Annotated in this window: 57 protein-coding genes (2 of these 57 only partly in view); 25 read left to right on the plus strand and 32 right to left on the minus strand. The window is 37.8% G+C overall.

The genetic code is table 11. The features are described 5' to 3' along the window. From ML462_RS07905 to ML462_RS07930, 6 genes are all read left to right on the plus strand, one after another. On the plus strand, positions 1 to 1,323 hold the 3' portion of the coding sequence (locus ML462_RS07905; RefSeq protein ID WP_262914748.1) for an elongation factor G. 309 nt of this gene lie to the left of the window's left edge; only the last 1,323 of its 1,632 coding nucleotides appear in the window; the start codon falls outside the window, past its left edge; the stop codon is at positions 1,321 to 1,323. A 23-nt stretch (positions 1,324 to 1,346) separates the two neighbouring features. Beyond that, positions 1,347 to 1,796 (plus strand): translation factor GTPase family protein, encoded by a 450-nt coding sequence (locus tag ML462_RS16090; RefSeq protein ID WP_262914752.1) that lies wholly within the window; start codon positions 1,347 to 1,349, stop codon positions 1,794 to 1,796. 179 nt (positions 1,797 to 1,975) lie between these two features. Next, positions 1,976 to 2,356: a hypothetical protein gene (locus tag ML462_RS07915; protein ID WP_240713268.1), complete on the plus strand. Its 381-nt coding sequence runs from the start codon at positions 1,976 to 1,978 to the stop codon at positions 2,354 to 2,356. A 90-nt stretch (positions 2,357 to 2,446) separates the two neighbouring features. Further along, positions 2,447 to 4,249 (plus strand): adenylate/guanylate cyclase domain-containing protein, encoded by a 1,803-nt coding sequence (locus ML462_RS07920; RefSeq protein WP_240713269.1) that lies wholly within the window; start codon positions 2,447 to 2,449, stop codon positions 4,247 to 4,249. A 208-nt stretch (positions 4,250 to 4,457) separates the two neighbouring features. Beyond that, positions 4,458 to 4,868 (plus strand): hypothetical protein, encoded by a 411-nt coding sequence (locus ML462_RS07925; RefSeq protein ID WP_240713270.1) that lies wholly within the window; start codon positions 4,458 to 4,460, stop codon positions 4,866 to 4,868. Positions 4,869 to 4,905: 37 nt separating this feature from the next. Then, positions 4,906 to 6,744, plus strand: coding sequence for an adenylate/guanylate cyclase domain-containing protein (locus ML462_RS07930; RefSeq protein ID WP_240713271.1), 1,839 nt, complete (start codon positions 4,906 to 4,908; stop codon positions 6,742 to 6,744). Here ML462_RS07930 and ML462_RS07935 read toward each other — a convergent pair. Next, positions 6,741 to 7,205, minus strand: coding sequence for a GNAT family N-acetyltransferase (locus tag ML462_RS07935; RefSeq protein ID WP_240713272.1), 465 nt, complete (start codon positions 7,203 to 7,205; stop codon positions 6,741 to 6,743). The genes ML462_RS07930 and ML462_RS07935 overlap by 4 nt on opposite strands. A 133-nt stretch (positions 7,206 to 7,338) precedes the next feature. Between ML462_RS07935 and ML462_RS07940 the strand changes: the two genes are divergently transcribed. The 5 genes from ML462_RS07940 to ML462_RS07960 all read left to right on the plus strand — a co-directional run bounded on the left by ML462_RS07940 (position 7,339) and on the right by ML462_RS07960 (position 11,334). Next, entirely contained in the window at positions 7,339 to 7,779 is a 441-nt protein-coding gene (locus tag ML462_RS07940) for a PepSY-like domain-containing protein (protein ID WP_240713273.1), read from the plus strand. A 3-nt stretch (positions 7,780 to 7,782) separates the two neighbouring features. After that, complete coding sequence (locus ML462_RS07945; protein WP_240713274.1) at positions 7,783 to 8,823, plus strand: MBL fold metallo-hydrolase; 1,041 nt, start codon at positions 7,783 to 7,785, stop codon at positions 8,821 to 8,823. 6 nt (positions 8,824 to 8,829) lie between these two features. Further along, positions 8,830 to 9,315, plus strand: coding sequence for a peptide-methionine (S)-S-oxide reductase (locus tag ML462_RS07950; protein WP_240713275.1), 486 nt, complete (start codon positions 8,830 to 8,832; stop codon positions 9,313 to 9,315). 102 nt (positions 9,316 to 9,417) lie between these two features. Then, a complete protein-coding gene (locus tag ML462_RS07955; RefSeq protein ID WP_240713276.1) occupies positions 9,418 to 10,608 on the plus strand; it encodes an acyl-CoA dehydrogenase family protein in 1,191 nt (396 codons plus the stop codon). A gap of 303 nt (positions 10,609 to 10,911) precedes the next feature. Then, the gene (locus tag ML462_RS07960; protein WP_240713277.1) at positions 10,912 to 11,334 is read left to right on the plus strand and encodes a hypothetical protein; all 423 of its coding nucleotides are present in this window, start codon (positions 10,912 to 10,914) and stop codon (positions 11,332 to 11,334) included. Here ML462_RS07960 and ML462_RS07965 read toward each other — a convergent pair. From ML462_RS07965 to ML462_RS07980, 4 genes are all read right to left on the minus strand, one after another. Then, positions 11,331 to 11,882: a DUF4251 domain-containing protein gene (locus tag ML462_RS07965; RefSeq protein ID WP_240713278.1), complete on the minus strand. Its 552-nt coding sequence runs from the start codon at positions 11,880 to 11,882 to the stop codon at positions 11,331 to 11,333. The genes ML462_RS07960 and ML462_RS07965 overlap by 4 nt on opposite strands. A 230-nt stretch (positions 11,883 to 12,112) precedes the next feature. Then, positions 12,113 to 12,313 (minus strand): hypothetical protein, encoded by a 201-nt coding sequence (locus tag ML462_RS07970; protein ID WP_240713279.1) that lies wholly within the window; start codon positions 12,311 to 12,313, stop codon positions 12,113 to 12,115. Positions 12,314 to 12,385: 72 nt separating this feature from the next. Continuing rightward, positions 12,386 to 13,243: a formate/nitrite transporter family protein gene (locus ML462_RS07975; protein ID WP_240713280.1), complete on the minus strand. Its 858-nt coding sequence runs from the start codon at positions 13,241 to 13,243 to the stop codon at positions 12,386 to 12,388. A gap of 87 nt (positions 13,244 to 13,330) precedes the next feature. After that, a complete protein-coding gene (locus ML462_RS07980; protein ID WP_240713281.1) occupies positions 13,331 to 13,807 on the minus strand; it encodes a nucleoside deaminase in 477 nt (158 codons plus the stop codon). A gap of 190 nt (positions 13,808 to 13,997) precedes the next feature. Between ML462_RS07980 and ML462_RS07985 the strand changes: the two genes are divergently transcribed. Beyond that, positions 13,998 to 14,297, plus strand: coding sequence for an HPF/RaiA family ribosome-associated protein (locus tag ML462_RS07985; protein ID WP_240713282.1), 300 nt, complete (start codon positions 13,998 to 14,000; stop codon positions 14,295 to 14,297). Between the two features lie 69 nt (positions 14,298 to 14,366). Here the strand turns inward: ML462_RS07985 and ML462_RS07990 are convergent, their stop codons facing one another. Then, positions 14,367 to 15,380 carry a hypothetical protein gene (locus ML462_RS07990; RefSeq protein WP_240713283.1) on the minus strand — a complete coding sequence of 338 codons (1,014 nt, stop codon included), beginning with the start codon at positions 15,378 to 15,380 and terminating at the stop codon, positions 14,367 to 14,369. A gap of 210 nt (positions 15,381 to 15,590) precedes the next feature. Further along, the gene (locus ML462_RS07995) at positions 15,591 to 17,576 is read right to left on the minus strand and encodes an aconitate hydratase (RefSeq protein ID WP_240713284.1); all 1,986 of its coding nucleotides are present in this window, start codon (positions 17,574 to 17,576) and stop codon (positions 15,591 to 15,593) included. 173 nt (positions 17,577 to 17,749) lie between these two features. On the opposite strand from ML462_RS07995, the gene ML462_RS08000 reads away from it, so the two are divergent. Beyond that, a complete protein-coding gene (locus tag ML462_RS08000) occupies positions 17,750 to 18,328 on the plus strand; it encodes a hypothetical protein (protein WP_240713285.1) in 579 nt (192 codons plus the stop codon). Positions 18,329 to 18,440: 112 nt separating this feature from the next. Here ML462_RS08000 and ML462_RS08005 read toward each other — a convergent pair whose 3' ends face one another. From ML462_RS08005 to ML462_RS08065, 13 genes are all read right to left on the minus strand, one after another. Continuing rightward, a complete protein-coding gene (locus tag ML462_RS08005) occupies positions 18,441 to 19,157 on the minus strand; it encodes an MBL fold metallo-hydrolase (protein WP_240713286.1) in 717 nt (238 codons plus the stop codon). Positions 19,158 to 19,240: 83 nt separating this feature from the next. Then, complete coding sequence (locus ML462_RS08010; protein ID WP_240713287.1) at positions 19,241 to 19,786, minus strand: 4'-phosphopantetheinyl transferase superfamily protein; 546 nt, start codon at positions 19,784 to 19,786, stop codon at positions 19,241 to 19,243. Beyond that, positions 19,783 to 20,037, minus strand: a complete 255-nt coding sequence (locus ML462_RS08015) for an acyl carrier protein (RefSeq protein WP_240713288.1) — start codon at positions 20,035 to 20,037, stop codon at positions 19,783 to 19,785. The genes ML462_RS08010 and ML462_RS08015 overlap by 4 nt, the downstream gene beginning before the upstream one ends. 5 nt (positions 20,038 to 20,042) lie before the next feature. Then, entirely contained in the window at positions 20,043 to 21,317 is a 1,275-nt protein-coding gene (locus ML462_RS08020) for a beta-ketoacyl-[acyl-carrier-protein] synthase family protein (protein ID WP_240713289.1), read from the minus strand. Then, positions 21,314 to 21,763: a 3-hydroxyacyl-ACP dehydratase FabZ family protein gene (locus ML462_RS08025; protein ID WP_240713290.1), complete on the minus strand. Its 450-nt coding sequence runs from the start codon at positions 21,761 to 21,763 to the stop codon at positions 21,314 to 21,316. The genes ML462_RS08020 and ML462_RS08025 overlap by 4 nt, the downstream gene beginning before the upstream one ends. Next, positions 21,764 to 22,558, minus strand: a complete 795-nt coding sequence (locus ML462_RS08030) for an enoyl-ACP reductase FabI (RefSeq protein WP_240713291.1) — start codon at positions 22,556 to 22,558, stop codon at positions 21,764 to 21,766. Then, positions 22,552 to 23,604 (minus strand): type III polyketide synthase, encoded by a 1,053-nt coding sequence (locus tag ML462_RS08035; protein ID WP_240713292.1) that lies wholly within the window; start codon positions 23,602 to 23,604, stop codon positions 22,552 to 22,554. Before ML462_RS08035 ends, ML462_RS08030 begins: the two co-directional genes overlap by 7 nt. 4 nt (positions 23,605 to 23,608) lie before the next feature. After that, positions 23,609 to 24,328: a methyltransferase domain-containing protein gene (locus ML462_RS08040; protein ID WP_240713293.1), complete on the minus strand. Its 720-nt coding sequence runs from the start codon at positions 24,326 to 24,328 to the stop codon at positions 23,609 to 23,611. Next, entirely contained in the window at positions 24,321 to 25,451 is a 1,131-nt protein-coding gene (locus tag ML462_RS08045) for an NAD(P)/FAD-dependent oxidoreductase (protein WP_240713294.1), read from the minus strand. Before ML462_RS08045 ends, ML462_RS08040 begins: the two co-directional genes overlap by 8 nt. A gap of 79 nt (positions 25,452 to 25,530) precedes the next feature. Next, complete coding sequence (locus ML462_RS08050) at positions 25,531 to 26,238, minus strand: YiaD family glycine zipper/OmpA-like lipoprotein (protein WP_240713295.1); 708 nt, start codon at positions 26,236 to 26,238, stop codon at positions 25,531 to 25,533. A gap of 13 nt (positions 26,239 to 26,251) precedes the next feature. Then, positions 26,252 to 26,734 carry a lipocalin family protein gene (locus ML462_RS08055; protein ID WP_240713296.1) on the minus strand — a complete coding sequence of 161 codons (483 nt, stop codon included), beginning with the start codon at positions 26,732 to 26,734 and terminating at the stop codon, positions 26,252 to 26,254. An 82-nt stretch (positions 26,735 to 26,816) separates the two neighbouring features. Beyond that, complete coding sequence (locus ML462_RS08060; protein ID WP_108171536.1) at positions 26,817 to 26,978, minus strand: DUF1328 family protein; 162 nt, start codon at positions 26,976 to 26,978, stop codon at positions 26,817 to 26,819. Between the two features lie 131 nt (positions 26,979 to 27,109). Continuing rightward, positions 27,110 to 29,116, minus strand: a complete 2,007-nt coding sequence (locus ML462_RS08065; protein ID WP_423738475.1) for an alpha-ketoacid dehydrogenase subunit alpha/beta — start codon at positions 29,114 to 29,116, stop codon at positions 27,110 to 27,112. A gap of 128 nt (positions 29,117 to 29,244) precedes the next feature. Between ML462_RS08065 and ML462_RS08070 the strand changes: the two genes are divergently transcribed. The 8 genes from ML462_RS08070 (at position 29,245) to ML462_RS08105 (ending at position 38,010) form a co-directional block, all read left to right on the plus strand. Next, positions 29,245 to 30,195, plus strand: a complete 951-nt coding sequence (locus ML462_RS08070; protein WP_240713540.1) for an isopenicillin N synthase family dioxygenase — start codon at positions 29,245 to 29,247, stop codon at positions 30,193 to 30,195. A 2-nt stretch (positions 30,196 to 30,197) separates the two neighbouring features. Beyond that, positions 30,198 to 30,554, plus strand: coding sequence for a translation initiation factor (locus ML462_RS08075; RefSeq protein WP_240713297.1), 357 nt, complete (start codon positions 30,198 to 30,200; stop codon positions 30,552 to 30,554). 27 nt (positions 30,555 to 30,581) lie between these two features. Further along, positions 30,582 to 31,511 carry a DUF1835 domain-containing protein gene (locus ML462_RS08080; protein WP_240713298.1) on the plus strand — a complete coding sequence of 310 codons (930 nt, stop codon included), beginning with the start codon at positions 30,582 to 30,584 and terminating at the stop codon, positions 31,509 to 31,511. Position 31,512: 1 nt separating this feature from the next. Further along, a complete protein-coding gene (locus tag ML462_RS08085) occupies positions 31,513 to 32,382 on the plus strand; it encodes a nucleoside phosphorylase (RefSeq protein WP_240713299.1) in 870 nt (289 codons plus the stop codon). 73 nt (positions 32,383 to 32,455) lie between these two features. After that, positions 32,456 to 34,510, plus strand: coding sequence for a polyphosphate kinase 1 (ppk1, locus tag ML462_RS08090; RefSeq protein ID WP_240713300.1), 2,055 nt, complete (start codon positions 32,456 to 32,458; stop codon positions 34,508 to 34,510). Continuing rightward, positions 34,507 to 35,358 (plus strand): substrate-binding domain-containing protein, encoded by an 852-nt coding sequence (locus ML462_RS08095; protein ID WP_240713301.1) that lies wholly within the window; start codon positions 34,507 to 34,509, stop codon positions 35,356 to 35,358. The genes ppk1 and ML462_RS08095 overlap by 4 nt, the downstream gene beginning before the upstream one ends. A 204-nt stretch (positions 35,359 to 35,562) precedes the next feature. Continuing rightward, the gene (locus tag ML462_RS08100) at positions 35,563 to 37,212 is read left to right on the plus strand and encodes a hypothetical protein (protein ID WP_240713302.1); all 1,650 of its coding nucleotides are present in this window, start codon (positions 35,563 to 35,565) and stop codon (positions 37,210 to 37,212) included. A gap of 216 nt (positions 37,213 to 37,428) precedes the next feature. Beyond that, positions 37,429 to 38,010 (plus strand): hypothetical protein, encoded by a 582-nt coding sequence (locus ML462_RS08105; protein ID WP_240713303.1) that lies wholly within the window; start codon positions 37,429 to 37,431, stop codon positions 38,008 to 38,010. Here ML462_RS08105 and ML462_RS08110 read toward each other — a convergent pair whose 3' ends face one another. Then, the gene (locus tag ML462_RS08110) at positions 38,011 to 38,676 is read right to left on the minus strand and encodes a uracil-DNA glycosylase (RefSeq protein WP_240713304.1); all 666 of its coding nucleotides are present in this window, start codon (positions 38,674 to 38,676) and stop codon (positions 38,011 to 38,013) included. Positions 38,677 to 38,723: 47 nt separating this feature from the next. On the opposite strand from ML462_RS08110, the gene ML462_RS08115 reads away from it, so the two are divergent. Together ML462_RS08115 and ML462_RS08120 are read left to right on the plus strand one after the other, a co-directional pair. Continuing rightward, positions 38,724 to 40,907, plus strand: a complete 2,184-nt coding sequence (locus ML462_RS08115; protein ID WP_240713305.1) for an endonuclease MutS2 — start codon at positions 38,724 to 38,726, stop codon at positions 40,905 to 40,907. Positions 40,908 to 40,911: 4 nt separating this feature from the next. Next, positions 40,912 to 41,328: a thiol-disulfide oxidoreductase DCC family protein gene (locus ML462_RS08120; protein ID WP_240713306.1), complete on the plus strand. Its 417-nt coding sequence runs from the start codon at positions 40,912 to 40,914 to the stop codon at positions 41,326 to 41,328. Here the strand turns inward: ML462_RS08120 and ML462_RS08125 are convergent. Together ML462_RS08125 and aroC are read right to left on the minus strand one after the other, a co-directional pair. After that, positions 41,325 to 42,653: a dicarboxylate/amino acid:cation symporter gene (locus ML462_RS08125; RefSeq protein ID WP_240713307.1), complete on the minus strand. Its 1,329-nt coding sequence runs from the start codon at positions 42,651 to 42,653 to the stop codon at positions 41,325 to 41,327. The genes ML462_RS08120 and ML462_RS08125 overlap by 4 nt on opposite strands. Positions 42,654 to 42,672: 19 nt before the next feature. Continuing rightward, a complete protein-coding gene (gene aroC / locus ML462_RS08130) occupies positions 42,673 to 43,737 on the minus strand; it encodes a chorismate synthase (RefSeq protein ID WP_240713308.1) in 1,065 nt (354 codons plus the stop codon). Between the two features lie 177 nt (positions 43,738 to 43,914). On the opposite strand from aroC, the gene ML462_RS08135 reads away from it, so the two are divergent. Beyond that, on the plus strand, positions 43,915 to 44,718 hold the full coding sequence (locus ML462_RS08135; protein ID WP_240713309.1) for a UDP-2,3-diacylglucosamine diphosphatase: 804 nt from the start codon (positions 43,915 to 43,917) through the stop codon (positions 44,716 to 44,718). 8 nt (positions 44,719 to 44,726) lie between these two features. On the opposite strand, the gene ML462_RS08140 is transcribed toward ML462_RS08135, so the two are convergent. The 3 genes from ML462_RS08140 to ML462_RS08150 all read right to left on the minus strand — a co-directional run bounded on the left by ML462_RS08140 (position 44,727) and on the right by ML462_RS08150 (position 49,684). Further along, positions 44,727 to 45,092 (minus strand): response regulator, encoded by a 366-nt coding sequence (locus ML462_RS08140; protein ID WP_240713310.1) that lies wholly within the window; start codon positions 45,090 to 45,092, stop codon positions 44,727 to 44,729. Positions 45,093 to 45,095: 3 nt separating this feature from the next. Continuing rightward, complete coding sequence (locus ML462_RS08145; RefSeq protein WP_240713311.1) at positions 45,096 to 46,670, minus strand: ATP-binding protein; 1,575 nt, start codon at positions 46,668 to 46,670, stop codon at positions 45,096 to 45,098. Between the two features lie 92 nt (positions 46,671 to 46,762). Then, on the minus strand, positions 46,763 to 49,684 hold the full coding sequence (locus ML462_RS08150) for an FAD-binding and (Fe-S)-binding domain-containing protein (RefSeq protein ID WP_240713541.1): 2,922 nt from the start codon (positions 49,682 to 49,684) through the stop codon (positions 46,763 to 46,765). Positions 49,685 to 49,823: 139 nt separating this feature from the next. Here ML462_RS08150 and ML462_RS08155 point away from each other — a divergent pair, with 139 nt between their 5' ends. Then, complete coding sequence (locus tag ML462_RS08155; protein WP_240713312.1) at positions 49,824 to 50,327, plus strand: hypothetical protein; 504 nt, start codon at positions 49,824 to 49,826, stop codon at positions 50,325 to 50,327. 62 nt (positions 50,328 to 50,389) lie between these two features. Here the strand turns inward: ML462_RS08155 and bshA are convergent, their stop codons facing one another. The 6 genes from bshA to ML462_RS08185 all read right to left on the minus strand — a co-directional run. Beyond that, positions 50,390 to 51,520 carry an N-acetyl-alpha-D-glucosaminyl L-malate synthase BshA gene (bshA, locus tag ML462_RS08160; RefSeq protein ID WP_240713313.1) on the minus strand — a complete coding sequence of 377 codons (1,131 nt, stop codon included), beginning with the start codon at positions 51,518 to 51,520 and terminating at the stop codon, positions 50,390 to 50,392. 3 nt (positions 51,521 to 51,523) lie between these two features. Beyond that, complete coding sequence (locus ML462_RS08165) at positions 51,524 to 54,451, minus strand: serine hydrolase domain-containing protein (RefSeq protein WP_240713314.1); 2,928 nt, start codon at positions 54,449 to 54,451, stop codon at positions 51,524 to 51,526. Next, positions 54,451 to 54,936 carry an ABC transporter ATPase gene (locus ML462_RS08170; RefSeq protein WP_240713315.1) on the minus strand — a complete coding sequence of 162 codons (486 nt, stop codon included), beginning with the start codon at positions 54,934 to 54,936 and terminating at the stop codon, positions 54,451 to 54,453. Before ML462_RS08170 ends, ML462_RS08165 begins: the two co-directional genes overlap by 1 nt. Positions 54,937 to 55,022: 86 nt before the next feature. Next, positions 55,023 to 55,814: a (Fe-S)-binding protein gene (locus ML462_RS08175; protein WP_240713316.1), complete on the minus strand. Its 792-nt coding sequence runs from the start codon at positions 55,812 to 55,814 to the stop codon at positions 55,023 to 55,025. Positions 55,815 to 55,850: 36 nt separating this feature from the next. Then, a complete protein-coding gene (locus ML462_RS08180) occupies positions 55,851 to 57,191 on the minus strand; it encodes a 4Fe-4S dicluster domain-containing protein (RefSeq protein ID WP_240713317.1) in 1,341 nt (446 codons plus the stop codon). Between the two features lie 6 nt (positions 57,192 to 57,197). Continuing rightward, a protein-coding gene (locus tag ML462_RS08185) for an MlaD family protein (protein WP_240713318.1) crosses the window boundary here: on the minus strand, positions 57,198 to 57,671 show its end. It continues 480 nt past the right edge of the window; the window shows 474 of its 954 coding nt (coding positions 481-954); the start codon falls outside the window, past its right edge — the gene reads right to left on this strand; it ends in the stop codon at positions 57,198 to 57,200.

The following is a 57,671-nucleotide window of genomic DNA, read 5'->3' on the forward strand; positions in this document are numbered from 1 at the left end:
CTTATTAATGGGCAACAGGGAGTGGAGGTAGGAACAGAGATTATCTGGAATTACATTGATAAATACAGGAAACCTACATTATTTGTGATCAACCAAATAGATCATCCGGGTTTCAATGCTGAGAAAAATCTAAATTCCATCAGGAATCTTGTGGGAAATAATGCTGTACAAATACAGTATCCCATTAAAAAAGATGGAGCTCAATGCATTATTGATGTTTTAAAAATGAAGATGTATAAATTTTCTTCGGAAGGAGGGAAACCTGATAAACTGGAGATTCCGGAAGATCAGAAAGAAAAAGCCGATTATCTCCATAATGAACTGGTTGAAAAAGCTGCTGAGAACGATGAAGACCTCATGGAAAAGTTCTTTGAAAACGGTAGTCTTACCGAAGATGAAATGAGAAAAGGAATAAAGGCCGGGATGCTGAATCATGAACTCTTCCCTGTTTTTTGTGTTTCAGCCCTGAATGATATGGGAAGTGGAAGACTCATGGGATTTATTGACAATGTTTGTCCTGCCGCAGCTGATGTAAAAATAGGGGAGAGTACCGCCGGGCAAGACATTAATCCGGTAAGAGATGAGCCAACAATTTTATTCGTGTTCAAAACAGTACACCAGCCAAACCTGGGCCAGGTTTCGTTTTTTAAGGTAAAGAGGGGAGAAATAAAGCTTAATGACAAACTGGTGAATTCACGCACAGGTGAAACCGAAACCCTAAACCAGCTTTTTATAATGGACGGCAAACAGCGTATCTCGGTATCCCGTCTTACGGTAGGAGATATTGGTGCCAGCCTCAAATTAAAGTCAACCGAGACTAATGATACCCTTCACACCCTGGAAAAAGAAACGATTGTTAAACCTATCCAATATCCTCAACCCAGGTTTAAAAAAGCAATTATGGCGGTTAATAACAAAGATGAAGAAAAACTAAGTGAAGCCTTAAAAAAGATCCATAGCCAGGATCCTACAGTTGAAATAAGTTATTCGAAAGAGGGAAGACAGCTTATCGTTGCCTGCCAGGGAGAATTACATTTGGCCATAGTGGAATGGATCCTGAAAAATGTTTACGGAGTTGAAGTTAACTTTGACAAGCCGAAAATATCATTCAGGGAAACCATACAGAGATCGGCCAATGCAAATTATAGACATAAGAAGCAATCTGGTGGCTCTGGTCAGTTTGCCCAGGTGCATATTAAAATTGAACCCTTCTATGAAAATATGCCTGAACCTGAAGGATTTAATATCCGAGGAAAGGAAGAAGTAAAACTTCCCTGGGGAGGTAAGCTCATTTTCTATAACTGTATCGTAGGTGGAGCATAGATCAGCGATATTTGCCTTCTGTGATGAAGGGTGTACTTGAAGTTATGGAAGAGGGACCATTAACGGGTTCTTATATAAGAGATGTAAGGGTAATGGTATACGATGGAAAGATGCACTCTGTAGATTCTAATGATATTTCTTTTAAGATCGCGGGTGCACATGCATTCAGAGAAGCTTTTCTGAATGCGCAACCTAAACTCCTGGAACCAACCATGGAATTATTTGTGAAGGTGCCTGAGGATATGGTTGGAAATGTAATGACCGATCTGCAATCGCGAAGGGCTGTTATACAAGGTATAGATAGCGACGCAAACTACCAGATATTAAAGTGTATCGCTCCGGAATCTGAACTTTACGGTTATTCCACCGATCTTAGGTCACTAACTCAGGGTAGAGCGACATTCAGAACCAGCTTTTCTGCTTACCAACCGGTACCAAATAATGTTCAAAAAAATATGGTTAATTCTTCCTAACAAAAATTATATTAGAAATATAAAATAAGATTTAACACAGTAAGATGTTTACTTACAGTTATTTAGGTTTAAATTTAACCTGCGATTTATTTAGCTAACCCTCCCACAGAACCACCTCATTTATTTAACCTATCTCGCTTTAGATTTAAATATTTAGATAACCAATCAATTTTAATATTATGAGTAATGCAGTAATTATTACCGTGGCATTAAAGAATTCAAATGATAATCCACCAAAATTAAAACTAATAGATTCGTTAGGAGGTTCTGGCGATAACAATTTGAATACCGAGGTAGCTCTGGGTGCAAATGTCACCTGGGTACCAGATCTAGCATCAGGAATACAGAGTATCGAAATTGTACCAAAGGAAAATGAAACCAGCATATTTTCTACAAATCCTCATAATACAGGAAATGGAAATTATGAGGCTAGCATCGTAGAAAAGGAACCGGAAAAGAACGGGAAAAAGATCAAAAGTGAAGATTACTCCATTAAGTTTTATATAGATGGTGATCCGCAAAATTATACAGATGACCCAAAACTATCGATCAAAACCTGATAAATCTTAAAGAAAACTGAATTCCCTATGTTCAGCAAACAAAAGGTCTGCTTAGTTATAGGCTTAATTCTTCATTTGCAAATTTCTGTATTGGCACAGGATCAAAAACTGGCCGATAGCCTGAGATATGCTTATGATGAAGGAAATTTTGAGAATGAACTGGAAGTTCTACAGAAAATTTCGGAATACGAAAGCGACCCCAGTATTGCCTTGAACTATTCTGAAATTTTAATTGAAAAAGCAATAAAGAGATCGGAATATGGATTTGCCCATTCCGGATTTTTACAAAAAGGGAATCATTTACAATCACTTGGTAATTATACCGAAGCTTTGCAGGCTTACTTCGAAAGTGAAAAGCAGGCCGATTTAGCAGATGATAACCTTGGGAAAGCTGGGGTTTTGATCTCTATTGCCGACACCTATTCTGAAATGGGCAATTCCAGGAATGCAAAATCATATTATCGCCGTGGGCTAAAGGAAATTAGGGTGCTCAATGATTCAATCGTGCTGGGAACAACCCTGTTGAATGCTGGAGATGAATATCTCAAGACAAAGCATTATGATAGTGCTATGCATTATTTTGAAGAGTCTAAATTGATTTTTCAAAAACTGGAGATTCCCATAGGATTGGCTTATAATTATGGAAATTCCGGAATGGTTTACGCCGAAACAGGCCGGGATTCTCTCGCTGAAAAGAATATACTTGCTGCCATAGATATTCTGGAAGAATTAGAAGATTATCATCCCATAGCCGTATATCTCACATATTTGTCCGACATCTATATACGGAAGAATAATACGGAAATGGCATTTTATTATGCTGATAAAAGTTTAAGCCTGGCCAGGAAACAGGATCTAAAAAAGGAAATTAGCGCTGCACACCTGAAGCTGGCACAATTAAATAAAGCTGTTGGAAATTTTGAAGAAGCTTATGGCCATTATGAAAACTATGTAGTTTATAGAGACAGCATAAAAAATATTACAGCCGTTCAGGAAATGGCGCGCTTACGTACCGAAAATGAAATTGCAAAAAAACAAAATGAGGTAGATCTCCTCGCTCAAAAAGAAAAAACACAAAAGGCGGTGATGATCGCAACTGGAATAGCCCTGCTTCTAATTGGATCGATCGCTTTTGGTTTATTCAGAAGAAATAAATTCATTTCCAGAACCAAAGAGATCATTGAAAAAGAGCGAAACAGGTCAGATCAATTATTGCAGAATATCCTGCCAGAAGAAACCGCTCTGGAATTAAAGAATTCCGGGAAAGTGAAATCCAAAAGGTTCGATTCTGTAAGCGTACTTTTTGCCGATTTTGTTGGCTTCACCAAATATTCTGAACAGCTAAGCCCGGAAGAGGTTGTGGACAGTGTAGATTTCTATTTTTCCAAATTTGACGAGATCATTGAAAAATATAAGCTTGAAAAGATCAAGACCTTAGGTGATTGTTATATGTGTGCCGGTGGATTGCCTTTTCCGGTAAAAGACCACGCCCAAAGGCTGGTACTCGCGGCATTTGAAATGATCGAATTCGTTCGGCACTTTAAGGCTAAATCTGAAATAGACAGTAAAGAGGTGGTCTTTAATATGAAAATCGGAATCAATTCCGGACCGGTAGTAGCCGGGGTGGTAGGAACGAAAAAATTCGCCTATGATATTTGGGGCGATACCGTAAATATTGCTTCCAGGATGGAATCACTGTCAGAACCGGGACAAATAAATATTTCTGATAGCACCTGTAATTTGATCAGGGAAGATTTCATCTGCGAATATAGAGGCGAGATGGAGGTAAAGAACAGGGCGGTAATGAAGATGTATTTTGTGAAAGGGGTAAAAGAAAAATCAAGAAAATCTATTCTTGCCGAAGCCAACAGTAGTAATCAAAAGGGAATTTAGATGCTCTATATCAACATTTTCAACCTTTGGTTTTCTTTAACTCAATGAATGTATGACCTTGTAAGTCAACGAATTATATATATTCTAATTCGGGAAATCTAAAAATTTCTCCTAAATTTACAAATCCCTGAAAACCAGAACGAAACCCTCTTTGGTTTTAATTTGTCTCATCTCTTTTTGTCGTAATCAACCAATTCAAATAAATAAAATGGAAACCAACCAAAATTCAAAAGTCATGAGTAGTAATGCAATAATTATTACAGTTAGTTTAAAGAACTCTAATTCCAATCCACCAAAACTGAAATTAAAAGATTCAAAAGGTAAAAACCCTAAAAATGAAAATTTAACTACAGATGTTTTTCCTGGTAATGTAATAACCTGGATTCCAAATGATAGTTCCGGTGTTAGCGAATTAACCGATATCAAATTAAAGAATAAGGATGGTACAAACCTTCTGGAGGGTTCCATTTCCAGATTAGGAAACAAACTGCAGGGGAAAGTAATAGGGGAACCACTTACTCCTCCAGGTAAGGACAGAATGGTTTATCAAATTGGATTCAAAATATATGGAGATGATAATGAATATTGGAGCGATCCGGTATTACAAATGAATTATTAGTATGAGGAACCCGCCCAAGTTTTTTTTATTTAAATCTTTGATCATTCTTCTTTTCGCAATTTCATTTGCTTCAGCTCAAAATACTAAAGCTTTAGATAGCCTTATTGAACAATATGAATTGGGAAAAGTTGAGGGGGATAATTTGCCAATTTTAAAGCAAATAGCCGAAAAACTACAGAATCCTGAGCGTAAAAAGAAGTATGCCGATTTGCTTATTCAGGAAGCGGCGAAGGATACTAACTATTTATATCTCATAAGTGGATATCTTCAGAAAGGACATGCTTTTCAATTAAAAGGCGATTATGCTGATGCCTTGGAGGCCTACTTTAAAAGCAGGGATCTTTCCGTTAAGAGTGATGATGACTTAGGTGTTGGAGCAGCTACAATCTCTATTGCCAACACTTATGCAATGAGCGGAAACTTTAAAACTGCTAATGACTATTATGATAATGGTATAGAATCACTAAGAAAAATTGGAGATAGTGTTCGTATCGCTACAGCCTTGCAAAATGCCGGTGATTTTGCGTTTAAGGCTGGATTTTATGATGAAGCCCTGGAATACCTGGAAGAATCCAAAGAGATTTTTTCGAGAAAAAATTTTCAATTAGGCCTGGCATATTCGATAGGGACCATAGGTATGGTATATGCCGATCAAAATAAAGAGGAATTAGCCAGGGAGAATATGAATCAGGCTATTGGTATGCTCGAAGAACAAAAGCAGTACTATCCTATATCTGAATTTCTGATGAGTTTCTCCAATATATATGCAAAGCAGGATGAATTAGATCTGGCAATTTCCTATGCAAACAGAAGTTTAATCCTGGCCAAAGAATATAATTTGAAAGACCAGATAAGTGAAGCAAATCTTCAGCTTTCTGAACTCTATAAACAAAAAGCTAATTATCAATCAGCTTACGAATATTATAGGGACCATATTAAGTTCAGAGATAGTATTACCAATGTTGGGGCCGTTCAGGAAATGGCTAGAATACGTACAGATAATGAGATCGCCCGAAAACAGGTGGAGATCGATCTTATGGAGCAACAAAGAAGAACCCAGAAATTTATTGGAATTGCCACTGCCGTTGCTCTGCTATCTATTATAATAATTGCCATTGGTCTTTACAGAAGAAATAAATACATAAATAAGACTAAAAAGATCATTGAAAATGAGAGAAACAGGTCAGATAAACTTTTATTGAATATTCTTCCGGAAGAAACCGCCAGGGAATTAAAATTTGCCGGTAGGGTGAAATCCAAAAAATTTGAAATGGTCAGCGTGCTTTTTGCGGACATAGTGGGATTTACAAAAATATCGGAAACCTTCTCACCTGAAGATCTGGTAAAAAAAGTGGATAATTACTTTTCAAAATTCGACCAGTTAATGGAAAAATATTCCCTCGAAAAGATTAAAACCATGGGCGATTGTTACATGTGTGCCGGAGGTTTGCCTTTTCCTTCAAAAGAACACGCTGTGAATATTGTTCTTGTAGCTTTTGAGATGATGGACTACATGCATGAAATGAGGAGAAGAAATGAAGAATTATACAATTTCCATTTAAGAATTGGAATAAACTCGGGACCTGTAGTAGCCGGGGTAGTGGGTAGTAAAAAATTCAGTTATGATATTTGGGGTGACACTGTAAATATCGCTTCAAGGATGGAATCCAGTTCAGAAATGGATAAAATAAATGTTTCTGCCAACACCTATGAATTAATTAAAGATGATTTTGATTGCGAATACAGGGGAGAGATAGAGGTTAAGAATAAGGGATCTATGAGGATGTACTATGTAAAGGCAATTAAGAACAAAACACTTCTGAATGACCTAAAAGCCAGAATTGGTAAAAAGGAGCTATTGAAGGAATCTGGTTAGAACTCATTTTTATTAAGCGTTTTCGCAAAACAGAGGCTGTTTTCCATATTCTCGTATGGACTGTATTTATTGATTCTTTTATAATTATTCCTGGTATATAGACCTATTGCTTCTGTTTGTCTTTTCCCGGTTTCCAGTATACATTTGGTATAACCCAATTCTGAAGCCCATAATTCAAGGATTCTGAGTATTTTACTCGCATAACCTTTATTGCGCTCACCGGGAAGTACAAACATTCTTTTGATCTCCACTATGCCTTCAGAATATTTTTTGATCGCTCCGCAGGCAACCGGAGTGTTCTCTTTATATAAAAGGACCACGTGTTTTATTTTATCTAATTTGTTGAACTGATCATAAAAATCATGTTCATCTCCATCACATACGGCAAGATATTCATCAAGCTTCTTTACCAGGTGTATAAAATCCTGGTCATCTGAATTTGTTCTTTTTATTCTTATCATTTTGGAAAGAATTTGGACTTTTTAAAGTATAAATACTTTCTGAAATATGAATGCCTAAAGCAAAATTAAAATTTATGATTTCATTGGGGGCTAAACATTCCGGTGCTTTTTAGTTTTATGGAAAAGTAAGAATATGAGAAAAATATCTGTTTATATAGCCTTTTGTTTTAGTATTGGCTTACTTAGTTGCCAGGAGAAAAATCAAAAGGATGGAGAGGTTCCAGAGGCTGTAAAAATTGCCTTTCAAAAGAAATACCCGGGAGAGAATGATCCTGACTGGGAACAGGATGATCATGGTTACTGGGAGTCTCATTTCAAAAAAGATGGAGAGAAATATAGGGCCGATTTTAATGCTGATGGTACCTGGATAGAAACTGAAAACGATATAAAGAAAAAAAATTTACCTGAAGCAATAAAAAAGGCAATTAAGGAAAAATATTCGGAATATAAGATCGCTGAAGTAGAACATGTTTTAAATGCCGAAAAGGGGGAATTCTTTGATGTTGAATTTAAACAAAAAGGCAAAAATAAAGACGTAATGTTTCGTGCAGACGGTTCTGAGATCAAGGAATAAGGTATGAGAAGGCAATTTGGAGCAAAACCCAGAAAAGAAGATCTTGAAAAATATACCAGATCTAATAACTGGCAGGTAAATAAGTTCCAGAACCTCGAGGACACCAGTATGAATATCAATATTCAGGATCTCCCGAAATTGCTATACAAACAATTCTGCCAAAAACAGGGTCGAGAACCTGAGAAGCCAATTCCTATTGAACCTTTCGATAAGGCTGATTTTTTGAAAGAGTCCAGTGATTCTAAACTCATTTGGTACGGACATTCGGTTTTGCTTTTAAGGCTGAATTCTAAAACCATTCTTATAGATCCTATGTTTGGCCAGGATGCCGCACCAATCTCTCCCTTCGGTATAAAACGCTTTAGTAATGACACACTAAATATTATCGATGATTTACCCGAAATCGATCTTGCCTTGATATCTCATGATCACTATGACCACCTGGATCTTAATAGCATTCAAAAATTGATTCCAAAAGTCAGGAAATTTGGTATGGCCCTTGGTGTTGCCAGGCATCTTAAAAAATGGGGTGTTCCGGAAAATAAAATGGTAGAATTAGACTGGTGGGAAGATCTTAATTTTAATGACATTAAGATCACATTTACTCCAACCAGGCATTTTTCAGGGAGAGGACTCATGGACCGTTCAAGATCTCTCTGGGGAGGATGGGTTTTAAGAACACCTAAGGAAAATATCTGGTTTAGTGGAGATAGTGGATATGGAAATCATTTTAAGGAAATAGGAGAGAGGTTGGGTCCTTTTGATTTTGGGATCATGGAATGCGGTCAGTACAACGAGAAGTGGCATCAGATACATATGTATCCTGAAGAAAGTATTCAAGCAGCTTTAGACGTGGGATTGAAAAAGATTATGGCAGTACATTGGGCGGGATTTGCACTGGCACAACACCACTGGAAAGATCCAATTCGAAGGTTTATAAGCGCTGCAGCCGGTACCAGTCTAAAATTAAGCCATCCGAAACCTGGAGAAATTTTTACTGTTAAACAATTAAAAGATCATTCCTGGTGGGAAGCATTTAAATGATTTCTTATGAACGATTTAGTGAGAATTGGATTAGGTGGAGGTTGTCATTGGTGTACCGAGGCAGTTTTTCAAAGCCTGAAGGGAGTTAAAAAGGTTGATCAAGGCTATATTTCCGCGAGTAATGATACAGATACTTTTTTTGAAGGCGTGATTGTCCATTTTAATCCAGAGATTATAAATCTGGAAATTCTTATTGAGATTCATTTGAAAACTCACCAGAGTGCTAAAAATCATAGTTTGCGTTCCAGATATCTTTCAGCGATCTATGCCTTTGATAAACTTCAGTATGCTGAAGCGAAAAATAAATTAAAACGACTCTCAGAACAGAGCCTAGATTTTATTACTCAGGTTCATTTCCTTGGAGAATTTAAGGCTTCTCGTGAACAAATAACCAATTATTACAAAACAGACCCTGAAAGACCATTTTGTAAGAAGTATATAGTTCCGAAGTTGGAACTCATTCAGAATGATTTTGTAAATTACATCAAATAGGCAGTTTACACCCTATAGAAAGTTGTTTCGATTGCATCCCCAAAGCATATTCTAATTGGTACCCTGTAGATTTTTGTTATTCACTAAACTCATTAGCCTGGTATGTTACAAAATGTATTGTTAGAACGCGAAATTTATTCTTCTGAAGAACATAAAATGACCCGTAAGATGATCCAGGATTTCATCAAGAATGAAATGATGGATAAGTTAGAAGAATGGGAGAAAAATGGCATGGTAAGTCGAAGAATATGGGAACGTGCTGGTGAATTAGGTTTATTGTGTATGGATATTCCTATGGATTTTGGTGGAGGAGGATTGGATTTTAGTTTTAACGCTTTATTTATTGAAGAACTTGGTAAAAAAGGCGTTAGCGGCCCCGGATTTTCTCTTCATTCAGATGTGGTTGCTCCATATATTCTGAAATATGGAACCGAAGCTCAAAAGATAAAATATCTTCCTCAAATGGCTTCCGGTAAAATGATCACATCTTTAGGAATGACCGAGCCAGACTGCGGTAGTGATCTTCAGGCGATCAAAACAAAAGCGGTAGATAATGGTGATCATTATCTTGTAAATGGTCAGAAAACCTTTATAACGAATGGTTTTATGAGTGATATGTCGTTGGTTGCCGTTAAAACAAACCACGGAATAGAAAATGAAGGTATATCTCTGTTGTTGATTGAAAGTGGATCTAAAGGTTTTGAAAAAGGAGTTCCTTTTAAAAAAATTGGGATGAAAGCCCAGGATACTTGTGAATTGTTTTTCGACGATGTAAAGGTTCCGAAAGAAAATTTACTGGGACAGGAAGGATCAGGTTTTAAAATAATGATGACGGAGTTAGCCAGGGAGCGTTTAATAGTCGCTTTAAACGCTATCGGCGGTGCTGAAGGCGCTATAGAAAATACCATTGAATATACTTCAACAAGAACAGCCTTTAAACAACCAATTGCCGGATTCCAGAATACCCAATTCAAACTTGCCGAATGTGCATCTCAACTACAGATACACCAGGCATTTCTGGATCGCTGTATAAAATTATTGTCGGAACATAAACTGACTGCCGAAAGTGCTTCCATGGCAAAATATTCCGCAACCGAAATGTATAATAAAGTTGTAGATGAATGCCTGCAGTTATTTGGTGGATACGGTTATATGTGGGATTATCCAATTGCGCGGATGTATGCAGATAACCGTGTGGCAAGAATTTATGCCGGTACCAATGAGATCATGAAGGTTTTGATCGCACGGGGTTTATTCAGGGAGTTGTTTCAGGGAATAAAGAATAAGAGCTGAGTAAAGGCCTAAATAAACTTATTAGTAAGTGAAAATATCACATTTCCATAAATATTAATAAACCGCAATATGAACTATAATTTATATTATGTAAAATAGAAAATATTATAGTAAAGAATGATATAATGATTTAGCCACTCCTATTATTGATTCAATTGAAACTTTAACGTTCCCCTCTAAGGAAAATATTTGCAAGTTCACATAATCATATCAGTTACAACATTAAAAAAACACTATAAATTACTGTAAAACAGGTTTTTAGATGTTATTTTTGTCGAATATTCTTTGTAATTCAAAATTAAGATGACAATTCATCCAAATTCAGTTATTAACTTTCTGCCACCAGAATTCATCAAGGAAATTCATCAGCTTGAGTTTGGAAATATAATATTCCTGGATAAAACAATAGTAACCGAAATTAATGAAGGAATTATATATGGCTGGGAATATGGTAGTAAAGTTATTGCCCTTGCTGAAAAGTATTACGGGAAAGATTTTTATGTTAATTATATGGCTAACCGTATTTATGATTATTCCGTAGTCGCCCAGGATTGGTCCAAATTCTTTGAAGAAAACAGGCGGCTAAGGAGTTTTTGCATCGTAACCCACAGCATGATTGGTACTACCAATATTGCTATAGAGCGGTTATTCTACAAAAAAGGAAAAATAATGCATTTTACAGACCTAAAACTGGCGTTGGAATACACTGGCAATTTGCCTGGTTAAAGATCTTCAGAACTTCTGTATTTACCTTCATACGAAATCGGGGTTCTTTGTGTACTAACTACACGGGTTCTGGCCTTTTTATTAGGATATAGGGTAACGTCGAAATTCATGATTTCTCCATTTCTCATTCCCCTGAATTTGATCAAAATAATGCCTTTGGTCTCATTTACATCTTTCTCAAGGTCATTTAAAGGTCCTGAATAGACAATTCCACCCTCGGTATCGGCATAGTTCCCTCCTGCGTGTCTTACTCCAAAATATGGAAGAAAAATATCTACACTATCATTCTTAAAAATTAAATGATTTGGATTCCCTATTAGATTAATATTGTTGGAATTGTTTGGAAAGGCCCAATCATTTTGAATCTCAAAATCACCAGATTCTACCAGCTCTTTTAATTCTGAAAAATCACCTTCATCAGAAATATTTTTATTCCCTCCACATGCAACAATACTGAACAATATAAACAGGTAAATCGCAGAATAAAACCTATATGGTATAAATTTATAGAATAGAAAATTATGCATATTAGAAAATTTAAGCATCATAAATTACGAATTTAAAACCTGCGTGAAAGATCCTTCTGAAAATTTTTAAATAAAAAATTTTAAAGTGAACGTCGTTACTCTGTTCATAATCCGTCTTCCATATACTAATTCAGCTTATTTTAGTTTATTAGTCTTCAATAAGAAATTGACCTGTATATTTTAAATTTGTGATAAAAAATCCGGTAATTTAATTACCGGATAGATCATAAATTAATTCACAGTAACTATTCTTACTCGTCAGAACCACTAATAGATTTTAATGTATCCTGAATGGCCTCATCTTCCTCTTTAGTAACTCTTTTGTCATCGCCCTTTACTTTTAAATTTCCATCTCCATCCTTTTTTAAGCTATCATCTTTTTCATGAAAGTTAGAAGGTCGGCCTGAATTTTTCTGCCAGTCTGCCTGTTCTTTTTTATTTTCTTCTGCCATAATTCTTCTTTTTCTCAATTTAAGAATTGAATTTGTTGTTGCATGATCATTTAGATATCATTTAACAACCAATTAGGGCATTTTTACATTGAAAACGAACGCACGGTATTTTAATAAGGCTACAAAAATTGTCGCTCCAAGGGCATTACCAACTAATGCCGTAATTAAAACCTTTAAATAGCTTAATAGGTTTATTTCAGGAGAAACCAGCATTCCTGCAAATATTTCAATATTTCCAATAATACTGTGATGCAAACCGGCAAAACCCATTACCGCGGTGATTATATATATAATGAGTATCTCTGAAGTAGTTTCTTTTGAGGATGTAACCAGCCAGCTAAGTAACCCCATAAGCCAGCCCGCAAGGATGGCACTTACCAAAATAGTGGGCAGGTCATAATTTGCGTAATGTTCACCGATTTTTGCAATAACTCCTTCATCAAAAATGTTAAGGTTCGGACCTATCCAGGATAAAGTCAATGCGATTAGAATTCCTCCAATCAAATTACCCAGGATAACGATTCCCCATATCTTCAGCATACTTAAAATACTTCTTCCACCACTAAGAACCGGTAGCGCTAATAGAGATGTTTGTTCAGTAAATAGAATAGACTGCCCAAGTACAACCAGGATAAATCCTAGAGGATATACCAGAGCGATTAATTTAAAAAGAGTATCCTCCTCTACTCTGCCTTCAAAAAAACCAAATATTGAACATATCATCAGGAAACTGAATCCAATCTCTAAACCTGCCGTAAAGGAACTTAAGAGTATGCTTCTGCTGCTTCTATCATAAGTTTCACATCCTTCTATGATCTGTTCCCTAAGAATCTCTCCATGGGTTTTGGTCCTGGTTTGATCTTTAGATTCAGAATTGTCCATTTCTTTATCAACGATCTTGTCTCCTTTTTTTTCTTTTTCTGAATCCATTTAATCAATGTTGGTTATTTACCCGTAAAATTAAAGAATCCGAAGAAGTAACTTCCTCCGGATTCTATGATTATAAAATTTTTAATATTATACGTGTAATTGTTCTTTAGGTACCTGATCCCAGATTTTTAGTGCTTCATTCCGGCAAAGCTGTATCATTTTGAATTCATTATGCCTTTCTTCCTTGTCTGAATTATAGAACATGTTACAATAAGTAAAACCATATTCCTTTGCATCCCGGGCTGAAGCTCCATAGTATATATAATCTATTCCTGCCCAATGGGCAGCTCCAAGGCACATCATACAGGGTTCGCAACTTGCGTAGAGTACGCAGCCCTCTAAACTACGACTACCAAGTTGCCTACATGCTCTTTGTATGGCCCTGGTTTCAGCATGCTGAGTACAATCACCCTTGCATAAAACCTCGTTTCTAGATTCAGCAATGATCTCATCACCTTTCGAGATCACTGCACCAAAAGGACCTCCATTATCCATATCTCTTCCCTCACGAGCCAATTTTAAGGCCCTACTCATCATTTTCTTCTGTACATCCTTTGTTTCCATAACAACTTAAAGCTACGGAAATAATAATGGCTCAGAGACTATTTTAGAAATTTTACGGCGAGATTATGCTGAATTTAAGGTATGCACCATAAACTCTAAAAATAGTGCTAAATGTTTGCTAATTCTAGCCTAAGATGCTTTGCCCCTCATCAGATTTTAGGTTTATTTAAATAAATAAAAATTACAATATATGGAAGCTATTTTTGAATTCGTAAACATAGAAAAAAGTGATAATCTTGAAGCTTTTACACAAAAGAAACTAGATAAAGTCGAAAACAAATATGACTGGGTGGTTAGAGCAAATGTTTATTTCAAAAGAGACGAGAATCAAAAACCAAACGGTTACATTACAGAAATCAGACTAAGTGCTCCAGGACCTGAAATTTTCGCACAGTCTAATGAAAATTCCTTTGAAGCATCAATAGCACAAACCGTTAACGATGTGGAAAGACAGTGTAGTAAGCGAAAGGCAAAAATGAGTACACACTAATTTTGGAAAATAATTAAAATTGAAAAGCCCTTTCAAATTTGAAAGGGCTTTTTTGGTTTAGTTAATGAATTAAAAGGTAGTAGTAACAGCACTAGCCCCCGGAACATCATCTGAATATACAGGTGCATAATTTCCACTATCTATTGGAAGTTCAAAAACAAGGAATTTCTGTTGAGCTCGCTCTGCCACGAAAATCGCGTTTTTAGAGTTGCTGAAATCAACATCTACTGGGTTACCCAACTCCGTTTGATCTCCCGCTATTCTAATTTGATCCTCCATAGAGATTATTCCATCACTATTTACAGCCGCCATGAATTTTGTAGTAAAAGATGATATTATAACTATAGCACCATCATCTGCGCTACCCGCATCACCAATATCAGTCAATACCATGGTATCTGAATAAGCATCATATTTTAAACCATGGGTTCTAACGAGGCCTTCAATCGCAACTTCAGCTGTAGGATCAAGATCTCCACTTTTTGCTCTGAAAAAATCCTGAAACCATGCCAGCTTATTCGTGGCATCCTCAATTGCCCAAAGATCCTTACCTACTATCTGAATTCCCCATACCTGAAAGTCGACATTGAACTCGCGATAATCGGAAATATTTTTTTCGTTTACATGGTAACTGACTAGTCTTCCGCCTTCGGCTAAATCATCGGCAATAACAACTTTATTGTTATAAAAAGTTGCCTCTCGACCATTACTAAAAGTTGATGGTCCTGTTGCGGTAGTCATTAACATATCCCCATCTGAAGCTTTATCATATCCTCCATACGCAACCAACTCAGAATCTGTTCTGTTAACTTGATAAATCGCATCTCTTTTTTGATCATAAACTATTCCATCTGCGTCTGCATAAGGAACTTCAAAACTCAATCTTTGTGGATTGGAAATACCATTCACCACATCGTAGTAATTAATCACACCAGAAGTATTGGAAGAAACCAGAACCCCATAATTATTACTTTTTGTTACCGATTTTAAATCTGCCGTAGAATTGGTGATCTCCTGAGGTTCTTTTTCACATCCCGTAATTGCCATTGCTATTACCAGAATGGCTAAAAAATAATTTTTCATAATTAAAACTTTAATTGGTTTATATAAATACATACGAACACCTGTAAATCAAAGTTTTACAAAAGAAGAGATTTAATAAAGTTTAGGTTTAATTTCACATTTATACCATTCTATAGGTTAGATATATCGATAAAAAAAGCCCCTTCAGTTTTTTTATGAAAGGGCTTTCCTATTTATTAAATTTTGTTCTTCAAAAAATAAAATCGAATATCAGGCCTTTAGGTCCTCTTCTTCAAGTCGATCTTTGAATTCATTTATGATCCCACCTTTTAGAAGAACATCGATCTGGCGATCACTCATTGAATGCTTGGTTTCAAACTCTTCTCTTTTACCATCCTCATTTTTTACGATTACTTTGATGTTATTTCTGTTTCTAACATCTTCTCTCAGGTTTCTGAAGTAAACACTATCCCCCTGCTCTATTTTATCGTAATCTTCAATGTTTATAAATTCTAATGGCAGGATTCCGAAATTCACGAGATTTTGCCAGGCGATACGAGCATAAGAATTTGCAATTACAGCAACCTGTCCTAAATATTTAGGAGCGATCGCAGCATGCTCCCTACTGGAACCCTGAGCATAATTATCTTTAGCTACCACAATATGTCCTCCATGGATATCCTTAGCCTCCATAGCTCTATCGTAAAAACTTTCATCTATTACCGTGTAGGAATATTTACTTATTTCTGGAAGGTTACTTCTGAAAGGCAAGACTTCTGCCCCAGCCTTTAGGATTTCATCTGTAGATATATTGTCTCCCATTTTTAATAGTACGGGTACAGAATATTTTTCCTGCATAGGCTCAATGTAGGGTAATGATTTAATATTTGGTCCCTTCTGAAGTTCTATTCCCGTTCCATCCTCTGGCGGTGCCACTAACATCTCAGTGTTAATAATTTCAATTTCGGGATGCTCAAATTTTGGATATTTCATATCGTAGATCTTTTCAAGATCTCTTGGATCTGTGATTTTTCCGGTAAGTGCTGAAGCTGCCGCTGTTTCCGGGCTACATAAATGCACTTTGTCATCCTTGGTTCCAGATCTATCTGGGAAATTTCTTGGCATTGTACGTAAGCTAATAGTTCCTGAAGCCGGTGCCTGCCCCATTCCTATACATCCCATGCAACCAGATTGATGGAACCTTGCTCCTGCCTTGATTAAATTGGCAAAAGCCCTGTTATCTATCATGTTCTGGATCATTTGCCTTGAAGTTGGGTTTATATCGAAGGAAACATCATTATTTACAGATTTACCTTCAACGATGGCACCTGCTATCCAGAAATCCCTCAATCCCGGATTTGCAGAAGATCCTATAACTACCTGACTTATTTCTTTACCTTCTACTTCTCTAACGGGAACAACATTTCCCGGGCTGGTTGGAAGGGCGATCAAGGGAACAAGCTCATCCAGTATAATCTCATCTTCAAAATCATAGGTACAACCTTCATCAGCTTTTAATTCAACCCAGTCATCTTCACGTTTCTGTGATCTTAAAAATCTCTTAGTTTCCTCATCACTAGGGAAAACAGTGGTTGTCGCTCCCAGCTCAGCCCCCATATTAGCAATTACATGACGATCCATGGCACTAAGGTTTTTTAAGCCCTCACCATAATATTCGATAACCTTTCCTACCCCACCTTTTACATCGTATCTTCTTAACATCTCCAGGATCACATCCTTAGCACTAACCCAATCTGGCAATTTACCTGTAAGCTTTACTCCCATGACTTTAGGCATTTTCACGAAGTATGGCTGCCCGGCGATAGCTGCGGCAACATCAAGCCCGCCGGTACCTATTGCCAACATACCTAAAGATCCTGCGGCTGGTGTATGGCTATCTGAGCCAACCATAGTTTTTCCTGGTTTCCCAAATCTTTGCATATGAACGGGATGGCTTACTCCATTTCCGGGTCTACTGTACCATAATCCAAATCTTTGTGCTGCAGAATGGAGAAATAAATGGTCATCGGCATTTTTAAAATCGGTTTGAAGCAGGTTGTGATCTACATATTGTACCGCAACCTCGGTTTGGGCTTTTTTTAATCCCATTGCTTCAAGTTCAAGCTGTACCAGGGTACCCGTCGCATCTTGTAAGAGAGCCTGATCTATTTTGATCCCGATCTCCTTTCCAGGTTCCATTTCTCCTTTTAATAGGTGTTCCTTAATTAGTTTTTGTGTGACATTGAGTTTTGACATAGTTGGAAATTTTGAACTTTAAATTACCAACTTTTAAAGGAAAACTTCCCCCATTTAACAGAACCTTAGCCTTAAAACAAGTTTTTTTGATGGAATCGATGAGCTTAAAAAATTGTTTAAATCAATTTTATTAATTTGGATAACTGAACCTTAACTAAATACCGAATTTTCAAATGAATCCCATAGTAAAAAGGGCTATCGTAGGTGGAATTGTTTCAACAATGGTTATGGCTAGTGGAACTATTATCCTTGGACAAATTTCAGGTTATAAAGCCATGGATCTTTTACAACATTCCATGTCTGGGATAAATATGTTATGCAATACCGTTATTCTGGGTTCCACTACTATTCTTGCCTTAATGCTTACCTTACTTGGTTTAAGCCGATCTTCAGATTCCAGGTTAACCAAGAGACATTATAAAGACGTATTAATGATCGCTAAATCTGATACCATACTTATCGTAATAGCGGTTATAACCTTTTTAATGTTCAACTTACCAATAAGCGAATCAGAACAGGTAGGCAAATCCTGGTATCAAATGATCTATTATTCAAGTTTAGGAATGGCCTCAATACTTGGAGGTGGATTCGTAGCTGTAGTGATGATGCTTTACGGTACAATAACAAATGTGATCCTTATCGTGGGGCTGGGAAAAAAGGATCACCCATTGATTTCCGATAAGGGTGCAGAACAGGCAGAGAAAAAAGACAAAGAGATGGAAGAAGAAAAGAAGCAGGCTCAAAATGCATAAAAAAGAAGGGCTCTTTAGAAGTAATTATTTGAAGGATCTACTGAATTCAAGGTAATCATGTTCAAACAAAAAGCTTTCTAAACAGCCCTCGGTAATTTAATTCCGGATAAATTTAGCTTTTGCCAAGCTTATTCAGAATATCGATCTGTTCTCCTTCTTCCAGGTTAAAACCAGGTTTTCCTTTTCTTGGGAATAGAAAACTGAAGGGAGTATCGAAAGCTGCCCAGCTTTCAGCCAGGCCAAAATCATTATTTTCGTTTTTCTTTTCGGGACGTATGAAGGTATTTAATTCTGAATCGTAATCAGATCCTACAGCGTCTTCTCCCGGAAATAACATTCCATCATTTATTTCAGTATAAACTACAACAGATGCACCTTCGCTTCCTGGAAGATCGAAAATGTTGATATCGAAACTATCCAGGACTTTGTCTTTTGCTGTAATATCTTTTGTTTTAAAATCGTCCTTAAAATTATTTCTAGGATGTGCATAAACTGGTGCACCACCGGCATCTTCAGAAATGGTTTTTAGATCGGCATAGGCAGATTTTAAAACTCCGTCACAAGTGATAAGAATACCTTTTATATTGTATCCTTCTTCTACCAGCCTTTTAATCGCATCTTTAGAAGATTTTTCAACCACATCTATTAGCAACATATCTCTTCTGTTAAGATGTCTAATTGCATATCCCTGGTTAAATACACCATTCTCTTCTTCCCCTTTTATTACAAAAGTATCTGGGATTAATTTCAAAAATTTGCCGGTTTCACCTTGCTGAATATACTCAGCCGTCTGGCTATGAATCACCTCCATCTTATCTACTGTCTTCATATAAATTTATTTTTTGAATTGATCATTGAAGATACAAAACAAGCCTAAGTAGGTCAATGCAGTTTTTAAATGTTTAACTGCTTTTAGCAGTTAATTAACGGAATAACAATGGCAGTAAATTTTCCGTGATGGCTAAGCGAAAAAGGAATGGTTTCTGAATTTGTTTTGTCCAGGATCGAAGGTATTCCATACCTGTTCTTTACAACACCGATCTCATCATGCCTGAATATGTTTTGTTCCCTAAGATCTGTGAGGAAATTTTCAAAAAGGAATTCCAAGGAAGGATAAATATAACTTTGCAGATTATCCTGAGTAGTCGAACAATGTATATAATGTTCATTCCTGTCAACTTCGACCTTATATTTCCATTCTCCGATATTGACAATAGATTCTGAGTCGCATTCGTAATCCAAGGGATTGATCTTTCGAGCTAAATTGAAACGTCTCTGGTGAGCTTTATAGGCTGTTTCCTTCATCGCCCAAAGTGTCCATAACATTTTTTCCTTATCTGATTCGGCTTCGATAATATCCCTTTCCTTACCGGTAAAAACTTTCTTGCAATACCTGGGGTTGTTTGTTTTATTTTCTAACCTGGCTATACTAAGATCTATGATATCATTTCCTATCACGGATGCTTTAATTTATTCTGAATTATAGATTTGGCGTCTCCCACGGTAAGCATACCTTCCATAGAATCGTTGTCTATTTCAATATTGAATTCATCTTCAACATCCAGGACTACATCTACAAGATTTGCCGAATTGATCTCCAGGTCATTTATAAAATCTGTTGATTCCTCGAAATTATCAAGTCCTTCCTGTCTTTGTGCATAAGGCTTTACAATGGACTTAAGCCTGTCCATAATTTCTTTTTCACTCATTTTTTTCAGGATTTATATCTTTTAAATATAGCTACTGCATTTACATCGCCAAAGCCAAAACTTGCCTTTGCCAGTACGTTTATTTTTTGTTCGATCGTATTATTTGGAATTTTATCAGGATTGATTAGATCCAGAATCTCAGGGTGTTTATCTTCACAATTCAGATTACCGAAAATATATTGATTATATATCTGAAGTACAGAAGCAACACATTCAATAGACCCGGCGGCGCTTAGACAATGTCCCGTCATACTCTTTAATGAATTAATATAAGGGAAATCATTGGCTGTTCGACCCAGTGCTTTAGTCCAGTTTTCTACTTCAACTGAATCTCTTGTTGTTGCGGTTAAATGACCGTTTATAACATCAATATCCGAAACCTCAATTTCAGAATTTTCCAGTGCCTTTGAGATACACCTGATCACCGCCTCACTATTGGCAGCGGTCATACTACCTTCTCCCCTTTGTCCACCACTATTTATATCTCCACCTAAAACTTCACAGTAAATTCTTGCACCTCTATCAATGGCCGAATCAAGTTCTTCCAATAACAAAGCTCCTGCCCCACTTCCGGGTACAAAACCTGAGGCAGTTTCACTCATGGGGCGTGAAGCCTGTCCTGGCTCCTTATTGTATTTAGAAGGTAAAATTCGCATGGCATCAAATCCTCCCCAAACATAGGGGCCATGATCACTACAGCTACCAACCAGCATTCTTTTAGCTTTACCATTTTGTATTCTTTCAAAACCCATTAATAAAGCCTCGGTACCTGTGGTACAGGCCGAAGAATTAGTAGTTACCTGGTTACCACAACCAAGAATTCCACCAAGATAGGCACTAATCCCGCTGGCCATTGTTTGTACCACACTGGTGCTTCCCAAACGTCTGGTCTTTCCTTGATCTATCAATTGAATCGCTTCACGGAATTTATCCACACCAAGAATCCCTGTACCAAAAATGATCCCTGAATCCCAGTCTGGAGAACCGTTTTCCTGAATTTCAAGCCCGGCATCCAACCATGCATCTGTACCTGCGACCACACCGTAAACGATGCCGCTACTATTTAATCCTCGAAGTTGAAGCGGAGTGAAATAATTACTTAGCAAATCTTCTGAAATTTCTGGCTTTCCTCCTATCTGGCAACTGAACTTCAACTTTTCTAGTTCAGGAAAAAACCGAATCCCGCTTTTCATTTCCCTTAAGGCAGACCCGAAATCTCGCAAGCCTACGGCATTAGGTGCGACTACTCCCATTCCCGTAATTACTACACGTTTTTTCATTTAAACACAGCTTTTTTGGAAAGGATCATTCCTGCTATAACTCCACGACATACAACCTCATTTTTCGAGTTTCGCATCTCAATCCGGCATTTTAATTTATTAAACCTGAAATATTCCTTTTTTGAAATGACCTTTACAGATTCTCCGGGGAAAACAGGTTTGAAGTATTCAATTTCACTTGAACTAAGTGCGATATTTGGCTGGTTAACCAGATCACCGGTCTTTTTCAGAAGGTAAATTCCGAGGCAAACCACACCAATCTGAGCCATACATTCTGTCAAAATCACCCCAGGTGTTACAGGATTATCCTTAAAATGTCCTTTGTAAAAATCAAGATCAGCAGAAAATCGATAGGTTCCTTCAATTAAATTCTCATCAATTTTCAGGATCTCATCAACGAAAAGAAATGGCTTAGAATATGGTAGGTATTGAAAAATTTCCTGCATTTACATCAAATGTTCTCCTCCATTTACAGGAATAATAGTGCCGGTAATCCAGCTTGCTTCATCTTTGCTCAATAGATACACCACATTGGCCACATCATCTGGAACCGTAAGTCTTTTAAACGGATTATGTTTTAAGGCATGAACCCTAAGAGTTTCATTTCCAGGGATCATTTGAAAAGATCTGGTAACGGTAATTCCCGCCTGTATACAATTGGCTCGTATCCCATGGCGTGCAAATTCAAGCGCCATACTTCTGGTTAAAGCTTCCAGAGTAACCTTAGCCGCAGAGACAGCAGCATAATTCTTCCATGCCTTTTTATTGCCGTCACTGGTAAAGGAGATCACGCGGGCATCTTTTGCAAATAGCCCATTTTTGAAAATAGCTTGGGTCCAATCATAAAGGCTTAACGCCATCGCGTCTATAGTAAGCTGAAAATCGAGGTTTTCCAGAAGAGCCTCCTCTCCTATCATAGGTTTAAGATTACCCTTCGCAATACTATGAAGTAATGTTCTAATCTTGCCTTCCTCTCCAAGCAATACTTTTATTTTTTTAACCAGTTCCTCTCTTTTTTCTTTGTTAACCGCATCGGCATTAAAGCTTTCAAACTTCACACCCGAATTACGAATATCATCAAAGGCTTCTTCAATATCAGGAATTTCACTTCGACGGTCGCGGTGAATAATGAGGATATTCATCCCGTGTTTGGCAAGTTTCTTTGCACTGGCATACCCAAGGCCACTACTTCCGCCCAGAATAAGCGCCCAGTAATTCTGATCTTTAAATTCTACTACCATTCTATTAAAATTCGTTGTGCTGAAAATCCCGGACCGAAACTTAGCATTATTCCCTGCTCCCCTTTGGGAATATCCTTATTGAGAAATCTTTCGAGAACATACAAAACTGTTGCGCTACTCATATTGCCATATAAACGTAGAACTTCCCGGGTATCATCTATATTATTTCCTAAGTTACCAAAAAGATCAGAAACCGTCTGAACTATTTTTCGGCCACCAGGATGAAATATCAAGTGATCTACATTTTCAATAGAAGTGTGGTATTTCTCTAGAAATGGATGAATGATATCTGGGAAATTTTCTGATATAGTATTGGGAACTTCAGGATCCAGTATCATTTGCAGGCCACTGTTCTTCAGGTCGAATCCCATTAAATGTGTGGCGTTGTAGAAATGATACATTTCCTCACCAATTATTCCAGGACCTTCACATTCTTCTTCCGAAGATAATAGGACACACGCTGCGCCATCACCAAAAATGGCCGCGCTAACCATATTGGCCATGCTGTAATCTTCCAGCTGAAAGGTTGCCGACGGGCTTTCAACAGCTACCACAGCAGCCCGTTTCCCTGGATTTGCCTTTAAAAAATTATACGCATAGATCATTCCTGAAATACCTGCAGCACAACCCATCTCTGTAACCGGAAGCCTGGTAATATCTTTTTTTAAGCCCAGTTCATTAATCAGGTATGCATCGAGAGAGGGAATCATGATCCCTGTACAACTTACCGTAATTATAAAGTCTAAAGAATCAGGCGACCATTGAGCTTTTTCTAAAGATTTATCCAAAACCTGTAAACCGAGTTTTTTTACTTCACGAGTATATATATCATTTTTATCCTCAAAGGAGGTGACCGTGAAGACTTCTTCCGGAGACATGATCGAATAACGCTTATCTACCCCTGCACTTTCAAATATCTTGAGGATTTTCCTTCTGAACCTTTCCTCCTGCCCAGATAGCCATTCTTCAACAAAGGGAAGAATATCTTTAGTTTCTCTGGAGTAGGCTGGTAATTGTTTTTGGGCTGATATAATTTTTACACTCATGTAACTATTGTTCCTTTTTAATTATCCATTGATACCTGAATGCCCATTTCCAGCTGATCTTGAAAGAAGAACAGGAAATATCTTCTTGATACCTTAACAGGTCTGATCTCTTAAATCCTCGAAGAATAGAGGTTAAACCATCTTTTCGGGCGATTTCATTATTTACGAAAACCGAACAAAAGGCCTGAAAAAGAATGTAAGCGGAATTACTTCGATGCAGGTCATTTATCACAATTCCCAACTTAGCCTGTGTATATAACTGGTTAAGTAAACTTATGATCTCCTTATCCTTGAAATGGTGTAGGGTTAGGGTGCATAAAATGATGTCGTATTGATTTGACTTAAAACTGTCACTGAAGATATTGAGTTTTTCAAAGCTCAAATTCTCAAATTTCTTTGATTTTTCCTTAGCTATTTGAATGGCATGTTCGTTCGCATCAATTCCAATAAGTATGAACTCCCTTTTTTGCGATTTCCCCCAGGCGGCTACTTTCCTTAAAATTGAACCATTTCCACAGCCTATATCTACTATTTTGATCTTCTTATTTTTTGAATGGCCCTTCAATAACTCCTTTATTCCATCCAGGGTGATTTGATTTCCGCCAAGCCAGGAATTGATATTGTCGAGATCACTTAGAGTTTTACGCAACTCAGGCCCCTTAAGATCAAAGTCGTCCATGATTTCTGTTTTATCGGTTCTTCGAGAGATATCCTGTTTAAGCATAAACTTTCTTTCCGTGGGTTCGTTTTATGATCTGCGGCAATAGACCGGGAATTCTATTAATTAATTTTAGAGATACTTCCGAAGCCGTTTGGTTAAGCAAAAGCCTTTGTAATATTCTTCCCGATCTCAACCTTATTGCAAATTCCTTTCTCCATTCTTCTTTATAACTTTTCTCAACATCTAAACGGTAAAAATGTTCATTTGAATAAAACTGAAGGATTTTCTCAGATGCTATCTTAGCGCTATGAATAGCCATCGCCATTCCGTTTCCGCATAGCGGATGTATTAGTCCTGCAGAATCGCCAAGCATTAAAATATGATCCTCGATGAGTGACTTTTTTTCAAAAGAGACCTGGCCTATACTTAATTCTCTTGCCATGGCTATTTCAGAGGTAACGAAGAATTCCCTTAGATGAGGATTTCTCATTAGAACCTCTTCTCTGAAATCATCTGTACTTCGATATTCTTTAAAACTTGAATAGGTCGCCAGGTAGCAAACATTAATTGTATTGAGTTCGGTCTTTGAAAGTCCACAATAGCCTCCTTTAAAATTATGCAGGTACACTTTATTGGAAGGGAAATCAACGGATTTCGTTTTATAATGAGCCTTTACAGCAAGCCATCCCGATCGGTTTTCAACAAAATCCCTTTTTAATGATTTGTCCAGATTCGATCTTTTTCCGAAGGCTCCGAGTACAAATTCTGAAGAATAATTTTCATCTTGAGTAAAGACCATAAAATGATCATTTTTAAACTTCACAGATGTAACTGTTGCCTGAATAAATTTACATCCTAATGCTTTAGTCTTTTCAAATAAGTAATTATCCATGGAATAACGACTTATACCAATTCCGCCCATTTCCAATTCACAGGAAATCGAATTTCCCGAAATCGAGGAGAATTCAAGATGGTTTATCTCCGGCGGTCTAAAAGTTGCAAGATTAATTTCAAGAGAATTTAAGTAGGGAAAAACCTCTGACGATAGATATTCTCCACATACTTTATGATGAGGATAGCTTTCTTTTTCTATTAGAATCACTTCAAGGTTGTGTTGGCTTAAATGAATAGCGGCTGTTAAGCCTGCTAATCCACCTCCAATAATTATTACCTGAGCTTTTCTCACCCTATGAAGGTAAATAAAAGAATAAAAAAATCCCGGAATATTTTCCGGGATTCTTCAAAATTGTTTTGAGAATAGAAGATTAGTTGTCAGCAGTTTGTTTATCTGCTTCCTGCTTAGCTTGTTCTTTTAATTCTTCGTTAGCAACAATGGCAATCTCTACCCTACGATTTTTAGATCTTCCTTCAGCGGTAGTATTATCATATTTAGGCTGTGATTCTCCATACCACTTAGTGGTAAATCTACCTTTCTCAATTCCAGAATCTACAAGGTAACCAGTTACCGCTTGTGCTCTGTTCTTGGAAAGAGTTAGGTTATAACTATCACTACCCGTATTATCGGTATGCCCTTCCACAAGAATATTGGTTTGAGGATATTCCATGAATATATCAGCTAGTTTATTTAGCGTAGCCTGTGATTTGTCATTGATATTATACTTTTCAGTATCAAAGTATACACCGCTGGATTCATCAAAGGTCACATTAATACCTTCTCCCACACGTTCTACTTCGGCTCCAGGAATCTCCTGTTCAATTTCCTTTGCCTGTTTGTCCATTTTATCCCCAATAATCGCACCAGCAGCACCACCAACTACGCCTCCAATTATCGAACCTAAAGCAGTATTTCCGTCTCCAGTATTATTACCAATAACACCACCTATTACGGCTCCGCCAGTTGCACCTATCACGGCTCCTTTTTGCTTGTTATTGGCATTCTTTGTCGCTTCGCAACCAACCACGAGGCTGGAAATAAGCAGTATCGTGAACATTTTATTAAAAACTGTCTTCATAGCTATTTACATTTTATTGTTTAGAAAAGTTCATTCTTATGGTAAATGGTGAGCCTTCGAGGCTAACTGTTTGTTCCCAAACCATATTGGTATCAGTTAAACTTTTAAGATTCAATCTGAATCCCTGATTACCAGTTGTAGATTTATAACCATCATTTGTTGGTTTCAGCAGGAAGTCATATATGCCTGCAGGGGTATTTTCCTCGTCAATAGACCATATAAAATAATTTGTATCAGCATTACAATCCATACCACTAACACTATATGTGCCACGATTGTTATTTGATACAAAATCCCAGGTACTGTTTTCAAAACAGGAAGCAGAGGCTTCATTAAAAAGAGTCACATTAAATTCTCCTGAATTATTAGGATAGGTTACGCTGGTAAGTCTCCAGCTACCATCAAAAGTTTTACGAGCTTCCTTGGCCACTTTACTGGTCCCACCACATGAAGCCATTAATACGGCTAGGGTAAATAATAATAAATACTTTTTCATTGTAGATTTGATTTGAACTAAAAATCCAATGCGCATTATGTATACCATAAAAACACATTGGATTCTCGAAATGGATTATTTTTTATCTTCTAAACAATCTGCTAAGTAGAGAAATTACAAGCAGCACTAAGAAAATGTAAAAAATTATCTTCGCAATATCGGCTGCTCCTTCTGCAATCCCGCCAAAACCAAAGATGGCTGCAATAATTGCGATAATCAGAAAAATAACGATTAAACGTACCATAATTTATAGATTTAATTGATTAGTCAAGTCTAAATTACAGTAGGGATGCACCTTCAGCAAAAGATTATTATTAATTTAACAATGTGATTGTTAAGGATTCTTAATTAAAATATCCTAATTACCTTTTCATATTAATATTCTATTAAATCTTGTAGTTTCATCCTGAATCTTTGCTTAGGTAGATATTGATCTTCCAGTTGTTGAGCAAAAGGGATGGGAGTGTCCAGGCTACCTACCCTCATTATCGGGGCATCAAGGCTTTTAAAGCATTTTTCAGAAATTAGCGCAGAAATTTCTGAAGCAAAACTTCCGGTAAGTGAATCCTCTGTTAGCACGATGGCCTTTCCGGTTCGGTTAACCGACAAACATATGCATTCCAAATCCAGAGGCTGAAGACTACGTAAGTCTATAAGGTCTGCTCCTTTATAATCCATTTCATCCAGAATTTCCATGGCCCAGTGAACCCCGGCACCATAGGTAATAATAGTTATTTCAGAACCTTCTCTTAATTTGGAGGCTTTACCAAACGGTAAGGTGTAATAATCTACCGGAACTTCCTGTCTTACACTTCTATAGAGAGCTTTGTGTTCAAAAAAAAGAACCGGATTAGGATCATTAAAGGCTGTATTAAGCAAACCTTTAGCATCGTAAGGAAATGCTGGATAAACTACTTTTAAACCTGGCACTTTGGTGAACCAGGCTTCATTCGTCTGACTATGGAACGGCCCTGCTCCTACTCCACCACCACAGGGCATTCTAACCACTACATCGGCATTTTGTCCCCATCGGTAATTTATTTTAGCCAAATAATTTACAATTGGATTAAAACCCGAACTCACAAAATCACTAAACTGCATTTCCACCATGGCTTTCATACCATTGATAGATAAACCCATAGCTGCTCCTATAACTGCTGATTCACAGATAGGTGTATTGCGAATCCTGTCCTTCCCAAATTCTTCTATGAACCCTTCAGTGATCTTAAAAACACCACCATAATCTGCAATATCCTGCCCCATAAACACAAGTTCGTCATGTTTTCTGAGTGATTCTTTAAGTGACTGGGAAATAGCATCTATGAACCTTAATTCTTCTTTTTTTATTGAAGGGCTAATTTCCTGATATTTAAATTCTTTAAAAACATCACCTAGCTCTTTACTTGGATCAACATCTACCGGGTTTTCCCTAAAAGCAGACTGTAAATTCTCCTCAATTTCGGCCTGGATATCATTTTTAATTCCAGTTAAAATGGCCTCATTCAGTATATCCTTTTCAAAGAGATATTTTTCAAAATTAAATATTGGGTCTTTAGCTTCCCATTCGTCCATAAGATCCTGCGGAACATATTTGGTTCCGCTTGCCTCTTCGTGACCTCTCATCCTGAAAGTCTTGAATTCTATAAGCGCAGGACGAGGATTATTTCTAATGCTCTCAGCTATTTCTGAAACTCTGGAAAAAACTTCAAGAATATTATTTCCATCAATAATATGAGATTCCATTCCATAACCAGCTCCTCTTTCAGCCAGGTCTCTACAGCGATATTGCTCACTTGTAGGTGTCGATAAACCATATCCATTATTCTCTATACAGAACAAAACTGGCAAATCCCATACTGATGCGATATTCAATGCTTCATGAAAATCACCCTCACTGGTTCCTCCTTCCCCTGTGAAGACCGCAGTTATCCTTTTCTCGTTTCTTAGTTTGTTCGCTAAAGAAATTCCATCGGCTACACCAAGTTGAGGTCCCAAATGGGAGATCATCCCAACTATTTTATATTCCTGGATACCAAAATGGAAACTTCGGTCACGACCGTTGGTAAATCCGGATGCCTTTCCCTGCCATTGCGCAAACAACCGATTCAAAGGAATGTTGCGGCTGGTAAAAACCCCAAGATTTCGGTGCATTGGAAGTATATATTCATCATCCAATAAAGATTTGGTAACCCCAACCGAAATCGCTTCCTGACCAATCCCACTAAACCACTTTGAAATCTTGCCCTGCCTTAGAAGGATCAACATCTTCTCCTCTATCATCCTAGGTTTCAACATAGATCGGAAAAGATCTAATAAAACATCTTCAGATAGAGTATTATTCTTGTATTCTATGGTCATGGATTTGGCACTGTTTGAAAACATAATAGGATTTTATATCTCAAATGTAGTTAAATTTCTATTTGCTAAGAAAAATATAAACCATGGCCATATCCCCTTATTTTCCTTAACTTTGCCTGTTACCTTAAAATAAAATACTGCTAAAAATGGCAATGAATAATATACCTAGTGTAGATCTGGCCGACTTTTTATCGGAGGATCCTAAGCGTAAAGAAAAGTTCGTAAATGAGATTGGGAAAGCCTATGAAGAAATAGGTTTTGTTGCTTTAAAAAACCACTTTTTAAGTGATCAACTAGTTGAAGATCTTTATAAGGAAGTAAAGTCCTTTTTCGATTTACCTCTGGAGGTGAAACAAAAATATGAAATTGAAGGCCTGGCCGGGCAGAGAGGTTATATTTCTTTCGGAAAGGAACACGCCAAAGGAAAGAAGGAAGGAGATCTTAAGGAATTCTGGCATTTTGGTCAGGAGCCTGCAGAAGATGCCAATTTAACCGAAGAATACCCGGAAAATGTTCAGGTTGAGGAATTGAAGGATTTTAATCATACCGGAATGGAGTCATATAGAATGCTTGAGAAAACCGGCATCTATGTTCTTCGTGCTCTGGCGCTATATATCGGGATTGATGAACATTATTTCGATCACTGGGCTAGTAACGGGAATAGCATCTTAAGACCTATTCACTATCCTCCTATTAAGGAAGAACCTAAAGGAGCAGTTAGGGCCGGCGCACATGGAGACATTAACCTTATCACCCTATTAATGGGGGCTTCTACAGGTGGACTACAGGTATTAAGAAAAGATGGTGAATGGATAGACGCTGTACCTGAAGAAGATGAACTTGTAATTAATGTTGGTGATATGTTAGAAAGACATACCAATAACAAGTTAAGATCTACAATTCACAGGGTTACCAATCCGCCAAAAGAGCAATGGGATAAACCAAGGTATTCCATCCCTTTCTTTATGCACCCAAGAAGTGAGATGAAACTTGACTGTCTGGAGGAATGTATAGATGAAAACAATCCAAAACAATATGAAGATATCACTGCAGGTGAGTTCCTTCATCAGCGACTTGTAGAGATAGGACTCGCAAAAAAATAGTTATGGCGAAAAAGAAATTAGGTCTTGAAGATCTGGGAGGTTTCGTTTTTTCCACAAATGATGATTTTGATGAATCCCAGTATTCTGAGAGTGACTCTCGGGAAGAACTCGAACCAAAGGATCAACAACTGGAAGCTCATTTCAGCAATAAAGGCCGCGGTGGAAAGACCGTGACCATAATTAAAGGATTCCAGGGACCGGAAGATGAACTTGTATCCATGGGAAAAATGCTGAAGAAAAAATGTGGAGTTGGAGGTTCTACTAAAGATGGAGAGATCATAATCCAGGGAGATGACAGAGAAAAGATTATGAAAATTCTGAAAAAGGAAGGTTATAATGTAAAGCGTGTTGGAGGATAATCTAACACGCTTTTTTTAATTTTTAATATGGGAAATAAAACCTTACACATTGTAAATGGCGATAGCCTTACCGAGCAAATGCAGGAATTGAACTTACCTGGAGAACTCGTGGTTTGGAGGGAATTACTTTGTGAAGGTCCCACTCTACAAAAAATAGACACTGATTTTTTTAAGCTTAGAAAAAAATTTTTAAGGAAAACATACAATATCTCTTCAGAAAATTACGAGGAGCGGTTTATTGCAGAGGTTAAAAAACTAAAAGCAGTAAAAGATTATGACAATGTGGTGCTTTGGTTCGAATTCGATTTGTTTTGTCATATAAATATGCTGGCAGCGATAAGGTGTATATCAGAAAAGAAACATGATGCTCCTATTTCTCTCGTATGCAGTAAAAAACTGGAAGGAGAGAAAGAATTCTTACCGCTTTCGCAACTCAGTATTAAAGAACTTCAGAATCATTATGAGAACAGGATCGAATTAAATACTGAAGACATCGAGGTCGCATTATTGATCTGGGAGCTTTATTGCGGAAATAATCCACTAAAACTCAAACCTCAAATTAAAGTCGTTACCAATTTCGAATATTTATCCAGCTGCATACGTGCACACATAGAAAGGTTTCCTAATAGCATAACCGGCATAAATACTTTGGAAAAAAATATTTTAAGGCTTATAGAGAGCCATGAAATAAAAAGCCAGAACCATCTATTGGGTTACGCCCTGCAATACCAAGGGTATTATGGATATAGTGATACGCAAATGGAACGTTTACTTAATAAACTTTCCATTTTCTTTCAGGTTAATGAGGATCGCCTTGCACTGAGTGAAAATGGGCAATTAGCCCTTGAGGGTAAAAAGAACTTCTACAGAGATCTAAAAAATGAAGATTGCTTTGGTGGTACCAAAATGTATGATTTCCTCTACGAATCTGAATCGCATAAATTATTAAAATTATAGAATGAGTTTAAAAGCTTCCGAACTTATCCTTAATGAGGATGGTTCTATTTATCATCTGGGTTTACTACCAGAGGATCTCGCAAAAACAGTTATTACCGTTGGAGATCCAGCCAGGGTTTCCTCCGTTAGCAAATATTTCGATTCTATAGAGGTAAAGAAACAAAAGAGAGAATTTAATACTCATACTGGTATATATAAAAGTAAACGCATTACGGTCATGTCTACCGGCATGGGAACAGACAATATAGATATCGCTCTTACAGAGCTAGATGCTCTTGTAAATATCGATTTAAAGAAAAAGGAGGTTAAGAAAAATTTCACTACTCTGGATATTATAAGAATTGGAACCACTGGTGGAATAAGAAAAGATACTCCCGTAAATTCTTTCATTTTAAGCGAAATAGCCCTAGGTTTCGATGGATTGATGCATTATTATAAGGATGATTCTTTCCTGAAAAATGAAATTGCAGAAGCTTTTGTACAGCAAACCGATTGGTCTCCGAAAAAAGCAACTCCGTATGTTGTGGAAGGAAGCCAGGAATTAATTGAAAAATTAAGTTCGGAAATTACTATTAAGGGATTTACGGGAACGAATGTTGGCTTTTATGGCCCACAGGCAAGAATCTTAAGAGCAGAGGTTTCCGATCCTAAAATGAACGACAAAATAAGGGATTTTGAGTTTGAAGGCCTTAAGATCACTAACCTTGAAATGGAGACTTCTGGAATCTACGGAATTTCAAAATTACTAGGACATAATGCACTTTCGATGAACCTTGTACTGGCCAATCGTGAAACCGGGGAATTCTCAAAAAAAGCCAAGGAAAAGATGGATGAACTTATTCTTTACTGCTTGAACAAGATAGTGGCTTAGCTAGCTTATTTAACAATATATTAAAAGCAATGCCTGGTCTACTTCGTATTTTTGGTAAAACAAATTTTAGTCCATGCAGCAACCTAATGATGACCGATTCAGGCACCGAGATCTTAATTGGTTAAGTTTTAATGAAAGGGTTCTTCAGGAGGCTTCAGATAAGATCAATCCACTTTACGAAAGGATCAAATTTCTGGCCATTTTCTCCTCAAATCTAGATGAATATTTTAGGGTAAGAGTTTCTCAGCTTCGCCAGATGAAAAGGGTGAAAAAAAGTATTCGTAAAAAACTGGCTTTAAGGCCTACTAAACTTACCAAACAAATTATTGAAGAGGTGAAAGCCCAGCAGGATAGATTTGGTGAGATTTATCACAAACAAATTCTTCCAGAGCTGGCCGAAAATAATATCCAGGTGCTGGATGCCGAACATTTTGATAATAACCACAAAGAATTTGCTGAGTCATTTTTCAAAAATAAAGTAGAAAAAAATCTAAAACCCATTGTATTAGATTTGAAAAAGGAAAATGAGCTTTTCCTTGAAAATTCGGTTTTATACTTTCTTATCACCTTCGAAGATGAAAATAAACTGGCAGTGGTTAATATACCAGTTAATGAATGTGGTAGATTTGTGCAACTGGACAATAACCAAAGAGGACATGATATTACCTACCTGGACGAGATCATTAGACATGAAGCTTCCTGTATTTTTCCAGAAGCCGAGATTACAGGTATTTATGAGATAAAATTATCCAGGGATGCCGAGCTTTATATCGATGATATCTACGAAGGAGTACTGGCCGAAAAGATTTATTCGTCCCTGAAACAGCGTACAGACGGGCAACCGACCAGGCTGCTTTACGATGCCAGCATGCCCAAACCTGTTCAGAAGAAAATAAGGAAATTGCTTAACCTGGGAAAAATAGATATGATGCCTGGCGGGCAGTATCATAATTTTAAAGATTTTTTCTCTTTTCCTGATCCAAGCAACAATGAAAAGCTTCATTTCAAAGAACTCCCCCCTCTGCCTCACAAAGTTTTAAGTAAAAGTGATGATTACTTTAAAGATATCGCCAAAAAAGATCAGGCTTTGCACTTCCCTTATATGTCTTTCTCGTACGTAGAGAACTTTGTAAAAATGGCTGCTGAAGATGAACACGTAACCGATATTAATATTTCGCTTTACCGTGTAGCAGATGAATCAGACCTTACAAATTCGCTGATGAAAGCTCTGGAGAATGGAAAAAGAGTAACTGTATTCGTTGAAGCGAAAGCCAGGTTTGATGAAAAGAACAATATCAGCTGGGGTAGAAAATTTGAAGAAAAAGGAGCCAATGTAATTTATAGTTATCCTAAGGTAAAGGTTCATTCGAAGATCATGCTGGTGTGTAGGCAAGAAGGTGATGTAAATATGAGATATGCCTATATTGGTACCGGGAATTTCAATGCTGAAACCTCCAGAATCTACTGCGATCATGCTATTTTTACAGCTGATAAAAACATTACTAAGGAGCTCCAGAGACTTTTCAAGGTTTTAGAAGGTGAATTGTTAATTCCAAGGGAGAAGAACCTTCTTATTTCCCCATTTTCTACAAGACAGGAATTTATTAAACTCATTTATAACGAGATCGAAAATGCAAGAGCCGGAAAAAAAGCCAGGATAACGGCTAAAATGAACAGCCTCGAAGACAAGGAAATGATCGAGTTATTATATAAGGCCAGTAATGCTGGTGTTAAAATAAGAATGTTAATTAGAGGATTTACCTGTCTTATTCCAGGAATAAAGGGAATGAGTGAAAATATTTACATTACCAGCGTGGTAGACAGGTTCCTGGAGCATGGCAGGATCTATCTTTTCGAGAATGACGGGGAAGAATTGATGTTTTACGGTAGTGCAGACTGGATGAGCCGAAACCTTGACCGGAGAATTGAAGTTGTTTCCCCGGTTTTGGATAAAGACATCAAAAAAGAGTTCAAGGATATTCTGGAAATTCAATTGAATGATAATGTAAAGGCCAGGATACAGGATGCTGAAGAATCAAATAGATACGTTCAGAAGGAAAAAGAAAATAAAAGCATTAGATCTCAATATGAAATCTATAATTACCTAAAAGAAAAACATTCTTCATGAAAACTATAAAAGTTGGCGGAGTTCCGGAACATTTCAATTTACCATGGCATCTATGCATTGAAAATGGAAAATTTGAAAAGGAAGATGTAAAGGTAGAATGGAAAGAATTTCCTGAAGGAACAGGTGCGATGTGTAAATCCTTGCGATCAGGAGAAATAGATGCTGCCGTGATTCTTACCGAAGGAATTATTCGGGATATAATTAATGGTAATCCAAGTAGAATTATCCAGGAATATATTGGAAGTCCCCTAATTTGGGGAATTCACGTAGATGCAAGATCTCACTACAATAATTTACAGGATCTGGAAGGCACTAAAGCTGCGATAAGCAGAATGGGAAGTGGTTCCCACCTTATGGCATATGTGAACGCCCAGTATAGAAATTGGGATATCAAGGATCTGCAGTTTGAAATAATCAATAATCTCGAAGGGGCTATTAAAGCTTTAAGGCAAGATGAGGCACAGTATTTTATGTGGGAGCATTTCACCACAAAGCCACTGGTTGATAATAATACCTTCAGGTTAATTGCAGACTGCCCTACTCCATGGCCGTGCTTCGTAATTGCAGCCTCGGAAAAATGCCTGGAAACAAAATCTGATGCACTTCAAACTATGCTTCACGTTCTTAACGCGGAAACCAGAGACTTTAAATTAAAGAAGAATATAGATATCCAATTATCAGAAAGATACGGGCAAAAGCTTGAAGACATAAGGAAATGGCTTGACCTAACCCGCTGGAGCCAGGAACAAATTAGTAATGAAGATTTGGAAAGTGCTCAAAATACCCTGGCTACCCTAAATCTAATTGAAGAAAAAATAGATATTTCAAAGCTCACCAGTAATCTATAGCAGTATAGTTAGCTGAATTTTAGGCAGTTTAACCTTTCTAATAAGGTTTAGGCCGCATTTGTTCGTATATTTGTTACTGCTCTAAAAATCAGCATTATAATCTTACCTATTTACCTTTGTGGTAATCCCCCCGCATTTTAATTTATCCAGGACGTTTCAGTTAATTACTGATCATTCAATTCTGGTGTTCAAAAGTCGAGGAAGATGAAAGTGAGATTAATAATTTTGAGCATCTTATTTGGTCTGATAAGCAATTCTGCAGAAAGCCAGATCTTAAAGAAACTCAAGAAAAAGGTTGAAGAAACCACTGAAAAAGTACTGCTTAAAAAAACTGAAGAACAAACCGAAAAAACGGTTGAAAGTGCATTCGACACCGTATTGAATCCTAATTCTGGCAATACTTCTAAAGACCAAAATAAATCAGGAAAAAGTTCCAACGATGCAAAGTTGATCAATACGGAAGCAAAAAGAGCATTTTATACATCAGATGTTATTGTAAGAACTTCAGACAATGAAGGAAAAGGAAGTGAATACTATTTCGACAGTGACGAGATTGCTGCCCGTGGAGAGGCTCCTAACGCCGAAAAATCAATTTTTATAGACAGTGAAGGTTTTCAATACGGGTATAACAAAGGTGAAGGTAGATGGGAAAAAACCGGGATTATGCGTACCGACGGAATGTCTTTTATGATGCCTGCAATGTCCATGGGAATCTTAAAACTTCCCGTGGAACCCACCATGGATGCCGCTGAAAAACTGAAACAGCAGGGATTGAATATGAATACTTTTCAGATCGTGGAATGGGCTTTTATCTATAAACCAGAACATTTTAGAAATGGCCAATATGAAGAAACCACTGCTCCATGTCCCGGCGGTGGCTCCTGCCCAAAATTTATTTATACAGACCCTGAAAATAAAGGTTCCTGGGTGGTTTTTGATAGCCAGGGCCGTTTATCTGAAATCTATGCAAAGGTAGACAACCAGCAGGCTAAGGGTGAGGGCTCTTATAAATTCTTTTATGAACCGGTGTCGGTAAGTATTCCAAATGCGGTGGAAGTTAAAATGCCATTTCAGGATCTCTTCCTAAGTGGAATGGACACAGATCCTGGAGGAAATAATAGCACGGAGGTGAACAAAAGTGGCAATAATACGCCAAGTACTAGCACCTCCGGAAATGTTACTCAAAATTCAATGAGTTCAACGGCTGGTAAAGGTGGCCTTAATGAAGGGGATTTACCGGCAACCTATGAATTTGACTGGCAATACCACCTGAAAATGGATATGCCGAATCAGAAAAATGATCCACTTGATCTGGTTATGCTTCTGAAAGAAAATACCAACTATCAGGGGATCAAGATGAAAATTCAAGGCACAGGCGAAGCAACCATGGTCTTCGATTTAAAGATGAATGCTTTGGTTATGTTCATGCAATCTGGCGACGGTAAGTTTTTCCAGATACATTCAATGGATAATACAAAGAATATAGATGATATTCCTGAAATGCAAATAAGGAATCTTCCAGATAAGACCGTAATTGGATTCAAAAGCAAGGGCGTAGAAATTGAAAACGATGATTATATCGCACAAGTTTATCATACCACTGAAGCACCTATTAAAACGAGTGGTCTGTTTAATTTTTCAGAACCCATGGATAAGAAAATTCCCAACATAGATACAGCGCTGATAAAACGATTTTCAGATGGCCTGGTAACTGAGATGCATTATACCGATAAAAAAGATTCTAAAAATAAGGTCAGTTTAACGGCACAATCCCTGAACCAGGTAAAAACTTCCATAAAAACCGGGAATTACCAGAACCTGAGTTTTATGGGGCAGTTAAAACCTAAAAATTGAAACATAAAATAATAGAATATGGTCTAGCATTTGAAAACTAGTTTTTCATTGGAGAGTCAGCAACTATAAGTATTCTAGACTATTAGAATAAATAATAACTGATTTTAAAAGGCTGGATCTATTCCAGCCTTTATAATTTTATTACCATTCTTCAAACACATGGTAGAATTATAAAAAAAAGTTCTACTTTCGATTTCAATAAATCTAACCCAATACATGAAAAATCTATTTATAGCAGTTTTTCTGCTAGCGACTACTGCTGTGTCCTATGCACAGGAAGAGAAAGAATCAACGTCTAATCAGGAAGAAGTAGAAAAACGAGATATTACTCAAAATGAGCTAAGCATTAACGCATTTAACCTCGTAGCCTTTGGTATTATTGAAATAACCTATGAAAGGGTAATAAATGAAAACTCTACCTGGGCACTGGAAGGTTTTTTCCATCCTAGTAAAGACGATTATTTAGATGAGGCTTATTACAAAAATTTATCCCTAACCGGTAAATACAAACATTTCTTCAGTTCTAAATATGCACGAGGATTTTATGTAAATGCCTTTGGAATGATCTCCAGCGGCGAGTATGAAACAGATTATTACTACAGTGATATATCTGAAGAGTATATTTATGAAACCGAGGATTATACCGATTTTGCCTTAGGCTTTGGTCTTGGCGGTAAGTTCGTTTCCCAGGGCGGTTTTATGCTGGATCTAAACGCCGGAATAGGTAGAAACCTACTAAGTGAAAATTCACCAACAGTGGTAGGCCAGTTCATGGTAAATCTTGGTTTTCGTTTCTAGTTACCAGTCTATTTGTTTTTTACCTTTGGACACGAGGTAATCGTTCGCCTTGCTAAAATGACTATTACCAAACCAGTATCCGCGATTGGCACTCAATGGGGAAGGATGACCACTGGTTAAAATAAGATGTTTTGAGGCATCGATCAATTTTGCTTTTTTCTTGGCATAGCCTCCCCAAAGCATAAAGACGACATTCTCTTTTTTTTCAGAGATAAGTTTTATCACCTGGTCGGTAAATTTCTCCCATCCTTTGTTTTGGTGAGATCCGGCCTGGTGAGCTCTTACCGTTAAAGTTGCATTTAAAAGCAATACACCCTGATCTGCCCATCTTTCCAGGTTCCCGGTTGAAGGTAATGGTTTACCAAGATCGTTCTGAATCTCTTTGAAAATATTGATAAGCGAAGGAGGAAAAGTTATACCATCCCTTACCGAAAAACATAACCCGTTAGCCTGATCGATCCCATGATATGGATCCTGCCCCAGGATAACCACCCTGGTATCCTGGAAGACAGAATGATCGAATGCAGCAAATATTTCGGAGCCTGGCGGGAAACATTTATGTTCAGAATATTCCTGTTTTACGAAGCCAATGAGCTCTTTAAAATAATCTTTTTCAAATTCGGTATCCAGTTCACTTTTCCAGCTGGGGTGTATTCTTACGTTCATTAGAATTAAGTAACTTTGTAACGCCTCAAAAGTAGGGAAAAATTAATATGATAAAAATAAGTTCCAGGAGTCTTGAAGATCTTGAATTTCCGGTAGTATGTGAGCAGATTAGTGAATTGTGCATTACCGGTCTGGGAAAAGAAAAAGCTCTCAATATCCAACCTTATCCTAATTATAAAAAAACGGTTTTCGGACTCGATCAAACCAACGAATATTTTAATTCCAAAACTCAGGACCAGCCAATACCAAATCATGGTTTTGATTCGATACAAGCCGAGATCAAATTACTTGGTATAGAGGGTTCTCTTTTAGAAATTGGTGGTTTTAGAAAGATCTCTTCCATTACCGAGACGGTAAACACGCACCTGAAATATTTCAGAAAATATTCAGAAGCCTACCCGGCGCTTTCTGAAACAGTTTCGCACCTGGAATTCGATACCAGCCTTACTGAAAAGATCAACGGTATCATAGACCGTTTTGGCGAGATGAAAGATGACGCTTCTCCCCTTCTCCAAAACCTGAGACGCTCAATCAATTCCGTAAGAGGAAAGATTAACTCAAGTTTTAACTCTGCACTTTCGTCATACAATTCATCTGGATACCTGGACGAGATAAAAGAGAGTGTGGTTGAAAATGTTCGTGTACTTGCAGTGAAAGCCATGTATAGGCGGAAAGTAAAAGGAGGGATTATGGGTAACTCCAAGACCGGAAGCATTGTATATATACAACCCGAGGCTACTTTTCAGTACACCAGGGAGCTCAACAACCTGGAGTATGAAGAGAAAGAAGAGGTAAAAAGAATTTTAAAAGAGCTCACCGAACTCACCAGGCCTTATCGTGAGATCCTGATAGATTATCAGCATTTATTGAGTGATATCGATGTTATCTCTGCAAAATCTAAATATGCTGAAAAGATCAATGGAGTTCTTCCCAAGATAACAAAGGAGCGAGAGCTGCATTTACAGGAAGCGTATCATCCCTTGCTCTATCTTAATAATAAGAAAAAAGGAGAAAAAACCTTTCCGCAGAGCATAGAGTTAATGCCAGACAATAGGATCATGGTTATCTCTGGTCCAAATGCCGGAGGTAAGAGTATTACCTTGAAAACGGTTGGCCTCCTTCAGGTAATGATACAAAGTGGAATTCTTATCCCTGTGCATGAATACAGCCGAATGTGCCTTTTCAAAAAAGTTCTGACCGATATTGGAGATAACCAGTCTATTGAAAATCATTTGAGCACCTATAGCTACAGGTTAAAGAACATGAACTATTTTCTTAGGAAATGTGATGATAAAACCCTTTTTCTTATAGATGAATTCGGAACAGGAAGTGATCCTGAACTTGGTGGAGCCCTGGCCGAAACTTTCCTGGAGGTTTTCTATGAAAAAGGTTCCTACGGAATTTTAACCACCCATTACGCTAATCTTAAAAAACTGGCGAACGAATTGCCAGATATGAGCAATGCGAATATGATGTTCGACAACAGAACTCTTGAGCCGGTTTATAAACTTCAGGTAGGTGAAGCAGGTAGTTCTTTTACCTTTGAAGTAGCCCAGAAAAATGGTATTCCCTACAGCCTAATCAACCGATCTAAAAAGAAGGTGGAAAAAGGAAAAATTCGGTTCGATAGAAGTATCGCCAAACTGCAGAAGGAAAGATCGGTTCTTAGAAAAACGACAGATTCTTTAAAGTCTAAAGAAGAGAAAGCCGCGGCCCAGCAGGAAAAACTGGAAGAGATCAACTCAAGGATCCAGCAAAAACTTGAAAATTATCAGGAGCTTTATGATTCAAATCAAAGATTGATTTATCTCGGTCAGAAGGTGAACGATATGAGCGAGAAATATTTCAGTAATAAGAAGAAAAAGGAACTTATTGGGGAATTCCTTAAAATGGTTGAGATCGAAAATTCCAAAAGGAAAAAAGAGGATATCAAACAGCAGAAGGCTAAAAAAGCCCAGGAGCGCAAACTGAAACAGGAAGTTCAGAAAAAGATCAAACCTATCCGGGAAAAGAAAAAAGCTGAGAAAAAGAAGGAAGCTGAAATTCAAAAGAAAGAAGCGAACAAACCAAAGGCAAAATTGAAAGTTGGAGACAGGGTTCGTCTCGAAGACAGTAAATCGGTTGGATCTATAGATACTATTGAAAAAGGAAAAGCGATCGTGAATTATGGAATGTTCACTACTTCCGTATCTTTAGACCAGCTGGAACTGGTTCAGGCGGCCAAAAAATAAGTCTATGAATAAATTACCCGAAAATAAAAAGATCATTCTATTCGATGGGGTTTGTAACCTCTGTGATGGAGCGGTTCAATTCATCATAAAGCATGATAAAAAGGATGTATTCAGGTATGCCTCCCTGCAAAGTGAAATTGGTAAAAAACTGGTTGCTGAACGTGGAATAGATCCTGAAGAGATAGATTCCATTATGCTCATTGAACCAGGGGTTGCTTACTATAGAAAATCTACTGCAGCACTTGAGATCGCCAGGGATCTTTCAGGAGGTTATTCGCTATTAAAGAATTTTATATTTATACCTGAAATAATGCGTGACGGAGTCTACGATTTTATAGCAAATAACCGTTATAGATGGTTCGGGAAAAAGGAACAATGCATGATCCCAACTCCCGAACTAAAAGCTAAATTTCTGGATTAAACGTTTTCTGAAACAACTTCTGTTTCCGGGTGATAATCGTCGTCCCAATCCTTTACATTTGGAGGTCCCATCATGTCGACAGATTTTGCTACCATTAGAGAAACGGCTGCATCTCCGGTTACATTCACAACCGTTCTACACATATCAAGAGGTCTATCTACGGCAAATATCAGGGCCAGACCAGCTTCGGGAATTCCCGCCTGCGCCAGTACAATAACCAGCATTACCATTCCTGCTCCTGGAACAGCAGCAGAACCAATTGAGGCAAGAGTTGCCGTAGCGATAATACCCAACTGAGTACCTAAAGTAAGGTCCATTCCAAATGCCTGGGCGATAAATATCGCTGCCACGGCCTGGTAAAGACTGGTTCCGTCCATGTTAATGGTAGCCCCAATAGGAAGTACAAAACTGGTTACTTCCTTATGAACTCCCATATGCTCCTCTACTCTTTCCATGGTTACAGGAAGAGTAGCTGCACTGGAACTTGTTGAAAATGCTAATAACTGGGCCGGAGATATTCCATTAATAAAGAAGGATGGTTTGTTTTTAGTAAATATCCATACTAAAAGGATATACACTCCAATCATTAAAGCAAGACCAATTAAAACAGTTAAAGCATACATGGCAAGTGCTGCAAACAGATCGGTACTTGGTGATTCAACAACTAAGGCAGCAAGTAATGCAAAAACACCATAAGGAGCTGCAAGCATAATTAGATCGATCATTTTCAGGATCACCTCGTTAAAACCATCGAAGAAATCCTTAACTGGCTTGGCTGTTTTTTCAGGAATAAGAATGAGTCCTATTCCGAAGAAAATGGCGAAAAAGATTACCTGAAGCATATTGGCGTTATCCCCGGCAGCTCCAATAATATTGCTTGGCACAAGATCTTCCAGGGCTTGTAATGGACCTGCATCTTTTTGTTTTTGTGCATCAGAAATTCTTACGGAGGCATCACCTTCATAACTCGCGATAAGGTCTGTCCGGGTTTCTTCAGAAATTGTTCTACCAGGTCCAATCAGATTTACCATGAGTAAACCAATGGTTACAGCGATCACGGTTGTCACAATATAGGTGGCGATAGTCCTAGTTCCCATTTTGGAAAGTTTGGAGATATCTTTAAGATCTGAGATCCCTTTAATTAGTGAAGCAAGGATCAAAGGCACTGCAATTAATTTCAGGGCGTTTATAAAAATGTTCCCGAAAGGCTTTATCCAATCGCTCACAAATTCGGCTCCCCAGCTAAAATTAGTCAGGATTAGGGCAAAAAGCACCCCTGCTACCATTCCTAATAAGATCTGCCAATGCAGTGCTAATTTTTTCATGTGCTAATATTTCTAAAATTTAGATTTTTGATGATTTATTCTGAAGATAATAATCGGCAAGAACCAATGCAGCCATAGATTCAACTATAGGTACGGCTCTTGGTACCACACAGGGATCGTGTCTTCCTTTTCCCTGCATTTCAACTTCCTCCCCTTTTGCGTTGATCGTTTCCTGCTTTTGCATTAGAGTAGCTACCGGTTTAAACGCGACCTTAAAGTAGATATCCATGCCATTGGAAATACCACCCTGTATACCTCCACTTAGATTTGTTTTGGTTGAACCGTCTGTATTGAAGTGATCGTTATGTTCACTCCCTCTCATTTTAGTTCCTTCGAAACCACTCCCATATTCAAATCCCTTGACAGCATTTATGGAAAGCATGGCTTTACCAAGTTCGGCATGGAGTTTATCGAATACTGGTTCGCCCAGGCCTTTTGGAACATTTTTGATCACACATTGCACAATACCACCAACAGTATCACCATCGGCTCGTATTTCCTTAATATATGCCTCCATTTGCCTGGCCATTTCAGGATCTGGGCAGCGAACTGGATTCTTTTCAGTTTCTGAAAAATCAACTTCAGAATAATCCTTTTTCATTTCCAGCTTTCCCACTGAAGAAACAAAGGCATTAATCTGTACATTCTGAAGCATTTGCTTGGCAACACTACCAGCAACTACCCTGCAGGCAGTTTCTCTGGCCGAAGATCTGCCACCACCGCGATAATCCCTTACCCCGTATTTCTCGTCGTAAGTATAATCTGCATGGGAAGGCCTGTAAGTATCTTTAATATGTGAATAATCCTTGGATTTCTGATTGGCATTTTTAATCACGAAACCAATTGGTGTTCCGGTAGACTTTCCTTCGAAAATACCGGATAGGAATTCAACGGTATCAGGCTCCTTACGTTGAGTTACAATGGCCGATTGCCCGGGTCGCCTTCTGTCCAGGTCTTCCTGTATCTTCTTAACATCTATCTCGAGACCGGCAGGACACCCGTCTATAATTCCACCTATAGCCACTCCGTGTGACTCACCAAAAGTGGTTAATTTAAATAAGTTACCAAAGGAATTTCCGGGCATCAGAAGGATTTTGAACAAATGTAAATTTTTAAGCACATATTTAAAAATGGAATCCTATTTAATATTAGGATAACAAACAGCAGGTATTTTAAGCTTTTAATAATCCATATTTAATTCTGGAGTAAGTATTAAATCAATGAATTATAAAATCTTTGCAGAAGAATAAACCTGAATTTATTGAAGAAAAGAAAGCCGGAAATAGTGGTTATTTCAGATATACACCTGGGAACTTTTGGGTGTCATGCTAAAGAGCTTTTGGAATATCTGAACACTATATCTCCCAAAAAGCTTATCCTTAATGGAGATATCATAGATATCTGGCAGTTCAAGAAAAGGTATTTCCCGAAGGCGCACCTGGAAGTGATACAGAAAATCCTTGATCTAAACTCCAAAGGCACAGAGGTGATTTACATCACAGGAAACCACGATGAGATGCTAAGAAAGTTCAGCGATACTACTATTGGGAATTTCAGTTTAGTTGACAAACTTATACTGGAAATTGATGGAAAAAAAGCCTGGTTCTTCCATGGGGATATATTCGATGTTTCCGTATCTAAGGCAAAAGTGCTCGCTAAACTCGGTGGCTGGGGTTATGATCTTCTTATCCTCTTTAACCGGCTCTTAAACTGGTTCCTGGTGAATACCGATGGCAGGAAATACTCTCTTTCCAAAAAGATAAAAGAAAGGGTGAAAAGTGCCGTTAAATTTATTTCTGACTTTGAAAAAACCGCTGCTGAACTGGCAGTTGAACAGGGATATAAATATGTGATATGCGGACACATTCATCAGCCGAAAATGGTAAGAAAGGTCATTGGAAATTCTACCTGCCTTTACCTGAATTCCGGTGACTGGGTGGAAAATTTAAGCGCACTGGAATACCAGGACAAAAAATGGAATTTGATACACTACAAAGACCTCGATTTAGACGCGCCTGCACCTACAATCGTGGCTGCCACCACAATCCTGCAAAAAAAGAAATGAGATCGAAATTATCCTTTTTCCGGATATATTTCATCGATCTTGCTAGTGAGAGCTTCCATGTCGAATGGCTTGGACAGAAAATCTGTAGCTCCTGCTTCTTTGCAAATTTCATCTACATTATGTAGGGCAGACATCATAATCACTGGAATATGAGCAACATCAGGATCTTTTTTGAGCATTTTACAAACATCGGTACCGTCTACCCCAGAAATTAATTTATCTAAAAGAAGCAGCTCAATGTCGTTCTGCACCAGATTTTCTTTGGTCTTACGAGGTTCCTGGGAGACCGTAACCTCATGACCGTTGAATTCAAGAATATCCTTGAGCATAAGTCCAATTGTATGATCGTCGTCAACGATTAAAATTTTAGCCATTTCTTAGTTTTGATTTATTGGGAGTGTAAAAGTAAATTTTGAACCCTTACCTTTTTCACTTTTAACGTAAATTTTTCCTTGGTGTCTTTCAATGATCTCATTAGATAAATAAAGTCCTATACCGAAGCCAGCATAAGTATCATCCTTATTACCAGAAATGCGATAGAACTTTTTAAATATCTGGTCCTGCTCTTTCTTAGCTATTCCAATTCCAAAATCCTTTACGCTAATTGCTACCTGACCGTCCTTATGATCATAAACGCTTATCTCGACCTTATTGCTGTCTGGGGAATATTTTAAAGCATTATTCACAAAATTTATGATTACCTGCCCTATTCTATCTTTATCTGCATAAACTTCACAGTTGAAATCGTGACTTAATTTTAGATCTAAATTTATACTTGAACAGGTGAGGTCCTGAACTATCTCTTCAACATGTTTATTCAAATTAAACTTCTCATAACGCAGTTCTAATTCATTCTGCTCGATCCTGGAAAGATCCAGCATTTCAGATATCAATCGAATAAGCCGTTCCACCTGGTTTTCCATCCTGTGCAAATAAGTTTTAACAGGCAAAGGATTGTTCTCCTCATTTGCTTTTTTTGAAAGGGTCGCTAGTAAAAGCTGAACATATCCTTTAATAGATGTAACCGGTGTTTTTAACTCGTGGCTAACTAGTTTTAGGAAATCTTCTTTTCTTTTTTCGTCTTCTTTAATTTTCTGTATCTCCGTACTGGAAGTGATCCATGAAGTAACCTGTTCTTCTCCGTCTTTTATTGGGGTAGCTTTAATAAGGTGCCACTTATAATCTCCATTTTTATCCTCTATTCTGGCTTCGATATCCAAAATTTCACCTTTGAAAAAACAGTTTTTTGCTTCACTAGAAACTTTTTTCCGGTCATCTGGATGAAACATTTCAAAATCTGTCTGGCCAATAAATTCCATAAAAGATTTTCCCGTATAATCCAGCCAGTTTTGGTTACAAAAAATCCCTTTACCCTCGCTGTTAACCACGGTTATTTTGTGAGGCATAAAATTCACCAGTTCCCTGAATTGCCTTTCACTATTCCTTATTTTTTCATGAAGTAAAGCCTGTGAGGTCACATCCAGAGCAATCACGCCAATCCCTAAGATTTCACCATCATCATTTCTTTGTGGCATATAGGAGAAATCGAAATAAGACTTGATAAGCTCACCATTTACATTATGCTCAACTGGCAAGGATTGAGCGTGGAAGGGTTCTCCTTTATAAAAAGCCTGGTTAAGATAATCTTCAATGCCCTGTTCTCTAACCTCCGGTATGACTTCGAATAATGGTTTTCCAACCACCTGGTCACCTTTGCCCCAAACGTTTCGAATTGGCTCATTCGCAAATTCAATAATATATTCCGGGCCCTTTAAATAAGTTATTAAAGAAGCGGACGAAAAGATCACTCCTTTATATTGCTGATTCTCTTCCTTAAGCTTTAGATTTTCTCGCTCTAAATAAGAAGCATTTGCCTGAAGTTGTTCGACCTCTTTTGTCCTCTCATTTAATTTCCGCTCTAATTCTTCAATACGTCGTTGGTCTGGACTCATCTAGGTTTGATATTGGGTATTTCTAAACAATTCTTAAAGGTAAGACTTATAGGTTCGGGGCAATTTCATTTAGAAAACTATTAACATCGATCCTAAGATTTCTTTAGAGCCCTGTAAAGAATTGTAACCGGATGTAAAGCTACCCTATTTGTGCCATCTTTGATCTGATGTCTGCAACTAGTACCATTGGCAGAGATAATAACCGAATCATCACTTTTTCTGACCGCCGGAAAAAGCGAATTTTCACCAATTCTCATACTAATCTCATAATGTTCTTTTTCATATCCAAAAGAACCAGCCATTCCACAACATCCTGATGGGATCACAGTAACCTTATAATTCTTCGGTAGATTAAGAAGATCGAAAGTGACAGAAGAATTTGACAAGGCTTTTTGGTGGCAATGTGCGTGAATCTTGACAATTGCTTTTCTTCCTGTGAATTGTTCTGCAGTAATATTTCCTACAGATATTTCTTTTTTCAGGAATTCCTCTATGATAAAGCAATTCTTTGCGAGACCTGTTGCTGCATTTTTATCTTCTGAAAGCCTTAAATATTCATCTCTAAAACTCAGAATTGCCGAAGGTTCTACGCCTATTAAAGGTATTTTATCTGTAACCAGATCTTTAAAAATTGAAATATTCTCGTTGGCAAGCTTTTTTGCAGTATCCAGAAAACCCTTAGAAATCTGACTTCTTCCACTTTCAGGATGATTCACAACAATAATCTTGTAGTTCAACTTTCGAAGAAGATTCATAGCATCTTTTCCTACCTCTACATCAAGGTAATTAGTGAACTCATCAATGAAAAAGTAAACCGACTTTACAGGATCTGAAATATCGAATTTATCCTTTTTATTTTCGTAATAATTCCGAAGCGTTTGCCTGGCTACAACTGGAAGCTCTCTTTCACTGGCCACGCCAAGTACTTTTTTGGCTAAACCAGAAGTAAATCCGTTGGAAAGGACAAACCTTGAGATTTTTGGAAATTTTGAAGCCCTTTCATTTTGCTGGGTAATATTGGCAAAGGCCTTATCCCTGAAGCTGGGTTTATTACTTTTATGATATTGATGCTGAAATTCAGCCTTTAAAGCAGCCATATCTACATTAGAGGGGCATTCGCTTTTACATCCCTTACAGCTGATACATAGATCAAGTACTTCTTTCAGTTCTTTGTGGTTGAAGCGATTTGGTTTATCTGAATTGGTTAAAAATTCCCTCAACGCATTGGCTCGAGCCCTGGTGGTGTCTTTTTCATCTTTGGTGGCGCGATAACTAGGGCACATAGTACCTCCTGCTTCCACAGATTTCCGACAATCTCCGCTTCCATTGCATTTTTCAGCAAGTCTTAGAAGCCCATCGGCATCTGAAAAATCCATCAGTGTTTCAATTTCCGGTTCCTCCCGGTCTGGTGTATACCTTAAAGAGGTGTCCATTGCCGGTGCATCAACAATTTTACCGGGATTGAAAATATTTTCCGGATCAAATACATTTTTAACCTCCTTCAGGATACCATAGACCTTTTTACCGAACATAAGCTCAATGAACTCAGCCCTAACCCGTCCATCTCCATGTTCTCCACTCAAGGAACCATTGTATTTCTTTACGAGAACAGCAACATCCTTAGTAATGCTTCTAAACAAACTTACATCTTCAGTTTTTTTAAGGTTGAGTATAGGCCTAAGGTGTATCTCTCCTGCCCCCGCATGAGCGTAATAAACTGCCTGCTGATCATACGCCTTCATTATTTTACTGAAATCTGAAATATAGTCTGCCAGAACAGGTAATGCTACTGCAGTATCTTCGATACATGCCACCGCTTTCCTGTCGCCTTTCATATTACCCAAAAGACCTAAACCTGCTTTCCTGAGTTCAAGTGCCAGATCTATTTGTTCATCATATAATACCGGAAAAGCATAACCCAGGTCTGAACTTTCCAGGGTTTCCAGCAATTCCTGGACCTGTTTTTGTAATTCAACTTCTGTATCACTTCTTAGCTCCAGCATTAGGATCCCTTGTGGATCACCCTCAATAAAAAAACGATTGTCCCTGTACTTAAGGCTGTTTTTAGTGCAATCCAGGATCACCTTATCCATCATTTCACAGGTAAATAAAGAATGCTTCATGGCAGGAACAACTGCTTGCATACACGCATCTATACTATTATAGTGTGCTGCCACCATTGCAGTATACTTAGGTGGTAATTCATCAAGCTGAAGGGTAATTTCAGTAATGAAGGCCAATGTTCCTTCGCTACCTGCTATCAACCTGCATAAATTAAATGGCAGGCTGGCCATTGTAAAGATTTCTGAATTCAGCAATTCATCTATGGCGTAACCTGTATTCCTTCTATGTAATTGAGAAGGCGGATAGTTTTCCCTTATCTCTTCCTGGTTGCTTTTTTCAGAAAGTTTTTCATTAAATAATCTATAAATATCACCTTCGAGGTTTTTAAGTTCCAGCTTTTCCTGAAATTCTGTGGCTGTAAGAGCTCTGAATTCCACCCGGGTACCATCGCTTAAAATTGCTTTTAATGAAAGAAGTTTATCTCTGGTAGTTCCGTATTTTATAGAAGTGGTTCCACTTGAATTATTTCCAACCATACCTCCTATCATGCACCGGTTAGAAGTAGAAGTATTCGGACCAAAGAACAGGCCTTTTTTCTCAAGGCGCCTGTTTAGATCATCTCTTATTACACCAGGTTGAACAGTTACCGTTTTATTGCGATGATCCACTTTGATGATATCGGTAAAATGTTTGGAAACATCAACCACAATACCATCCCCGGTACACTGACCGGCAAGTGAGGTTCCCGCAGTTCGAGGAATTAAGGAGGTTTTATTCCTGCTCGCAAAATTAATCAACCTGATTAAGTCTTCCTCATTTTCAGGATAACAAACAGCTAAAGGTATTTCACGATATACTGAAGCATCTGTAGCATAAATACTTTTCCAGAGGTCATCATAATATAATTTCCCATTTAATTCTTCAGAGAGTTGATCTAAGGCTTCCTTCATTTTCATACTCAAATTTAGAAGAAATCTCTTATCCTGCTTAACAGTTTTTTAATTAATATTAACAATACATTTGCGGCAACAGGCGTTGTTGTATAAGTATTCAACATAAATTTGTCACCATCTAACAAAACAATCGAACATGAAAAAATTAGTTCTATTAGCAGCTTTTACGTTTGGAGCTGTTTTTTTTAGCAATGTAAATGCTCAGCAAATATCTGAAAATGCCTTAGGTCTAAGAATTGGAGACGGAGGCGGAGTAGGCGCTGAAATCTCCTATCAGAGAGCAATTGGTGGAGATAATAATCGTCTTGAATTTGACCTTGGATGGAGAAACGGAAGTGATTATGACGTTATCAAGTTGGTAGGCCTTTATCAATGGGTTTGGAATATCGAAGGTGGCTTCAACTGGTATGCCGGTGCAGGAGCTGGATTAGGAAGCTACGATGATAACAGGGGAAGAGATGAATTTGATGGCGATGATGGCGTTTTCGCCTTAATTGCGGGAGATGTAGGTATCGAGTATAATTTTGATTTTCCTTTACTCTTATCTCTTGACTTCAGACCAGAGATTGGATTTTCAGACTACGACAGACATGATGATTTTACACCAGACATTGCACTGGGAATAAGATATCAGTTTTAGATTTTCTTGAATTAGATAGGTTTAAGAAAAGGAAAAGTGGAGATTAGTTTTCTCCACTTTTTTTATGCTTTAATAAGAGCTTTTTGATAAAGTTCCTCATACATGGGAACAATATTATTGATATCAAATTTCTCTGCTGCGATGCGAGCCTGTTTCTTAAATTTTGTCAGTTTCTCACGGTCACCAAGAATGGAAATTGCGCTTTCAGACATTGCTTTTACATCTCCAACATCATGCAGAAAACCGGAAAAATTATGCTCATTCACTTCAGGTAAACCACCTGTATTAGAGGAAATTACAGGAACTGAGTGAACCATAGCTTCAAGTGCAGCCAAACCAAAACTTTCAGTCTCCGATGGTAAAAGAAATAGATCTGAAAAGCATAAGATCTTATCTATCTCATTACTCTGACCTAAAAATAATACCCGATCCCGAAGTCCAAGTTCTCTCACCAGTTTTTCTGCTACTTCCCTTTGCGGACCTTCACCCACCATCATTAAGCGTGCCTTCAGATTTTTCTGAATATGATAAAAGATCTTCACAACATCCTCTACTCTTTTTACCTTTCTGAAGTTACTCACATGAGTAATGATCATTTCATCATCATGAGCCATCAAATCCCTTTGACAATCAGTAAAAATCTGCTTTTTGAATTTATTTACATCAATGAAATTGGGGATCACTTCAATTTCCTTACGAATTTCAAAGAATTTTAAGGTATCCTCTTTCAGACTGTCTGAAACAGAAGTGACAAAATCACTATTATTGATGCTAAAGGTTACTGCAGGTTTATAAAATGGGTGGTTTCCAACCAGGGTAATATCTGTACCATGAAGAGTTGTAACCATAGGAATGCTTATTCCCTCTTCTTCCAGCATCTTCTTAGCCATATAACCGGCATAGGCATGAGGAATTGCGTAGTGCACATGCAAGAGTTCAACCCCATAATTCTTAACTACATTTACAAGTTTGCTGCTTAAAGCCAGCTCATAAGGTTGATAATGAAAAAGTGGATATTCCGGCACATTAACCTCATGAAATCTTATGTGGCTGGAAATAGTTTCCAGTCTTACCGGTTGTTTGTAGGTTACAAAATGAACCTCATGTCCTCTTCGGGAAAGCGCAAGGCCTAATTCGGTTGCTACCACTCCACTACCTCCGAAAGTAGGATAACAAACAATGGCGATTTTCATAGGTCAATAATCTATAGATTCGTAAATAATTTTCTGGATCTCTGCCCTGATGTCTTCACGAATCAGTTTTCGATTATTAGAATCGGGAAAAGTTCGGTTAGACAAAAATACGTAAACAATTTCTTCCTCTGGGTCTGCCCAGGCAAATGTACCGGTGAAGCCACTGTGGCCAAAACTCATCATGGAAACACAATTACATGTGGGGCCAGCCTCGCTTAGTTGTGGTTTGTCGAATCCTACGCCACGCCTTACATTATCCTCACAATAATAGCAAGTGTTATATTTATCTATGGTTTCTTCGTTAAGAAATTTATCACCTCCATAACTTCCCCCATTCATATAGGTTTGCATCAATTTCGCTACATCATTTGCTGTGCTAAACAAACCTGCGTGTCCACCGATACCACCCTGCATGGCCGCGCCCTGATCATGAACAAAGCCTCTAACAACCTGGTTTCTCCATAATCTATCATATTCGGTTGGAGCGATTTGCAAAGAATCAAATCGAGTTCTGGGTAAATAACCCGTATAGGTTGCTCCCAAACGCTCATAAATATGCTTCTGGGTGAGTTCATTCAGGGATTCACCGTAATAACCCTCTATATAATATTTCAGTAAATAATAGGGCAGATCGCTATACTTATATCTTAAACTGCGTTCAAGATCACTTTTCTTGATGATATTCACGATGGTATCACCTATATCATCTCTTATATAAATATTATTAGCAACTTCCAGATTGAAATTATCTGAGGGAGATTTTTTGTAATAGGTTTCAGAAAGTTTTCTGGTTTTTGGCTCAAGGGTTGAGATATAAAAAGGTATCCAGGCCTGTAGCCTGGCGTAATGCATGAGCATATCCTGCAACCTGATATTTTCTTTATCAGATCCTGCAAACTGGGGAAGCAATTCCACGAGTTTAGTATCGAAGTTTAATTCGTCTTTCTCATCAAGTTCCATAATAAGTGGTAAAGTTGCCAGTATCTTGGTAAGTGATGCAAGGTCGTAAATAGTGGTATCTGTGACCGGAACTTCTTTTTCGTAGGTCTGGTATCCAAAATTCTTCTGGTAAACAATTTTTCCCTTCCTGGCCACCAGGACCTGTGCCCCAGGAGTCATCTTTTTTTCGATAGCGAAATCTACAATACTATCTATTTTGCTGAGTTTAGCAGAATTCATTCCTACCGTCTCCGGCATACCATAGGAAAGCCTTTGAAGATTATTGGTATTATAACCTGTACCAACAGGGAACTCATTTTTAATACTTACCGGTAATCTCCCTTTTGCATCGGCAGCGCCAAATAACACCTGAGCAACTTTTTGTTGTGCGACCGTATTGTTCTGATAACCAACTATAATTCCCTCAAGGTTCGCGAAACTTTTGATGTCTAAAAGAGCGTAAGGCCTTGCGAACAATGAAAGCACAGTTTTATTCTTCCTGGAAATTTCATGTAACCATACTAATTCCTTATCTGAAAACTTAAAAGATGACCACGGACTTCCATCTGGTTTATGAAAACCTACAATCACATAATTATAATTATCCAGTTTTTTCAATAAGCCAGAAAGATTATCTGCCTTAATCCAGTCTACCTCGGCGTATTTTTTCATTTGCTTCAGGAATGCGCTTCCATCATCATTTCCAAAATTCACATAAGCGATCTTCTTTTTTTCGATCTTTTTAACTGGAACTACAGCTTTATTATTCTTTACTACCGTAACCGCATTCTCGAAAAGTTCTTCAAGCAGAGCCTTATCCCTGGCCGTATTTAATTCCTTAACCAGGTAATTGGTATCAATAGGTTTAAATTCATTTAAACCTACCTTATACTTCGCGTATAATATTTTCTTAACTGAAAGCTCGAGCCTGTCTTCGGAAATTTCTCCTGAATTAACTGCCTCAATAATACTTTCTGATGCTTTACCAATATCTTCGCTCATCAACAAAATGTCGTTCCCGGCTTTAAAGGCCTCAAGATCTACCTCCCCCGGCTCCTTATTTCGTGAAGCTCCTTTCATATCCAGGGCATCCGTAAAAATGAGTCCGTTAAAGCCCATTTTCTTCTTCAGGATATCGGTTATGATAGTTTCAGAAAGAGATGCAGGCTGGCCGTTCTCAGATTCCAGTGCCGGAACATTTAAATGGGCAACCATAACACTGCTAAGCCCTTCAGGAATAAGTTTTTTATAAGGGTATAGCTCTACGCCATCTATTCTTTCTGAAGAAAAATTAATGGTTGGCAGGGTTTTATGAGAATCTGAATCTGTATCTCCATGACCAGGAAAGTGTTTTGCACTACTAAGTACACCTTCCCTATGCATACCTTTCATAAAGGCCAGCGACTTTTCAGTCACATTCAATTTATCCTCTCCAAAAGACCTGTTACCGATAATTGGGTTTTCCGGATTGGTATTTATATCTACAACTGGTGCAAAATTGAAATGAACGCCCACTCTTCTTGCATGCCTGGAAATAGCTGCTCCGGCTTCTTCAATTAACTGATCGTTTTGAATCGCTCCCAGGGTCATATTCCAGGGTAAGGCATAAGTGCTGTCCAGGCGCATGGCCAGGCCCCATTCTGCATCCATTCCAACAAGCAAGGGAACTTCAGACATTTCCTGAAATTCATTGGTTAACTGAGCCTGTTTTACCGGTCCGCCTTTGGAAAAGATAATTCCTCCAATATGGTTTTCCCTGATATGCTTCCTGATGCTATCTGCCTCATTATCATTCTTGGACCAGATACTGGCCATGAACAACTGCCCTACCTTCTGTTTCAGGTTCATGGAATCGTAGATGCTATCTACCCATTGCTTCTGCTCAGGATAATCTTCAGTGAATAATGGGTTTTTAGGCTGAGAAACTCCCAGGAAGGGTATCAATAAAAAAAGAAAAAATATAAAAAACGTCTGTAGCTGCTTCAACTTCATCAACTTATAAAACGTTTATGCCAGCTTTCAGATGCTGGAACTTCCCAGTCTGAAAGATATTCAGCTTTATTATTTACCAGATTATTAAATACGATCGTGTTCGGCGATACCGCTTTCTGTTTCGCCATTTTTCTGAAATCGGTTAGACTTTTATAAGCGATGAATTCCCCTTGTTTGTAAGAAACATTCATTTTATCCAAAAGATCAACATTGAAATCCTTTTCCAGCTGCTGAATGAATTGAACAGAGGCATCTATAGAGCATCCGGAAGCAGCATTCAATTGCTGATCCAGGGCGATGGTAATAAAGCGTCTATATTTTATTTCGTAAGAAGCTTTGAGATCTGCACCATGAGCGGTCCATTTCTCAATGAAGGAATCTAATCTACCGGACAACTCATTAATTTCATCTTCGGTAAAAGACCTGTTCGCCTGATAAATCCATACTCTGGAACTATCGGGAAGGCTATCAAATGGTACTAACATAAAGGCTAATATTGAATTGTTACAAATCTAATTTATTTAGCCTTCAGGTCAAATATAGTACCGGGATTTAACTTTTGATTATTTATTTAAAGATCTTCGGCGTTGGCGATCATTTCAGCAACATCCATTACTGCCACGCTGTCTTCTTTTTCCTTATTTTTCACTCCGTCTGTCATCATAGTATTACAAAACGGGCAACCTGCTGCAATAATCTCAGGCTGCGTTTCCAGAGCCTGTTCAGTCCTTTCGATATTTACATCTTTATTTCCAGGTTCTGGCTCTTTGAACATTTGGCCACCACCAGCACCACAGCAAAGACCATTCTTTTTACACTTGCGCATTTCCACCAGCTCAACTTCTAATTTTCTTAAAAGATCACGTGGAGCTTCATATTCGCCATTAGCACGTCCTAAATAGCAAGGATCATGAAATGTAATCTTTTTTCCTTTGAATTTTCCTCCCTCAACCTTAAGTCGGCCTTCACTAAGCAGGTTCTTAAGAAATTGGGTATGATGCATTACATCATAATTCCCACCTAAAGCAGGATATTCATTTTTAATGGTATTAAAGCAGTGAGGACAGGCAGTAACCACCTTCTTGATTTCGTAGCCGTTAAGCACTTCAATATTTGTAGCAGCCTGCATCTGGAAAAGAAACTCATTACCAGCCCTTTTAGCAGGGTCACCTGTACAACTTTCTTCTGTTCCCAGTACAGCAAAATCTACTTTGGCTTCATGTAATAATTTCACAAAGGCTTTCGTGATTTTCTTAGCTCGGTCGTCAAAACTTCCTGCGCATCCTACCCAAAAGAGAACTTCCGGTTTTTTACCTTCTGCCATATATTCGGCCATTGTTGGAACCTTAAGTGCTTCTGCCATATTATTTATCTTTTACTCGTATTCTTTAATTCTGTATTATTTTTCCTCTGCCCACTTCAACCTATCCATCTGGTTATAAGGCCATGGAGCGCCATTATTCTCGATATTGGTCATCGCAATAGCCAGCTCATTAGGAGCGGCACTTTGCTCCATCACTAGATATCTTCTCATATCCAGAATAATCGATAACGGATCTATTCCTACCGGACAGGCTTCAACACAAGCATTACAAGTGGTACAAGCCCATAGTTCTTCTCTTAGAATATAATCGTCCAGTAATTGCTTGCCGTCATCTTCGAATTTTCCATTCTTATTAATGATCTCCCCAACCTCTTCTACCCTGTCACGGGTGTCCATCATGATCTTACGCGGAGATAATTTCTTGCCGGTCTGGTTTGCTGGGCATTCTGATGTACAGCGACCACATTCCGTACAGGTATAAGAATTTAATAATTGTACCTGGTTTAGATCAAAAATATCTGAAGCTCCAAATTTTTCGGGTTCTCCCTCATCTTCTCCTTCTGCAGGTGCTGCAAAAGGATCGGCATTTGGATCCATCATTAATTCAACCTCCTTTTTAACCGCTTCCAGGTTATCGAATTCTCCCTGAGGAGTAAGCTTCGACAAATAAACATTCGGAAATGCAAGGATAATATGAAGATGCTTTGAATAATAAAGGTAGTTCAGGAAAAATAAGATTCCCAGTATATGAAGCCACCAGGCTACTCTTTCAATGATTATCAATGTTGCATTACTCAGGCCATCTAACAAGGGAAGCAAATACTGACTGATAGGGAAACTTCCCATGATGCCTGCTTCAGAAGCATAATGATCTGCCCCATTTAACTGTAACTGATAATCGGCAGCATTCATGGTTAGGAAAAGGATCATCAAAACCATTTCAAAATATAGAATATAGTTGGCATCATTTTTAGGCCAACCTTTTAATTCCCTGCTTAAAAACCTTTTAATGTTTATTGTATTTCTTCTAATCCAGAATATAACTACTCCTACAAACACCAGGAATGCAAGGATCTCAAAACTAAAGATCAAAACATCATAAAAACCTCCCAGGAAAGAAAAAACGCGGTGGGTACCAAAGATACCATCTATGATGATCTCCAATACTTCAATATTTATTATGATAAAGCCAACATATACTATAATATGAAGAATCCCCGCAATAGGCCTTTTTACCATTTTGCTTTGCCCCATGGCTACCCTGGCCATCTTGGCAAATCTTTCACCCTGGTTATCTGAACGGTCTACTTCCCTGCCCAGTTTTATATTCCTTATTACACGTTTGATGTTTCTGGCAAAAAAGCCAATTCCTGCCACTAAGGCAATTACAAAAAGAATTTGCGCAACGATCTGCATGGTTGGTTATTTTAAAGAATCTTTCGGTGGGTCATATGGCCCCGGATTTTTACCAAATACCGAGAAGTGAACATAACGCTTTGGATTTAACTTAACGTCCTGCAATAATTCCTCCAGTTGTTTGGTTGCCCTGTCCAGGTTATTATAGACAGCGTCGTCATTTATAAGTTTTGCAGCGGTACCTTCACCATTATTAAGTTTATCTGAAATCGATTCAAAATCTGCAATCACTTTTTCAAGATCATTTATGATCTTGTTAATGTCCATTTTGGTAAGAGTATCTGAAAACTTATTGAAATTGGTAGACATTTCGTCCAGATTGGTGAATGTTCTGTCAAGTTTCTCTGAATTTCCCTGCACAATACCCTGTAACTCATCTGCAGTAATTTTGAATGAAGTAACTGTGGCATCAAGGTTTCTGAATGTTCCCCTTATATTATTTCGAGTAGAATCGTCAAGAATTTCAGTGATGGCGGTAAG

Source organism: Christiangramia lutea (assembly GCF_022489035.1).
GTDB classification, from domain to species: Bacteria; Bacteroidota; Bacteroidia; order Flavobacteriales; family Flavobacteriaceae; genus Christiangramia; species Christiangramia lutea.

Coding starts and splice junctions, on each gene's coding strand:
- ML462_RS16090 (WP_262914752.1), top strand. CDS start 1,347: ATGAAGGGTGTACTTGAAGTTATGGAAGAGGGACCATTAACGGGTTCT.
- ML462_RS07915 (WP_240713268.1), top strand. CDS start 1,976: ATGAGTAATGCAGTAATTATTACCGTGGCATTAAAGAATTCAAATGAT.
- ML462_RS07925 (WP_240713270.1), top strand. CDS start 4,458: ATGGAAACCAACCAAAATTCAAAAGTCATGAGTAGTAATGCAATAATT.
- ML462_RS07935 (WP_240713272.1), bottom strand. CDS start 7,205: ATGATAAGAATAAAAAGAACAAATTCAGATGACCAGGATTTTATACAC.
- ML462_RS07940 (WP_240713273.1), top strand. CDS start 7,339: ATGAGAAAAATATCTGTTTATATAGCCTTTTGTTTTAGTATTGGCTTA.
- ML462_RS07945 (WP_240713274.1), top strand. CDS start 7,783: ATGAGAAGGCAATTTGGAGCAAAACCCAGAAAAGAAGATCTTGAAAAA.
- ML462_RS07950 (WP_240713275.1), top strand. CDS start 8,830: ATGAACGATTTAGTGAGAATTGGATTAGGTGGAGGTTGTCATTGGTGT.
- ML462_RS07955 (WP_240713276.1), top strand. CDS start 9,418: ATGTTACAAAATGTATTGTTAGAACGCGAAATTTATTCTTCTGAAGAA.
- ML462_RS07960 (WP_240713277.1), top strand. CDS start 10,912: ATGACAATTCATCCAAATTCAGTTATTAACTTTCTGCCACCAGAATTC.
- ML462_RS07965 (WP_240713278.1), bottom strand. CDS start 11,882: ATGATGCTTAAATTTTCTAATATGCATAATTTTCTATTCTATAAATTT.
- ML462_RS07970 (WP_240713279.1), bottom strand. CDS start 12,313: ATGGCAGAAGAAAATAAAAAAGAACAGGCAGACTGGCAGAAAAATTCA.
- ML462_RS07975 (WP_240713280.1), bottom strand. CDS start 13,243: ATGGATTCAGAAAAAGAAAAAAAAGGAGACAAGATCGTTGATAAAGAA.
- ML462_RS07980 (WP_240713281.1), bottom strand. CDS start 13,807: ATGGAAACAAAGGATGTACAGAAGAAAATGATGAGTAGGGCCTTAAAA.
- ML462_RS07985 (WP_240713282.1), top strand. CDS start 13,998: ATGGAAGCTATTTTTGAATTCGTAAACATAGAAAAAAGTGATAATCTT.
- ML462_RS07990 (WP_240713283.1), bottom strand. CDS start 15,380: ATGAAAAATTATTTTTTAGCCATTCTGGTAATAGCAATGGCAATTACG.
- ML462_RS07995 (WP_240713284.1), bottom strand. CDS start 17,576: ATGTCAAAACTCAATGTCACACAAAAACTAATTAAGGAACACCTATTA.
- ML462_RS08000 (WP_240713285.1), top strand. CDS start 17,750: ATGAATCCCATAGTAAAAAGGGCTATCGTAGGTGGAATTGTTTCAACA.
- ML462_RS08005 (WP_240713286.1), bottom strand. CDS start 19,157: ATGAAGACAGTAGATAAGATGGAGGTGATTCATAGCCAGACGGCTGAG.
- ML462_RS08015 (WP_240713288.1), bottom strand. CDS start 20,037: ATGAGTGAAAAAGAAATTATGGACAGGCTTAAGTCCATTGTAAAGCCT.
- ML462_RS08020 (WP_240713289.1), bottom strand. CDS start 21,317: ATGAAAAAACGTGTAGTAATTACGGGAATGGGAGTAGTCGCACCTAAT.
- ML462_RS08025 (WP_240713290.1), bottom strand. CDS start 21,763: ATGCAGGAAATTTTTCAATACCTACCATATTCTAAGCCATTTCTTTTC.
- ML462_RS08030 (WP_240713291.1), bottom strand. CDS start 22,558: ATGGTAGTAGAATTTAAAGATCAGAATTACTGGGCGCTTATTCTGGGC.
- ML462_RS08035 (WP_240713292.1), bottom strand. CDS start 23,604: ATGAGTGTAAAAATTATATCAGCCCAAAAACAATTACCAGCCTACTCC.
- ML462_RS08040 (WP_240713293.1), bottom strand. CDS start 24,328: ATGCTTAAACAGGATATCTCTCGAAGAACCGATAAAACAGAAATCATG.
- ML462_RS08050 (WP_240713295.1), bottom strand. CDS start 26,238: ATGAAGACAGTTTTTAATAAAATGTTCACGATACTGCTTATTTCCAGC.
- ML462_RS08055 (WP_240713296.1), bottom strand. CDS start 26,734: ATGAAAAAGTATTTATTATTATTTACCCTAGCCGTATTAATGGCTTCA.
- ML462_RS08060 (WP_108171536.1), bottom strand. CDS start 26,978: ATGGTACGTTTAATCGTTATTTTTCTGATTATCGCAATTATTGCAGCC.
- ML462_RS08065 (WP_423738475.1), bottom strand. CDS start 29,116: ATGTTTTCAAACAGTGCCAAATCCATGACCATAGAATACAAGAATAAT.
- ML462_RS08070 (WP_240713540.1), top strand. CDS start 29,245: ATGAATAATATACCTAGTGTAGATCTGGCCGACTTTTTATCGGAGGAT.
- ML462_RS08075 (WP_240713297.1), top strand. CDS start 30,198: ATGGCGAAAAAGAAATTAGGTCTTGAAGATCTGGGAGGTTTCGTTTTT.
- ML462_RS08080 (WP_240713298.1), top strand. CDS start 30,582: ATGGGAAATAAAACCTTACACATTGTAAATGGCGATAGCCTTACCGAG.
- ML462_RS08085 (WP_240713299.1), top strand. CDS start 31,513: ATGAGTTTAAAAGCTTCCGAACTTATCCTTAATGAGGATGGTTCTATT.
- ppk1 (WP_240713300.1), top strand. CDS start 32,456: ATGCAGCAACCTAATGATGACCGATTCAGGCACCGAGATCTTAATTGG.
- ML462_RS08095 (WP_240713301.1), top strand. CDS start 34,507: ATGAAAACTATAAAAGTTGGCGGAGTTCCGGAACATTTCAATTTACCA.
- ML462_RS08100 (WP_240713302.1), top strand. CDS start 35,563: ATGAAAGTGAGATTAATAATTTTGAGCATCTTATTTGGTCTGATAAGC.
- ML462_RS08105 (WP_240713303.1), top strand. CDS start 37,429: ATGAAAAATCTATTTATAGCAGTTTTTCTGCTAGCGACTACTGCTGTG.
- ML462_RS08110 (WP_240713304.1), bottom strand. CDS start 38,676: ATGAACGTAAGAATACACCCCAGCTGGAAAAGTGAACTGGATACCGAA.
- ML462_RS08115 (WP_240713305.1), top strand. CDS start 38,724: ATGATAAAAATAAGTTCCAGGAGTCTTGAAGATCTTGAATTTCCGGTA.
- ML462_RS08120 (WP_240713306.1), top strand. CDS start 40,912: ATGAATAAATTACCCGAAAATAAAAAGATCATTCTATTCGATGGGGTT.
- ML462_RS08125 (WP_240713307.1), bottom strand. CDS start 42,653: ATGAAAAAATTAGCACTGCATTGGCAGATCTTATTAGGAATGGTAGCA.
- aroC (WP_240713308.1), bottom strand. CDS start 43,737: ATGCCCGGAAATTCCTTTGGTAACTTATTTAAATTAACCACTTTTGGT.
- ML462_RS08140 (WP_240713310.1), bottom strand. CDS start 45,092: ATGGCTAAAATTTTAATCGTTGACGACGATCATACAATTGGACTTATG.
- ML462_RS08145 (WP_240713311.1), bottom strand. CDS start 46,670: ATGAGTCCAGACCAACGACGTATTGAAGAATTAGAGCGGAAATTAAAT.
- ML462_RS08150 (WP_240713541.1), bottom strand. CDS start 49,684: ATGAAGGAAGCCTTAGATCAACTCTCTGAAGAATTAAATGGGAAATTA.
- ML462_RS08155 (WP_240713312.1), top strand. CDS start 49,824: ATGAAAAAATTAGTTCTATTAGCAGCTTTTACGTTTGGAGCTGTTTTT.
- bshA (WP_240713313.1), bottom strand. CDS start 51,520: ATGAAAATCGCCATTGTTTGTTATCCTACTTTCGGAGGTAGTGGAGTG.
- ML462_RS08165 (WP_240713314.1), bottom strand. CDS start 54,451: ATGAAGTTGAAGCAGCTACAGACGTTTTTTATATTTTTTCTTTTTTTA.
- ML462_RS08170 (WP_240713315.1), bottom strand. CDS start 54,936: ATGTTAGTACCATTTGATAGCCTTCCCGATAGTTCCAGAGTATGGATT.
- ML462_RS08175 (WP_240713316.1), bottom strand. CDS start 55,814: ATGGCAGAAGCACTTAAGGTTCCAACAATGGCCGAATATATGGCAGAA.
- ML462_RS08180 (WP_240713317.1), bottom strand. CDS start 57,191: ATGCAGATCGTTGCGCAAATTCTTTTTGTAATTGCCTTAGTGGCAGGA.